Here is a 57671-nt window from a genome sequence, read left to right as displayed (position 1 = left end):
GTCCCGCGCTTATGTGGGCGCGTTCAACTTCAAGGGTTCCGACCAGCAGAAGCGCGTGGGCATCCTGTCGGGTGGTGAGCGCAACCGCGTCCATCTGGCCAAGATGCTCAAGAAAGACAGCAATGTCATTCTGCTCGATGAGCCGACCAACGATCTTGACGTTGATACGCTGCGTGCTCTCGAAGACGCTCTGGCAGAATTCGCCGGCTGCGCCGTGATCATCACCCATGACCGCTGGTTCCTCGACCGTCTGGCCACGCATATCCTCGCGTTCGAGGGAGACAGCCATGTCGAATGGTTCGAGGGGAACTTCCAGGACTACGAAGCAGACAAGCGTCGTCGTCTGGGGCCGGATGCGACCGAGCCTGGCCGCATCAAGTACCGCCCGCTGGCCCGCTGATCCGGCATTCTGCGTTCGGCGGACGGGACTGTCCTGTCCGCTGAGGGATTCTGCGGTCTGGGGAGAGCTGCGTGCTGGGGCGTGAAATCCGAACCGCCCGGCTTGTCCTGACTCCGGTCAACTGGCCGGACCTTGAAGACATGGTTGCGCTCAAGGGCAATGCCGGGGCGTTTGCCAAAATGCTGGGCGGTGTGCGCAACCGGATCACGACCGAACAGGAAATGGCGGAAGACGTCAGTTTCTGGGCGCGATGCGGTGTGGGGATCTTTGCGATCCGCGAAAATGGCCGTTTTGTCGGCATTACCGGTGTTCACGAGCGCCCTGACGGGCGTGGTCTGGGCCTGAGATTTTCCATTTTTCCATGGGCTGCCGGGCGCGGCATTGCCCGTGAAGCCGCGGCCGCGGCCCTGCGCTATGTGCTGGATACGGGCGAGAAGCGTATCGTGGCCGTGGCTAGGGAAGACAATCTGGCCTCCCGCACGGTTCTGGGTAGTCTGGGACTGCGCCATACGGCGACCTTCGACCGTGATGGCGATACAATGTTTCTCTACGAAATCATGGCGGACTGACAAACCTGCACCGATTTTTCCGAACGGCCAAAGTGGTCGTTGTGTTTTCAGAGGCTCCTGCCTATCCATAACAAATCGAAAAATTTTGTTACAATTGGGGCGGGAGTTTTGTCGTGAGATTTATGAGTGTCTGGACACGAGGTCTGGGACTTGTCGTCCTGACTTTTGCGTCTCAGGCCTTTGCCGAAATCTCAAAGCCTGTCGAAAGCGAGGTCAATGGCGTTCATATCATGGACCGGACCATCACGCTTCAGGCGGGTGCGAGCGAGATCGTGGCTCTGCCTTCAAATGTCCAGTCAGCCTCGGCGCCACTTCCGGATATTCTGAGTATCAACCTCGTTTCCCATCAGGTCGCGGAGATCATGGGGCGACGGGAGGGGCGGACAGACGTCCTGTTTACAGGTCGGGATACGATCTATCGTTATCATGTCACGGTGCAGCGCCCCGTACGCTGAGCCGCATCGGCAGGACCGGCCCGTGTCGGGCACAGTCCTGCCTGATGTCTTATTTGTGGGCTGAGAGCTGCCGTTCGAGGGCGGCGTTCAGGGCGTCGACGTCGCCGTTATGGCGCGCGAGATAGGAGCTGTAATCGCCGCGCTGGTTCATGCGCAGGCTGGCACCTTCGCCATACATGTCCATGACTTTGGGCGGGTTGCCGCCGATGATCAGCTGCATGTTCACTTCCGGCTGGCCCGGACGGTCGATCAGCGCATTGACGCGTTCGCCTTCGGGCGTGCTTGTCGTGGATGTGACGCGGAAGCTCACGCCCTGATAGCTGCCGATCTGGTCCGTGATGGTGTTGACCAGAACCTGATCGAACAGGGAGAGGTACTTGTCACGCTGGGCCGGGGTCGCGGTGCGCCAGTATTTGCCGAGGCAGTAGCGGCCGATTCCGGCAATGTCGACATTCTCCTTGAGCAGCGGGAGAACTTCTTTCTTCTTCTGCTTAAGCGGTTCGCTGGAGTTGACCACGCCTGCCAGACGGCCCCCGAAAGAGTTGACGAAGTCCGTCGCCGGGTTGGCGTGGGCGGCTCCGGTGGCGACGGCGAGGGAGACAACGGCCCCAAGAACAGTGCGGCGCGAAAATACGTTGAACATGTCGTTGTCCTCAGTTGTACCAGTCGGGGGTAGTTGCGCGGTCGTCGTTCTTGATCGTGTCGATCTGGCTCTGGCGGTTCTGCTGCCATGCACTCCGGATATAGGAGTACGGGTCCAGACTGTCCTGTTCGACATGGTCGATCTGGTCGATGGAGCTGGCATAGCCCTCCATGGTCCCGGCCACGTTGTAAGCCCAGTTGAAGGTTAGCAGATCATAGCCGCGGGGCACATAGTTGATCGGCGTCAGGCCCTGGCCGATGCCGTAACCTGCGCCATCGCGGAAATTGGACGGGCCGACGAACGGGATGAACAGGTAGGGCCCGCTCGCCACGCCCCAGGTGCCCATCGTCAGGCCCGGATCGGTTTCATGCTGGTTGTAGCCGACCAGTCCTGCGACGTCGAAGAAACCGCCAACGCCTGCGCTCATGTTGATCGCAAAGCGCATGAAGGCGTCGCCCGCGCGGCGCGGCTTGCCTGCACCAACGTCGGAAAAGAAGACCGCGGGCTCGCGCCATGTCTCGTTGATGTTCGCGATGGAGTGACGCACGGGCCTGGGAATGGCCCAGATCCACGCCTTGCCGACCGGACGCAGGACCTTGTGATAGGCCCACATCTGGACGTTGTACATCTTGCGGTTCAGGGGCTCGTAGGGGTCGTTTGCGGCCTTGTAATCCGCAAGATCGTCCGGATCCGTCGGGGGCGGGTTGCGCAGTGAGCCACAGGCGCCCAGTGCCAGCAGGGCGAGCGTACCTGCGAGAGCCCTGCTGCGACGTGACACACGACGTGAGCGCGTCTCCCGGATTGCGTTGTCGTCCTGCCGAAAGTCCATAACCATCCCCAAAATACCCTTCCCGGCCCAGTGCTCACGAAGAAGTCACCGGAAAACGGAAATTTTCGTAATCCGTTCCCTGAAGGACTCCATGAACCCCGATCGGCCACGCGCCATCCGTCGCGGAAAACTGCGGAGGGGCGTAGTCATAACGTATCCTCCGATAGCGTGCATCCCTGTATGTCTGCAAATGCTGCTCGTTTGAAGAGGCCAGATGCTTTAACGATCCAGATGCTTCGTGGCTGCTTTCAGGGCTTTGACCCTTCGGGATTTTTGGGATCAGTGTGGCCTCAACTCAACACCCGGGAGGTTTTCAATGTCCAGATTCTTCGGTTCGAAGGGTGCGTTTCTCGCGACTGTCGGGGCTCTGGCCCTGAGTGCCGGTGTGGCGCAGGCGCACCCCACCGTGGCCAATCAGCCCTGGGGCAGCACGCCGGATGGCAAGCCCGTGCGGATCGTGACCCTCAAGAACGGTCTCGGCACGACGGCCCGCATCATCACCTACGGCGGCATCATTCAGTCCGTCGAGACGCCGGATCGCGAAGGGCATGTTCAGGACGTGGTTCTCGGGTTCGACAATCTGAAGGGCTATACGGTCGATAGCGCGAAGGGTGGTCTGTTCTTCGGCGCCATCATCGGTCGTTACGCCAACCGTCTCGCTGGCGGCAGCTTTCCCGTGGACGGCAAGATCTATCATACGGATGTGACGGCGCCTCCGAATGCCCTGCACGGTGGCAAGAAGGGCTTCGACAAGAACGTCTGGACGATCGAGAAGACCGGCACCAACTCCAGTGGCGCGTATGTGACGCTCAAGCTCGTCAGCCCCGATGGCGATCAGGGCTTCCCCGGTACGCTGACGACGCATGTGACCTACACGCTGGGCATCGACAACGCCCTGTCGCTGCATTATGTCGCCACGACCGATGCACCGACGGTTCTGAACCTGACGAACCACAGCTACTGGAATCTGAACGGTGAGGGCTCGGGCTCCATCGAGCCGGAAATCCTTCAGATCAACGCTGATGGCTTCACGCCGACCGACGCGACATCCATCCCGACCGGCCAGATCGCGCCTGTTGCCGGGACGCCGCTGGATTTCAGCAAGCCGACCGTCATTGGCGACCGTCTGCGCAGCAACGACCAGCAGATGATGTATGCGCGTGGTTACGACATGAACTGGGTTGTCAACGGGCCATCTGGCCAGGCGCCGCGTCTGGCAGGCAAGGTTTATGATCCGCGTTCGGGCCGCAGCATGGAAATCCTGACGAACCAGCCGGGGCTGCAGGTCTATACGTCCAACTCGCTGGATGGCGGTTATGCCGGGGTGTCCGGTCATGCCTATCGTCAGGGCGACGCGATTGCGTTCGAGGCCGAGCATTATCCCGACAGCCCGAACCACCCGTCTTTCCCGACGACTGAACTCAAGCCGGGCCAGACGTTCGATTACACGACGACGTTCAAGTTCTCGAACAAGTAAAAAACATCAGGGTCCGGGACGCAGGCTCCGGACCCTGATTTTTCTTTAAGCCCGGCTTTCAGGCGGGCCGCGGGGTGGTACCCACGATCCGCGCCGGGTTGCCGACTGCCGTGGAATAGGCCGGGATGTCTTCCAGCACGACCGAGGCTGCGCCGATCCGGGCATATTCCCCGATGACGAGGCGTCCGAGGATTCTGGCGCCCGCGCCGATCATGGCGCCGCGACGCACGATGGGGTGACGGTTGCCGCTCAGCTTGCCCGTGCCGCCCAGCGTGACATCCTGAAACAGCGACACATCGTCTTCGACGATGCAGGTCTCGCCGATGACGATCCCCGTTCCGTGGTCGATGCTCAGCCGGCGCCCGAGACGGGCCGCGGGGTGAATGTCGATGGCGAAAAGTTCGTTGATCCGGCTCTGGAAATGATGGGCCAGATGCTGACGGCCCTTCGTCCAGAGATGATGCGAGATCCGGTAGGCCTGAAGCGCCTGCCATCCCTTGAAGAACAGGAAGGGCGTGACGAGGTCCGGGCAGGCCGGATCGCGGTCATAGGTCGCGAGAATATCGGCGGCTGCCGCTTCGGCAATGTCGGGGTCGGCGCTCAGGATCGAGGCGACGAGACGGGTGATCGTCGTGGCCGGGATGGAGCGGTCCGCAAGTTTCGTGCCCAGCAGGGAGGCCAGGGCGGACGCAAAATCCGGATGGTCTCCGATATTGGTGGAAAACACATCCTGGATCAGCGGATCGTGGCAACTGCACGCCTGGGACTGCATATCCTGCCAGAAGGCCGTGAGGTCCGATGTTCTCTCGGGTGGGGTTTCTGTAGCGGCCTGCGTCATACGCCCATGGCCTTTCTGACGAAGGCCCGGCGCAGGGCGGGGAAGCGCTGGACGCCCGCGATGCCCATATCGCGCAGACGGCGCAGGACGGGGTTGTCGTTGCCGAACAGGCGTTCGAGTGCGTCCGTGGCGGCCAGCATTGCCATGTTGCCGGGGCGGGTGTTGCGCTGATAGCGGACGAGAAGGTCGCGGCTTCCCATGTCCTTGCGATTGCGATGCGCCTCGATCAGCAGCTCCGCGAGCGAGATCACGTCCCGGAAGCCGATGTTCAGGCCTTGCCCTGCGATCGGATGGATGCCGTGTGCGGCGTCACCGGCCAGAGCAAGGCGGGGGCCGATATAGCTGTGGGCGTACTGTGCCGAGAGCGGATAGATCCAGCGACGACCGGTCGGGGTAATCTCCCCCAGATCTTCGTCCGCCATACGGGCCTTGATTTCACGGGCGAAAATCTCGTCCGGCAGGTCATGGAAGCGCTGGGCGCGGCCTTCGCCTTCGGCCCAGACGATGGCGGAGCGGTGCGGGTGTTCAGCGGTGCCGGGCATCGGCAGGCGTGCGAACGGACCTTCCGGCAGGAAATGTTCGAGCGCCACGCCATGATGCGGCTTTTCATGCGCGATCGTCGCCACGATGCCGTATTCATTATAAGGGATTTTCGTCAGGCCGATCCGCGCCTGACGGCGAAGCGGGGAACGACGTCCTTCCGCTGCTACGGCCAGTTTCGCCGTTACGGTTCTGCCTGAGGCCAGACGGATGGAGACATGATCGAGGTGGAACGTGAAGGTTCCCAGATCCGGCGCATGCACATCAAGGCTGTCATACTGCTTCAGCGTCTGGTTGATCGCCAGACGGAGGTCCCGTGCCTCGACCATCCAGCCGAAGCTCTGGCCTTCGGGGGCGTCTTCCGGGCCGAAATGCAGCGTCAGCGGGGAGGGGGCCTCATGCGGGCGTCCGTCCGCCACACGGATTTCGTGGATCGGCTGCGCTACGTTGGGCAGATTGTCCCAGATGCCTGCGTCTGCGAGCATCCTGCGGGAGCCTTCCGCGATGGCATAGGCCCGCCCGTCCAGGGCGGGATCTTCCATGCCGGGCAGGGCGTTGCGGTCGATGAGCAGGACGCGCACGCCCTCTGCCGCCAGACGACACGCCAGCGTAGCGCCCACAGGGCCGGCGCCGTTGATGCAGAGGTCGTAATGGGTTTTTTTCATCGTACTCATCTCCCTGCCCCTGTCCTACTCCTGCGATGGATCGAGCGGAAGGGGGCGCTTTTCTTATGGAGGGCAGCGGGCGAGACGCATCTGAAGCAGCGTGAGGGCAGCCTGATGGAAGCTGCACTCGGGGTGTTCCCGGCAGTACTGGATGAGAAAGGCCTGATCTTCGCGCACCACTTCGGGCGTCAGATTAAGCGTCATCACGCTTTTTCCGTCCTGGTGGCGGGCGGCGTTGATGGCCGTTACAAACCCGAGATACCAGTTGTAGAAAATCACGCTGACGGGAGACGCCGTGTCGGTGGCGGTCTGAGTGAAATCCGCGCAGGACCGCGCACCCGCACCGTAAATCAGGGGCAGAGGCAGTTCCGGGGCAGCCTCATCATTGACCACGACCTTCCCGTTCGGGTCCAGATCGTAGCGCTCACCACTGTCGCCAACGACAACGGCTTTGAGGCGACGGCTGATCCGGACCATTTTGGCTATCTGCTGTTCATCCGGATATTTGCAGCTGATGGCGTCTCCGGTCCAGCAGAAGAGCGTGTCTTCCGGCTTTTTGGAAAGATCGGGATGGTTCAGCCATTCTGCATCGCAGGTTGGATATTTCTCGGGTTGGCTCGATACGGCGAACTGGAGTTCGTCATCTTTCTGGATGACGTCGAACCACTCTTCCAGCGACAGGGGTTTGCCGGGCCGGCCGGACCAGAGGGGGTTTCGCGTAATCTCGAGATCGTACCCCATGGAGGCATCCTTGAATTGCTAAACTATAACGTTCAAGACAGACTGAAAATGGATCTGCGGTCCATAGTCAAACTGTCTTCTTCATGTGAAAAATGGGTGTTGTGGTCCTCCGTGTGAGGCTTCTGTGCTTTCATGGAAGGGGATTCGACCAGCACGCTCCTGGATGATTTCAATCCGCGTACGCGATTCGGGAACGATCTGCAGCGGGTGATGTTGTCTTGCGGAGACCCGCGCCAGACAGCAAGAAGATAAGGAACCGCAGAACGCATGATTGAAAACTCTTACGTCAGGTCCATCAGAAGGATCGGGCATCTGCTGGACTGGCTTCCGGCTCCGCTGGGCTCGATTCTGATTCTGGTGTTCGCGGCGGGTATCGCGCTGCTGTCCAGCCGCATCATTACGGATGCCCTCCCGCGGCTGCCAGGCCTGCGGCGTGTCCAGTTCATTCATGCAATTATTGCACGGCTGCGGGCGCCTATCCGCAATGGCTTGATGATCATTGCCGCCAGTGCCGCCCTTCAGGCCACGGTCGGCTTTACGGATGCGACGACGTCGTTTCTGGAACAGGTCTTCATTTGCCTTTTCATTCTCAATCTTGGCTTTGGCATCATCCGGACGTTCCGCCTGCTGACGGATCAGTACCTGACGCGGATCAGTGCGAGGGACCATGCGGATGACATTACCGTTCGGTCCCATCAGACGCAGATCCGCGTCCTGCGCCGTCTGATCGAGATCTCGTTCGGTGTGCTGACGGTTGCGTCCTCGCTGATGGTGTTTCACTCGGTCCAGAAATTCGGTGTGTCGCTGTTTGCGTCTGCTGGTGCGGCATCGCTGATCGTCGGTCTGTCGGCCCGTCCGGCGCTGACGAACCTGATCGCGGGCATCCAGATTGCCGTCACGCAGCCTATTCGGATGGAGGACATGCTGATCCTGAACGGGGACTGGGCGTGGGTTGAGGAAATCAATGCGACCTATGTTGTTCTGCGCACCTGGGACCGTCGTCGGTATATCGTGCCGATCTCGTACTTCCTGGAGAATCCGTTCCAGAACTGGACGCATAGCTCACCGTCCCTGATTGCCTCGCTGTTCCTGTGGCTGGATTATCAGACGCCGGTGGACCGCCTGCGGGAGATGTATTTCGAGGAACTGGCGAAGTGCCCGGACTGGGATCAGGACAAGACCTCCATCGGCTGTCAGATCGCGGACAGCAACGCGCAGGTCATGTCCATCCGTCTGATTGCCGGTGCGCCTGATGCGAATTCCATGTGGGATCTGGCCTGCGACATCCGCGAGCGCATGCTGCGCCGGCTGCGTCTTGAAATGCCGGAATGTCTGCCGCGTGGCCGCACGGCCATCGTCCCCGGCGCGCCCGAGCAGAACGCCTGGCCGGATGCTCTGGTCGCCCCGCCCGTTAACCGGCCGCAGGATGGCCCCTATCGCGGCCCGGATATGCCGGCATCCCCTCCTGCTGCTGCAACGCCCGGACGCCCCTGAGGCGGAGTATTTGGGCAACAGCGCCTCTTATTCATGGGAGTTTCACCGGAAACGGCATGATCGGGCTGCCAATATCATTATGAGACTGGCATGATCTGGGGCATACTCTGACAAAGATTACCCGATCGCAACGAGGATATGCCGTTCGTGAAGCTCGTTACTGCCATCATCAAACCCTTCAAGCTTGATGACGTCCGCGAAGCCCTGACCCCGCTGGGGGTTCAGGGTCTGACAGTTACCGAAGTCAAGGGTTTCGGTCGCCAGAAAGGCCAGACCGAAATCTATCGTGGCGCCGAGTATCACGTCAGCTTCCTGCCCAAGCTCAAGATCGAGGTCGCCGTTTCCAACGCGATCGTCGAGGACGTGATCGAGGCCATCATGACCGCAGCCCGCACCGGCAAGATCGGTGACGGCAAGATCATGGTCTCCAGCCTCGACCAGCTCATCCGTATCCGCACGGGAGAAACCGGCGAGGGCGCGCTCTGATGCGCGCGCCTATTGATACGGGCGATACGGCCTGGATGCTCGTCAGCACGGCTTTCGTGCTGATGATGACCATTCCCGGTCTTGCGCTTTTCTATGGCGGCATGGTCCGCAAGAAGAACGTGCTGGCGACGCTGATCCAGTCCTTCATGATCTGCTGCATTGCCAGCCTCGTCTGGATGGTCGCAGGTTACAGTCTTGCGTTCTCGACCGGCTCGCCGTGGATCGGGGATCTGTCGCGCGTCATGCTGCATGGTGTGGCGGACAATTTCCGTGCTGGCGTCGATTCCGCCTTCACGCTCGGCGCCGGAACCCCTGCCGCCGTGACGATGACGATCCCCGAGAGCGTCTTCATGATGTTCCAGATGACGTTCGCCGTCATCACCCCGGCCCTCATCACAGGCGCCTATGCGGATCGCATGAAGTTCTCCGCGATGTGTCTGTTCAGTATTGCCTGGCTTCTGCTGGTCTATGCCCCGGTCGCGCACTGGGTCTGGAGCCCGACGGGCTGGGTCGCCGGGCTTGGCGCGGTGGATTTTGCGGGCGGGACGGTCGTGCACATCAATTCCGGTGTGGCCGGTCTGGTCTGTGCCATCATTCTCGGCCGTCGCAAGGGGCTGGGCCATGAAGACTTTTCTCCCTTTAACCTGACCTACGCCATTATCGGCGCGTCCCTGCTCTGGGTGGGCTGGTTCGGCTTCAATGCCGGGTCTGCTCTGGGCGCCAATGGTCGCGCGGGCATGGCGATGCTGACGACGCAGGTCGCCGCCGCTGCGGGCGGTGTGGCCTGGATGGTCGTGGAATGGGCCCGCACCGGCAAGCCGACGGCTCTGGGCATCATTTCGGGCGCGGTGGCCGGTCTGGTCGCCATCACCCCTGCGGCGGGGTTCGTGCTGCCGGGAAGCGCGGTTGTCATCGGCCTGATCGCCGGGGCGGGATGCTTCTGGAGCGCCACATGGCTCAAGCATCGTTTCGGCTACGATGACAGCCTCGATGCGTTCGGCGTTCATGGAACGGGCGGCATCATCGGCGCCATTCTGACCGGCGCGTTCGCCTATGGTCCGCTCTCGGCCACGGCCTCCAATCCGGAAGGAACGGTTGCCAGTGTTCATCAGGTCATCGCGCAGGTCGAGGCTGTCGGTGTGACGGTTGTCTGGTGTGTTATCATGACGACCGTGATCCTGAAGGTTCTGGATCTGGCGATGGGCCTGCGGGTGTCGCCGGACGAGGAACGTGAAGGTCTCGACATGGTTCTGCACGGTGAGCGCATCAACTGATCGCGCTTGTCGGGCGTTCAAGCTGCGGGGGGCTGTCATCTCCCGCCGATTTCAGAATGAAGGTTCTTTCTGCATGACGTTTACAAAAGCCTTTTCCGGCCTCTCCCTCGCAGCCCTGCTGGCCGCTGGTCTGAGCGTTGCGCCTGCCCATGCCCTGACTGCCAAGGAATGCCACGCCGCGTTCAAGACGGCCAAGCAGAATGGCTCCCTGAACGGGCAGTCCTACAAGGCGTTCAAGGCCGCTTCCTGTGGCGATACGGCCAAGGCCGCCGCCCCGGCTGCTTCATCGGCCACCACGCCTACGGCTGCTGCCCCCACAACGACGGCTCCGGCTGCGCCGGCAAGCGCTGCGCCTGCAGACTCGTCTCCGGCCGGTACGAAAGCCCCGATCGCCCCCAAGACGTCTACGGCGTCATCGGGCAATGTCGTGTTCCCCACCGCTATTTCCCCGGAATTCAGCAAGCTCTCCGCCGGCCGCGCCCGCCAGAAGACCTGCGTTGCCCAGTACAACGCCAACAAGGCAAATGGCGGCAACGGTTCCCTGAAGTGGATCCAGAAGGGCGGCGGCTACTGGTCGCAGTGCAATTCCCGCCTCAAGGGTGAATAAATCCCGTTTTTTCGAAAAGGCTCCTTCCTTCGGGAAGGGGCTTTTTTCTGAGCCAGTTTTCACAATATTCAAATTTATTGGTCTGTTTTGCTCTGCCCTTACTTTGAAAAGCAGCATGACAACGGCTGGATCAGGCGCCTTCCTCGCACAGGAAGACATCAAAGATAAAGCGTACGATATTTATCGGGGTATATGGGCTCTTGGAGTTGGTATATTAGGTCAGGACTGGGATATCGAAGGCGATAATCTTGTCGAATGCCTCGCCTCATTTTGCAGACATTACCGACCCGACAGAAAAACCCTTGTTGATAATGCCCGGATCTGGCTGACATGGGATGATGTCACGCTGGAGCGCTGGACCGAGGCCGCGATTTTATATGATTTCCGGCGTGAGGAAGAACCGGGGGATTATCCGACGGCCCGCGCTTTCTGGCTCGCTGTTGTGAAGTATGTTGAGCACAGCATTCGCGAATATCCGGACAAAATCGCCTAGTCCCCTGTGTCTTATCGAAAGAAAAGCTGCCCGCTGGCGTAGGACAGCCAGATTTCGTGGTGGGCGAACCAGTCCGAGCCCAGCAGTATGTCGGCCTGATCGTGGACCGGCGCGACGGTCAGGACGGGGTGGTTCCAGAGGGTGTTTCCGAGTTCAAAGCGTTTGAAATGGTGCCAGTGATACGGGCGCTCGCGCAGATCCACGCCTGAGGTCATGCCGCCCGGATCAAGGGCAAGCTGGTCGTCTGTCAGGCCGAGGCGGTGGGCGAAATCCGTGCTGACGATATGCGAGCGCGCGCCGCTGTCCAGAAGGGCCGTGCCGCTCAGCCCGTCCAGCGTGAAGGGTACCGTCAGGCGGCCTGAGATCCGGTGCATGGGCATCGTCGTCCAGTGGCCGGTCCATGCGGGCGGAGGCTGGCATGCGTGGGAGGCCAGGCGGACGCGCCATAATGTCAGACGCTGGTGGGGGACGTCGAATTCCAGATCGTAATCCGCCAGCACATCCGCACCGAGCAGCCCGAAAACGGGCGGCGTGATCATGGGAGAACCTGGCAGAACGCCGACGGCCATCGTTCCGGCCCCAAGCGCGAGTTCTCCCGAATGAGGCGTGCCGAGCCGGAGGTCCTGTATCCGAATGTTCGGCACGACGCGCGGGGCGCCGTTAGGGCCCTGCATCATGGTGCGGTGTTCGGGGTCGGGCGGCAGGTGAAATGCCGCGCCGCCGCCCGGCGTCATGAGGCTGCCTTCGGATCCCGTATCGACGATCATCGAGGCATTGTGGCCGTTCACCGTCACCGGAACGCTCAGATAGCCGCCATCGTCACGCAGTGGCAGCACGACGGCACGGCTCATCTCGCAGACCGGGGCCGCAGGGGAACTCGCCGTGCAAAGGCCCAGAATCAGGATGGCGGACAGGAGGCGTTTCATCAGCCCTGATCCGCGCGGGGATGGGCCTTGCGCCAGACATCCAGCAGGTGTTTTTCGTCCGCCAGCGTATAGGCCTGCGTGGTTGAGAGGCTGGCGTGGCCCATGAGTTCCTGAATGGTGCGCAGGTCTGCCCCGCCTTCCATCAGATGCGTTGCGAAGGAATGGCGCAGCGCATGGGGCGTTGCGGAATCGGGCAGGCCTTCGCCTTTGCGCCAGTTTCGCATGGCGCGCTGGGCGACGCCGGGATTGAGGCGGCCACCTCGCACGCCGCAGAACAGGGGCGCATCGGGCGCGGGGGAAGGATGGGCCGCTTTCCAGCTTTCCAGCGCCTCGATAACCGCCGGAAGCAGGGGTACGAGCCGTTCCTTGCCACCTTTGCCAACCACGCGAAGCATGTTCTGCCCTGCATTCGTCAGGTCCCGGATGTCGAGCGAGAGCGCCTCGCCAATCCGCAGTCCTGTGCCGTAAAGCAGGGTGAACAGTGCCCGGTCCCGCAGGGCGGCCTGACTGGTTTCGGCGTCATCGGAAATGCCATCGGCCGCGGCAAGGGCCGCTTCCTGCCCCAGAGGGCGGGGCAGGCGCTTTTTCATGCGCGGCGTGGCGAGCAATGACGGTGCGGGATTGGACAGATCATGCCGCAGGGCCAGATAGCGGAAGAACGAGCGCAGGGCCGAGACATGCCGTGCCCGGGAGCGTGCGCGCGAGTCGGCACTGGTGGCGCGACGGGTTGGCTTTTCGCTGCGGGCTGTTTCATGGGCGAGCCAGGCGCGCAGGTCGGCAAGGGACAGCTTTCCCAGATCGGCCAGCGTGACTTCCCCGCCCAGATGCTGCTGGAAAAACGTCAGCGCCAGCAGGATGTCGTGGCGATACGCCTCGACCGTGCGCGGGCTGGAGCGCTTTTCATGCGTCAGCCATTCGGTCCAGTCGCGCAGGGCATCGAGCGCCATCAGGGATGCGGTCATGGCATTTCGCAGCAGGGGAGGTTAGACACGGTCATGGCATCCAGCAGCCTATCCAAGCCTGATCCCCGGCGAAAGCCACCTTCCACCGGAACGCGCGTTTCGGTGCTCGTGCCGCTGCCGTTTCCGGGGCCGCTCGACTATCTCGCACCCATGCCGCTTGAGCCGGGAGACCTCGTGACGGTCCCGCTGGGGCGTCGTGAAACCGTGGGTTGCGTGTGGGAAACCGATCGCACGCTGCCTGCCGATTTCGCGTTGCCGGTGGGGCGTGAACTTCCACTCGAACGGCTCCGCCCCGTCGTCGGGAAGCTTGATGTCCGGCCTCTCCCGCAGAGCCTGCGCCGTTTTGTCGACTGGGTGGCAGCCTATACGCTCACGCCGCCGGGGCTGGTTCTGGCGATGGCGACGCGCATTCATCTGAAAGATGCACCCAAACCCACTCTGGGCTGGGTGCGGACGGAAGCGCCGGAAGGCGATCTGCGCATTACGCCCGCGCGCCGGTCCGTGCTGAATTTTGCGTCTTCCACACCCCTGAGCACTGCCGAACTGGGGGATCGCAGCGGGGCGAGTGCGGCCGTCATTCGCGGTCTCGCTACGGCCGGCCTGCTGCGGGAGGCCGTCATTGCTCCGGCTGCTCCGTTCGGTCTGCCGGACCCATCGCATGGGGCGCCGAAACTCTCCGAAGAGCAGGCTGAGGTCGCGCAGGAATTGTGCGGCCCCGTCGAGGCCGGGCGGTTTCAGGTTACGCTGCTGGAGGGGGTGACCGGATCGGGCAAGACGGAGGTTTATTTCGAGGCCGTGGCCGCCTGTCTGGCCAAGGGAAAGCAGGTGCTGGTCCTCCTTCCGGAAATCGCGCTTTCTGCCCAGTGGACGGACCGCTTCATCCGGCGCTTCGGGGCTGAACCTGCTGTCTGGCATTCCGATCTCGGAGCCAAGCGGCGGCGCGAGACCTGGCGCGCCGTGGCGGAAGGCAGTGCCCGTGTTGTGGTGGGGGCCCGCTCGGCGCTGTTCCTGCCATTTGCCGATCTGGGCCTCGTCGTGGTGGACGAGGAGCATGAAAGCGCTTTCAAACAGGAAGAGGGCGTCATGTATCATGGGCGGGACATGGCGGTTGTTCGCGCCCGTCTGGCGGATGCACCGGCCATTCTCGTCTCCGCCACGCCATCGCTCGAAACACTTGCGAATGTGGAGAGCGGACGCTACCGGCACGAACTTCTGACCGCACGGCATGGTGGGGCGACCCTGCCGGATGTTTCACTGGTGGATATGCGGGCCGACCCGCCGGAACGCGGCCTGTTTCTGTCGCCCAAACTCTGCACCGCCATTGATGAGACGCTGGAGAAAGAGGAGCAGGCCATGCTGTTCCTCAACCGGCGCGGCTATGCGCCGCTGACGCTGTGCCGGGCCTGCGGGCACCGGATGCAGTGTCCGAACTGTTCAGCCTGGCTGGTGGAGCATCGGGCACGGGGTATTCTGACCTGCCATCACTGCGGGCATAACGAGCGGATTCCCAAGGACTGCCCGGAATGTCATGCCGAGAATTCGCTTGTGCCCATCGGGCCGGGAATCGAACGCATTACAGAAGAGGCTAAGCTACGGTTTCCGGAAGCAAAACTGCTGGTGATGTCGTCCGATACGCTTGGTTCTCCGGCAGCCACGGCGGAGGCGGTGCGGAAGATTTCGGACGGTGAGGTCAATCTCATCATCGGCACGCAGATCGTGGCCAAGGGCTGGCATTTCCCGAAACTGACACTCGTGGGCGTCGTGGATGCGGATCTGGGGCTTGGAGGCGGGGATCTGCGGGCAGCCGAGCGGACGGTGCAGCTTCTGCATCAGGTTGCGGGCCGTGCGGGCCGTGCGGAGCATCGCGGGCGCGTGCTGCTTCAGAGTTATGTGGGCGAACATCCGGTCATGACGGCGCTGGTCTCCAACGATTTCCAGACCTTCATGGAGCAGGAAGCCGAGCAGAGACGGCCCTCGTTCTGGCCGCCCTACGGACGGCTGGCCGCGCTGATCGTGAGCGCGCCGAGTGCGGAGGCGGCGGACGTGTTGGCGCGTGAGATTGCGCTCTCCGCGCCGGAGCGGGAAGGGGTGCAGGTTCTGGGACCAGCGCCGGCCCCACTCGCTGTCCTGCGTGGACGACACCGGCGCAGGCTGTTGTTACGGACGATGCGGGGCATTGCCGTACAGCCGATCCTGCGTCAGTGGCTGGGGGATATCAAACCCACGGGCGGAGCCAGGGTCGATATTGATATCGACCCTATTTCCTTCCTTTAAGGCTGGAAAAATCAGCCCTTGCGCTTGCGGAAGAACTCGACCGAAGCGGTGACGACCGCGATGACGGCCAGGATCTGCTGGAAATACGGGCGGAAACGTTTGGGTCCGAACGTCGCCATGGCGGTCATGCCGGCGAGGCCGATTTCACGGGCGCGCGTGGCCTTCTGACAGCAGGTCTTCATCTTGGAGCAGCAGCCCTTCTTGGAGCTGGTGTCTGCGATGACGGTTTCGGGGGCGGGGGATGACTTGGTCATGGGGGATCTCCTGAAAAATGGAATCAGGGGATCAACACGCGACATTACAAGGGGTTGCCAGAGCAGCACGTGCAAGCCATGGCGCAGAGACGTCAGTCCTGCTGGCCGTCGCGGGCCTTTTCCAGTGTTTTGAGCTGCGTGTCGGAATCGGGGGATTTCGGGTTCAGAAGCAGCATCTGGTGGAACGCCCTCAGGGCGGCTTCGGGCTCGTGCCGGTCATGTTCGGCTTCCGCGAGCATGCCCCATGCGGTGGGGTCGCCGGGGTCGGCCTGAAGAACGACGCCCAGATCGGTGATCGCGCCGTTATTGTCTCCTGCTGCCAGCCGGATGGCCGCACGCTGACGGTAGAGGATGGGCTGGTCGGGCTGGATGGTGATGGCGGCGGTCAGATCGTCCTGTGCCTGCTGGAAATCGTGTTTTTCCAATGCATCATGCGAATCGCTGATGAGCATCTGCACGCTGCCGGTCAGGGCACGGCTGCGGAGGCCTTCCGCACGTTCGGAAATTTCGCCAGCCTGTTTTTCGTTCCCGGCCATGGCGAGCGCTTTTTCCGCATCCATGAGGCGGTCATGGAGCGTCTTGCGTGGCGGGCGGGGAGAGGGGGCGGGTGTTTTGGCAACCGGGGATGCTGCGGGGCCGGGCGCGGCAGGATTTGCGGCGGGTGCGGCGTGAACTGGCAGAAAAGTCAGGGCCGGGCTACAAAGCAGAACGGCGCCAGCCATCAGCCAGCGCCGCCCGTCCGTCATCCGGCAGACCAAGGGGTTCAGCCCTGGCGAGCCTTCATGCGCGGGTTCTTCTTGTTGATGATGTAAACGCGTCCGCGGCGGCGGACAACGCGGCAGTCCTTGTCGCGGACCTTGGCGGACTTCAGGCTGTTGCGGATCTTCATGGTTGCAGGCTCTCGACGGGTAAGGCCCTTGCGGACCGGACAGCGGGCCGGAACGCCCGCGAAAGAATGGCTCCGATTACCCATCCCGCCCTGTAGAGTCAAGCTGACAAGCCATCCGTGTGGCGGAATTCCCTGATGCTGCCGATTTGCAACAACCTGCAACAGCGTCGTTCAGGGTCTTTGTCCGGCCGGGATTTTCTCCTAACGTCAGTTTCATGATCAAGCGCCATTCCCGCCCGGCCCTGCTGCTGGCTCTTCTTCCTCTCGCCGTCGCCCTTGCCGCGCCCGTGGCCGCAAGAGCGGATGACGGAGAGGCCAAGACCAACGACGACGATCCGACGATCAACCAGCAGGGTTTCGCCATCAACAAGATCCTCCGGGTGCTCCAGACCAACCCGGATGCCGCGGGCGACTCCTGCATCAACGCGCTCAAGGAAATGCATCAGGCCCAGACGGCCCTGGGCAAGGAAGAGGGCATTGATCCCGAACACAATCAGGATATCGGCGTTGCGCGCGATGTCCTGTCCTCTGAAATGGAGGATGTCACGAATATGTGTGGTGCCGATGCGCGGACCTACTGCCGCAAGGCCACCACACATCCTGACCCCAAGCTGACAGCGGCCTGCAACGCCCTGCCCGCCGAAGAAGACTGAGTGGCGCGCTCTGGCAGAGGGATCGGGACCGTCTGTCAAAACATGTCCAGAAGATTCGAGGACTAACTTTTCCAGTCCGCTGCTCTTAAGGTCGGAAGTCTGATTCTGGTAACGAGGGCCGTGGGACTGTTTCTGATGAAGTCTGTGTCGGGTGGGGAGCATCGCTCTTGACCGCTGCACTACAGTCAGTCTTCCGTCCCGGATGGGTCCAGTTCAGTCTCAGAACATGGTCTGCACTTGTGCTGGCGCTGGGAACGGCCTTCTGGTCCCAGCTTGATTCGCCCGCCAGTGCGGGTGTGACGGTCATGATCCTCGCGCAGCCTCTGCGGGGACAGGCGCTGTCCAAGGCGTTTTACCGTCTGGCCGGGACCGTGCTTGGTGTCGGTGTTTCCATCATTCTCGTTGCGATGTTCAATCAGGAGCGCGCCCTGTTTCTCGGCGGCGCGGCCCTGTGGATTGCGGCCTGTGCGTTTGTGGGATCGCTTGAACGCGATTTCCGCTCCTACGGCGCGCTGCTGGCGGGATATACCGTCGCACTGGTGGCGCTCCCGACCATGGATGATCCGCAGAACATCTATCCTGTCAGCATCGCGCGCGCCTCTGACATCGCCATCGGCGTTGCGTCCATTGCGGTTGTGAACATTCTCTCCGGGTCCCCCGAAGCCTGGCGCAGGCTTTCGAAGGCCATGGAGACGCTGTCGCATCGCGTGCGGCAGACCGGCAAATCCGCCATCATGGGCGATCCGATCGCGACGCCTGAGCAGATGATCGGGCTGAGCGGCGAAATTCTCGCGCTCATGACCCAGATTTCCTATGCCAGAACGGAAGTCGAGCGCGGGCGTCTGCGGATGGCGGGCGCACGGCTGGGCATTATCGGCATGCTCACGGTTTTGACCACCAGCCGTGCGATTGCATGGCTGCTGGAGACCGGCGGCATTTCCGATCTCCTGATCCGTCATGTCCGGGCCTGGCACGAGCGCTCCGAGGACGGCACGACCCGTCTTGAGACGATGGACACGATTCTGGATAAAATCCGGGCGGAAGACCCGGATTTTGTTCCCTCTGCCCGCGAGGCGTGGTTTCTGGAGCGGTGTTCGACGCTTCTCAGCAACCGGCTGCATATCCGTACCGGCATGAACACGCTCCTGCGCGCCACCCCGCCGGGCGATGCGCTCAAACTGGCGCAGCTTGCGAGCAATCCGGATTACGTGACGGCCTTCATCAACGCCATGCGCGTGCTGCTGGGCTTCAGCGTTGCGGCGGCTTTGTGTCTGGCCTCCAGCATTCCGGCCTCCGTGACATCCCTGTCCCAGACGGCGCTGGTTCTGACGCTGGCCTCCACCGCGATCGACACCGCGGAGTTCGGCAAGGGCGCCATCATCGGGATGCCCGCCGGTATTCTCGTGGCGGCGTGGCTGGATTTCATAATCCTGCCGCATGTGGGCAGCATGCTGAGCCTTGCGCTGGTGTTGCTGCCGCAGACCGTGATTTCCTGCCTGCTGCTGATGAACCCGAAGACCAATGCCATCGGCTTTAACTATGGCGTGTTCTTTCTGGTGTTCATCGCGCTCGGTAACCATCACAACTACGATCCGCTGGCCTTCATCACGCGCAATACATTCTATGCGATGGCGGCCGTGCTTTCTTTCGTATTGCTGGTGCTGCTCTGGCCACCGACCGCGCGGCGGCACCGGTTCCGGCTGGCGGTCTCCATTGCCCATGATCTGGAACTGCAGCTTGCCGGGCATGGCGAGCGGATGGGGCCGCCGCTTCTGAGCCGGAAATACGAACGCCTGAGCCAGTTCCTGATGTGGACGGACCGGTTGAAGGATCCGGGGCTGCGCTCCCGGCGGGTTTTCAACCGTTTCGTCGCGCTGGAGGATTTTTCCAGCACCATTGCCCGCGTCCGGCATTATCTGGATGACGCCGCGCATCTTCCCGGCCTCAAGCCCATGGTCCGCCATGTGCGGCGTCTGCTGGCGCATGACAGGCTTGGTCTGCTGGAAGCTGAAATTCCCGAGCTTCAGGCCATGTTTTACGAGCGGCTTTCAGACGGCATCCGCGAGGAGCAGTCCATGATCATCAACTGTATCGGCGGTCTGGAATCGGTGCGGACCATGGTGCGTCTGAACCGCTCGGCCGTGCATCACTATGGAATAGGACGCAAGCGATGGTGACGACACAGGTCGTTGACCTTGATGGCGTGCTGGTGTCGGCCTTCGTCATCAATCTGGCGCTGGCTCTGCTGACACTGGCTGTTCTGCGCTGGATTCTGGCCTGGTTCGATCTGTGGCGTTTCGTCTGGGACCCGCCTCTGGCCCAGTTCGGCATCCTGATCTGCCTGATCGGCCTTTACACCCTGATCCTCTGACCTTTTCCTGTCTCGAACCGAACCCAAGGTGACCGTCCCGTGCTTTCCAGTGCCCATCGCCTGATCCGCCTGACCATCACGCTCTGCATCCTTGCAGTGGCGGCGCTCGTGGTCGTCATTCTGTGGGATTACTACACCGCCTCGCCCTGGACGCGGAACGGACAGGTGCGCGCGCAGGTCGCCAATATCGCGCCGCGCGTTTCGGGACAGATCATCGAGGTTCTGGTGAAGGACAACCAGTTTGTCCACAAGGGGGAGGTGCTCTACGTCATCGACCCGTTTGATTTCAAGGTAGCGCTGGAGACGGCCAAGGCCCATGTGGCCGAGCGCAAGGCCGATCTGGAATTCCGCCTCGTGCAGTCCCAGTGGCGCAAGGCCATCCCCGGCACTGCCGTTTCAGTCGAGGAAAAACGGCAGTACGAAGCGCTTTCGCAGCAGATGCAGGCTCAGTACGCCGCAGCCGAAGCCGCGGAGCATCAGGCCGAAATCAACCTTGAGCGAACGCAGGTCCGCAGTTCCATCGACGGCATCGTGACCAATCTCATCATGCGGCCCGGCGATTTCGCTACCGCCGGTGTGGTCAACATCCACATCATCGACACCAGCTCCTACTGGGTGGACGGTTATTTCGAGGAAACCAAGGTCCATGATCTTGATGAGGGCGATCTCGTCCGCATGGATCTGATGGGGTATCACGATCCGCTGTTCGGGCATGTCGAAAGCATCACGCGCGGTATCGCCAGCAATAACGCGCAGGTGAACAAGCAGGGCCTGCCGGAAGTGGATCCGGTCTATACCTGGGTGCGGCTGGCGCAGCGTATTCCGGTGCGTGTGAAGATCGACAAGATCCCCGATGACCTGACGCTGGCCGCCGGCATGACGGCGACCGTGACCGTCGTGTCGGAAGAGGGCAACCGCCGTCACCGCTCCACCCACGCCGCCTTCCAGCATTTCGGTGACGACATCCGGCATCTGTTTGGCCACAGATAAGGATTTTGGAATAAAAGTTTTTGGTAAAGCTTTTTTCAAAAAGCTTCGGCGTTCTCCGCCTTTTTGTAAAAAGGCGGAGCCCAAAAACTTTTATTCGTCTGGTCTTTTCAGGGCCGGTCGATGGCCCAGATGGCGAAGGCCTGAACGAGGGCGACTTCTTCCAGACGTTTGAAACGGCCGGATGAGCCGCCGTGGCCGGCTTCCATGTTGATGCGGCACAGGAACGGGCCGCCGGACGTGACTTCGCGCAGTTTGGCGATCCATTTCGCGGGTTCCCAGTACGTCACGCGCGGATCGGACAGACCACCCATTGCCAGAACCGGCGGGTAGGTTTTGGCGGCGATGTTGTCATAGGGCGAATAGCTGGCGATCAGGTCATACGCGTCCGGGTCTTCCAGCGGGTTGCCCCATTCCGGCCATTCCGGCGGCGTGAGCGGCAGGGAGACGTCGGACATGGTGTTGAGCATGTCGACGAACGGCACCTGCGCGGCAATGCCTGCGAAAAGCTCGGGCGCCATGTTCGTGATCGCTCCCATCAGCAGACCACCGGCCGAGCCGCCCTGCGCGACGATGCGTCCGGCTGAGCCGTAGCCTTCCGAGACGAGATGTCGGGCGCAGGCAATGAAGTCGATGAAGGTGTTGGGCTTCTTCGTCCCGCGGCCATCCAGAAACCAGTTCCAGCCCTTTTCGGAGCCGCCGCGCACATGGGCGATGGCGTGAATCCAGCCCCTGTCCACCAGACTGAACACGGTTGTGGAAAAATCCGCGTCCATGGCAATGCCGTAGGAGCCGTATCCATACAGAAGCAGGGGTGCTGAGCCGTCCAGAACCTGACCTTTGCGCATCAGCACCGTGACGGGAACCTGCGCGCCGTCTGGCGATGTTGCGAACAGGCGGCGCGTTTCGTAGCGGCTTGCATCATGGCCGGACGGAACCTCGCGGATTTTGCGCAGAACGCGCTCGCCGCTTGCCATGTCGTAATCGTACCAGTGCGCCGGATTGGTGGGGGACTGGTAGATGTAGCGCAGGACCGGGGCGTCATATTCCAGCGTGCCCAGCATCGTCAGGTCATAAGCCGCTTCGTCCATCCCGATGGCTTTTGCCTGCGCCCGGACATCGCCCTGCATGCCTTCGGGTACGACGAGGATATGGATGTTGCCGTCCCGCCGTTCGGCCCAGGCGAGGTGCCCGCGCGAGGCACTGGCGCCCAGCAGGTAGTGGCCCTCACGGTAGGGGACGAAGGGCGTCCAGTTCTCGCGTCCCGTGGCCGTGTCGGGCGTCTGCATGAGCTGGAAGTCCACGGCGCCACCGGCATTGGTCAGGATAATGAAGCGGTCGTTCCAGTGCGTCAGGGAATAGCGCTCGCCCCGCACCAGCGGCGCTGCCACGACGGGCAGGGCCGTCGGGCTGGAGGCCGGGATGAGCAGCGTTTCGTTCGTATCGTGATCGCCGCGTTCGATGACGATCCATTTGCGGGAGGCGCTGACGCCGATGCTCAGGAAAAACCCCGGATCGGTTTCGTCGAACACCAGAACATCCTCGCCCCCCGTCAGCGGGCGGCGATAGATTTTTGAAGGGCGGCCATTATCGTCGCGGTAAATCCAGAACAGCCACTGGCTGTCTGGTGAAATGGCGAAGCTGCCCGTGGTGCTGGGGACGGGTTCGGCGCAGAGCGTGTCTGTTTCCAGATCTGCGACCTGAATGCGATAGACTTCGGAGCCCTGAACGTCTTCGGCATAAACGAAATAGCGGTGATCGGAGGAGTGGTCCGTCTGTGAGAGCGCGTAATAGTCATGCTGTTTGGCCAGCGCATCGGCATCGAGCAGAACCTGTTCCGCGCCGCCGCCGCGTGGGCAACGCACCCGCAGCGGATGCTGGGCGCCGTCTTCGAAACGGACCGAATATTCCCACGGCCCATCGGGAACCGGGACCGAGGATTCCGCAGGTGGAATACGGCCGATCATTTCCTGAAGCAGCGTCTCGCGCAGCGGCTCCATCCCGGCCAGAACGGCTTCCGCATAGGCGTTCTCCGCCTTCAGATGCGTGGCGATATCTTCGCGCAGAACGGACGGGTCCCGCAGGACCTGCTGCCAGTTCTCGTCCTTCATCCAGGCATAGGAATCCGTGCGCGTGCGGCCAAGCTGCGTGGTGCTCAGTGGCTCACGACGGGCGACGGGAGGAACGGGTGCGGCGGAAGGGGCATCGGGGCGCTGTGACATGACCAAACTGTGACGCAGAAACGCCCGGCATTCAATCGGCCTTTGACTGGAAAAGAAGCCCTCCCAAGAAACTGCGACTGGTCTCAAGTGTTATTCAAGGCAACGGAGCATTCTTCAGGACGCTCCAGACCGGATGAATTCTGTTTCTCCTTTTGGGGTGCAGACAGGACATCCTGTGATGTGGAAAGAAGAGTATCATGATTTCAAGCAAGTATTTTGCTGTTCTTGCTGCCGCTGGCCTGAGCATTTCCGGTGCAGCCGTCGCCCAGACAGTGCCACAGGTTCCGCAGAGCAGCCCTGCAATGACCATTCCCGCCGGAACGCAGGCCCGGCTGCCTGGCGCTCATGTTCAGGCCGTCGCGGGCGGCAAGAATGTCCTGAGCGCTGCGTCGCCGGGCGTTCTGGGTGCTGATGGCCTCCCCTCCATCGAGGGCGCACAGGCTGGCAATGTCGCCGGTCTGACCTACTACTGTACGCACCATAAGCTGGTGCTCGGAACGTCGCCGATCGTTGCGGCCCGCAACATCGCCAAGCGTCCGGATGTCCACAGTGACGAGTTCTACTCGCTGGGTGGCAAGGGCCTGCTTCAGATGACGGACGGCAACGTCTTTGACATCGGCACCCTCTCCAAGGACAAGCGCGTCACGACGTGCAATGACCTTGTCAAGAAGGCCCAGTCTTTCAAGTAATTGATCCGACCCACAGGTCTGCAATGAAAAACGCCCCGGCTGTGATGGCCGGGGCGTTTTTTGTGTTGTGACGTCCTGCAAGATTCAGGCCGCGAGCTTTTCCATGAGGGCCAGACCTTCGGCGCTTCCCAGAACTGCGGCCTTTTCCTGACGGGAGAGGCGCTCCAGGGCGATCTGGAGCGACGGAGCTTCCCGCAGCTTGAGCAGACCCACCAGCAGATGGGCGTCAATCGGACTGCCGGGGCTGCGGGGCGGGGGCAGGGCGCCTTCATGGGCGTTGAGAAGGGTCGCGTTCTGCCGGAGGGCGGCAAAGGCTTCTTCCGGCGGCGCATCGGGGGCGTGGGCTGCGCGTTCACGCGCGGCGTCGTTTGCGGCGGCGAGCTGAAGGATCGGCGGAGGGGCGGTTTCCTCCTCAATCAACAGAAGCCCGGCACGACGCAGGCCCAGCCCGACGTCCCGGCTCGCCGTCAGCGCGGCCAGCGGGATGGCGAGCACCAGTCCGAGCAGCACTGGCGTCATCCACAGGAACAACGCCTGCGAGACGGACCATGCCGCAACGGCCAGAAGCAGGCCGAACACGGTGTAGATCCAGTAGCCGTGCGCCACGTCCTTTAGCGAAACCCGGCCATCGTCGCGGTTCTGAGCATTCCATCCCGAGTCCCGGCCCAGCAGGATCGAAATGACGCCGGACGTCTGGATCAACATGGCAATCGGGGCGATCAGGCCACCGATCAGGGTTTCCAGCACGATGGAGACCGCGAGCCGGAAGACGCCGCCCGAACCTTTCAGGGCCGCGCGATCGAACATCATGGCAATGAACGCCAGAGCCTTCGGTGCCAGCAGGATGCCCATCGTCCCGATGAAAACGAGCTTGGCCTGCACGGGATCGACGCGCGGCCAGTGCGGATAGAGCGTTGGCTTCGAGCCGAAATATTCGGGGTGGTAGAAATGCGACTGGAGCGAAATCAGGATGCCGAACAGCAGGAACAGCAGCCAGAGCGGGGACATGATGTAGGAGCCGATCCCCGTCAGCATGTGAACGCGGCTGACCCAGTGCATGCCTTTCGTACCGAGGATCTTGCTGTGCTGCAGATTGCCCTGACACCAGCGGCGGTCGCGGATGGCGACGTCCGTGAGTGATGGCGGGCTTTCTTCATAGGAGCCGAACAGTCCCGGCACCATGTGAATGGCCCAGCCGCCACGGCGCATGAGCGCGGCTTCCACGAAGTCATGGCTCAGGATATGCCCCCCGAATGGCGGGCGGCCCTTCAGATGCGGCAGTCCGGCCTGTTCGGCGAAGGCCTGCGTGCGGATGACGGCGTTATGGCCCCAGTAATTGCCTTCCGAGCCATGCCACCAGGCAATGCCATGCGCGATCAGAGGCCCGTAGACGCGGCCAGCAAACTGCTGCATCCGGGCAAAAAGCGTGCGGCCACCGACGATGACGGGGAGCGTCTGGATCAGGCCCACGCCGTCATGCTGTTCCATGGCCGCGGTGATCCGGACGATCAGACTGCCATCCATCACGCTGTCTGCATCGAGCGTGAGCATCTGCTGGTAGGAAGCGCCAAACCGCGTCACCCAGTCGCCCAGATTGCCGGCCTTGCGGTCCGTATTCTTGTGACGCCGGCGATAGAAGACGCGCTTTTCGCCGTTCGTGGCTTTGCGGAATTCAAGGAAGGCGCGCTCTTCCTGCACCCAGACGTCCGGGTTGGTCGTATCGGACAGGATGAAGAAATCGAAAGCGTCGATCTGTCCCGTCGCCAGTATGCTGTCATGGATGGCGCGCAGACCCGCGAGAACGCGCGCCGGGTCCTCGTTGTAGGTCGGCATCAGGACGGCCGTGCGGTTTTTCAGTTCCGGCAGCGGCCCGGTCCGGTGGATGCCAAGCCCAAGACCGCCCCGCCGGATCAGCGAGACGAAGCCGCCGAGGCAGGACATGAAAGACAGGGCGATCCAGAAGGCGAGGATGGCGAACAGGATCAGGATAACGACACCGAGCGCCGAGACGCCCAGTGAGTTGAAAACCTGATTGATCCTGTAAATTCCATAGCCTGTCAGCAGCATTGCGCCACCAAAGACGAACAGACGGCGTGCCCATAGGAACGATGGCGTCGTCGGCAGCGGATCGAAGGAGCGGCCATGACGGTCCGGCTGCTGCTGAAGGTTCTGCGGCTTCATCGCCAGCGGCGCTTCAGGCGGCAGGAACGGAGCAGCTTCCGGGGCAGGGGCAGAAGACAATTCGGTCACGGCGTCCAACGATACATCCATTTTTCTGAAACCGGACCCTGATCATTGGCGAGCTGGGCCTGAAGTTCGCATGTCTTCGCATCACCCGGCACGAATTCGAAGGTCGCGCGCCAGCCCTGGATTTCCGGATTCGGTTCGACGACCACATTGCGGATCGTGCCGGGGGTGGCCTGCGAGATCAGATGGAAATTCGTGCCCTGCGGGACGTTCTGGAAGGGCGCGCCCGTAAAGTCGATCGCGAAGAAGCGGGCGTCCGGATGGTCGGTTACGCTCCCGATCCGCGTTGCTGCCACGCGCGCCATCTGTGTTGGCCAGGGCGCGTCCCAGCCCCAGTACATCCGGTAGATGTAGCTGTATTCCTGACCGCCCTTCATGGGCTGTTTGGGGCGCCAGAACGAGACGATGTTGTCGTTGACCTCGTTGGGGGTGGGGATCTCCACCAGATCGACGGCACCGTCGCCCCAGTTGCCGATCGGTTCGATCCAGAGCGAAGGGCGTTTCTGGTAGTTGAGCGCCAGATCCTCGTAGTCGTGGAACGAGCGCTTGCGCTGCATCAGGCCGAAACCGTGCGGGCTGCTGTCCGCGAAGGCCGAGAACTGGAGGTCGGTCGGGTTGATGAGGGGGCGATAGAGCTGCTGTCCGGCGCCCGTCCAGATCTGGAGGGCTTCACTGTCATGCGCGGCCGGGCGCCAGTCATCGACGTGATTGCGTTCGTTCGCGTCGAAATAGAACATGCCGGTCAGCGGTGCGATGCCGGATTCCGCAATGTCCTGCCGTGGGAACAGCGAGGACTGGACGTCGAAGACGGTCGTATCGCCGGGGCGGATGGTGAAGCGGAACGCGCCTGCCAGAGAGGGGCTGTCGAGCAGCGCATGAATGACGACGGACTCCACGCCCGGTTCCGGTTTCTCGATCCAGAATTCCCGGAACAGGGCGAATTCCTCGCCTTTGGGATTGCCGGTGCCGTTCGCAAAAGCGCGCGCCGACAGACCGTAATTCTGGCCCTTGGCCACCGCCCGGAAATACGATGCGCCGAGGAAAACCGCGCATTCTTCCATCATGCCCGCCGTGTTAATGGCGTAGCGCAGACGCAGGCCGGAGAAGCCGAGATCGTCCGTAACGCGCAGAACGGGGTTCCCATAGGTGAAGAGGTCGGGATCGTAGGGAATAGGCGTGGACTGCCCGCCGGTGACCTCGTTCATGCCGATCCGCGGCTTGTAGAGGAAGCCGCGCGGGAAGAATTCCACGTCGAACGCCAGATTCTGGCCGTGCCACAGAGCCTTGTCAGGATTGAAGGCAATGCTGCGGAACTGGTCGAAATCCATGTTCGCAATGGCACTGGGGAGGGTCTGCGACGGCGGGGAATAAGGCTTTTTCGACAGGCGCTGCGCCAGAAGCCGAACCGTTCCGTCGTCAAACGGCGTCGCCTGCGGGGCAGGGGTGCCAGCGGGTTTGGTGCCGGCCTGAGGAGCAGTGGACTGGGCATGGGCCATACGGGAGGCTGTTCCCAGAAGGGTCAGTCCGGTCCCAAGCTTGACCAGATCACGGCGCAGGATACTCATACTTTTCCCAATATCCCAGTTTCTGTCGGCATCTCCGAAACGAAGCCCGATGTTCCAGCGATACGCCGGAAGCCTTGCGTTGCGAAGAGTCCTTCTATGACGAAGATGCTATTTCACAAGGGCTGACGCGGCCTTTTTATGGCATGCGTCCGAGATGACACATTATTGTGAAATCTGTTGCTGCAAGACATCAAGTAACGGAACGTGACCGGATAATCCGGATATGACTGTTTCCGTTATCGCGTCAAGCTGCGGAACCCGGAACAGGATATGCGTTTTGCCAAAGCGTGCGATATCGCGTTCATTGCCCGGATTGGACGGCCCAACCGGAACCACCCCCAGAACCGGAAGACCGCGCCGGCGCAGGGCTTCAAGGCTCAGAAGGGTATGGTTGATCGTCCCCAGCCCGCTGCGCGTGACCAGAACGACCGGCAGATCCAGACGCCCGATCAGGTCTACGATCATCATGTCTTCACGCACCGGCACCATCAGCCCGCCCGCGCCTTCCACGACAAGCGGTCCCGATACTTGAGGCAGGACGAGCCGTCCCGGATTGACCGTCATGTTTTCCAGATCGCCTGCCGCCAGCGGAGCGAGCGGGGCCTGAAACGCGTAGGCGGGCGGGATGATGCGGGACGGGGCCAGACCGGCCAGATCCCGCACGGTCGGCGTATCGCCGTCCTCGTCCGCAAGTCCGGTCTGGAGCGGTTTCCAGTAAGTGGCGTTCCAGGCGCGGCACAGAATGGCGCTGACGAGAGTCTTGCCGATGCCGGTATCCGTTCCCGTGACGAAGACGCCACGCTGCCAGTTCGTCGAGATGTCCCTCATGGCTCTGTCCTTTCCGTCTTTACAAACGTCCCGATGCCGATCCGGTAGGTCACGTCGGAACTCGTGCGATCAAAATGATGCATGGCCCTGCGCAGGGCTGCGATGCTGGCCGGCGTGCTGTCCTGGCGGGGCAGGGACGCCCCGATCTGCCGCAGACCCCGCAGGAACGCCCGCGCGCTGCCGACAGGATCGTGCAGGGTCAGCACCTCCCATGTCCCCACACCGCTGCCGGGCCATTCCGCTTCCACGGTCGGGACGGACGGATAGTCCGGCACGCCGCAGGGCGCGCCTTCCGCCAGACAGGCCTGTTTCCATTCGTCCAGACTGCCCTGCAGGAGGGTCGCGACCATCAGCCGCCCTTGTGGCGCGAGCAGGTCGCAGAGCCGGCGTAACCCCTCGCCCCTGTTGGAAAACCATTGCAGACACAGGCTGGAGGCGATCAGGTCGAACGATCCGGAAACGTCTGGATGTTCGGCGTCCATGACGTGAAAGCGGATGGGTTTTTCGGCAAGGTGCTGCCTGGCCCGAGCGATCATGCCGGGGGCCAGATCGCTCGCCAGCACGGAGGCCTGCGGGAAATGGTCGGCAAGCCGGGCTGTCAGGAAGCCCGTTCCGCAGCCGAATTCCAGAATGGAGGCGGGTGTCTGCTCCGCCGTTGCCGTCTGGATGCGCTCCATCAGAGCGGTGACGCAGCGGCGCTGGATATGCGCGGCGGCGTCATAGCCCTCGGCTGCGTCGAAGCGCGCGGCGATGCTGTTGCGGCGCAGGGTGGCGTCGGGAACGTCAGGGCGCGTCATCGAGCCTCCGTCGCACGAAGTCCGCGCAGAGTCCGGGATGGGTGAGGGGCAGGAGATGCCCGCCTGCGACCCGTTCTCCCGGTGAGGTAAACCCGGCCTGCGCGGCTCCGAATGGATCGTCCGTGCCCGTCATCCAGTGCAGCCTGTTTCCCCAGTCCGCTGCCCGCGTTTGACGGTTCTGATGCTGAAGCGCCTCCAACCCCCGGTCCAGCGCGTCCACATCCGGCGCACCGGGGAGGGGCGCCTCTGTTCCGCAAAGGGCCCGAAAATCGTGCAATACGGCGACCGGATCGCGTTTCAGGCGTGCGCGCATCCGCGTCAGAACCCGTTCGGGGGTGCCGTCGGGGAAATCGGCGGCGGCGGTGAAACGCGGAAAACCGTTGAAAAACACCAGCCCCTCACATCCCGGCAGATCCTGCCCCAGCAGCGCCAGCGATCCGGCGGAATGACCGATCGCCAGATACGGCATGTCGGGCAGGGCAGGGCGATCTTCAGAGCCGAAATACCCACAATCCACGACCTGCGCGTTCACATCCGGCAGATGCGCCAGCAGTGGTGCCCAGAAGGACGTATCGAAGCCCCAGCCGTGAACGAGATAGAGCGCGCGTGTCATGCAACGTCTCTTGTCAGAGCGATGACGGCCTGTCCGAGGCGTTCGATTGCGGCATCCTCCAGCCCGGCGTGGAGTGCCAGCCGCAGCCTTGCGGTTCCTGCGGGGACCGTCGGCGGGCGGATGGCCACGGTCAGGAACCCGGCGTCCTCAAGCCGGGCGGCGACCGTCATGGCGCGTTCGGACACCCCGATCAGCACGGGCACGATCTGGGTCGTGGAGTCCGCCGTGGACAGCCCGGCGCCGTGCAGCATGGTCCGAAGCCGCTCTGCCTGTCCGAGCAGCCGGGCGCGTTCTGCGTCCAGACCGGGTATGACATCCAGTGCCGCATCAATTGCGCCCAGAACCGCAGGGGGTAGGGCCGTGCTGTAGATGAAGCCCGAGGCATGGTTCGCCAGATAGTCGCAGAGCGGTTTCGAGCCCGCGATATAGGCGCCCATCCCGCCCAGCGCCTTGCTGCATGTGCCCATCGTCAGATCGGCCATCCCGCAGGACAGTCCCCGACCTTTCGGGCCCAGAACGCCGGTCGCATGGGCCTCGTCAATATAAAGAAACGCGCCCGCCTGGTCCGCCAGCGCCCGCAGCGCCGGAACGTCTGCCCGGTCTCCGTCCATGGAGAACACGCTCTCCGTCACGATCATCCGCAGGCCGGGTTTTTCGGCCTCGCGGGCCAGCAGTGTTTCCAGATGGGACAGGTCGTTATGCCGGAAGCGGATCTGCCGCACGCCTGCCGCCGCGCAGCCATGATGCAGGCTGGCATGGTTCAGGCGGTCCGAAAACACCAGCATCGACGCGCCTGTTCGGGCGACGGAGAGTGCACATAGAGCGGGCATGATGGACGCATTGGCCTGCCAGCCTGACGCAAACAGGATCGCGTCCTCACAGCCCTTGAAGGCTGCCATTTTCGTCTCGACCTGCCGGTGCAGGTCCAGCGTTCCGCTGACCAGCCGGGAGGCGCGCGCGCCTGTCCCGAAGCGCAGCGCCCAGTCCGCTGCCCGTTCACGCAGCAGGGGGTGATCCGCCAGCCCGAGATAGTCGTTGGACGACACATCCAGCATCCGTCGCCCGTCCCGGACGATCATGCCGTCCTGCCGGACCACCGGGCGCAGGGTGCGGCGTGTTCCGGCGGTGTCGCGTTCGGCCAGTGCGGCTGTGAAATGGCTATCGAACAGACTCATGTGCCCTCTCGTAACACGTCCGCGATGGCCGTCGTCAGGCGTGTGAGCTCTTCAGGTGTGATCGTGAAAGCGGGCGTCAGATAGACGATGTTGCGGAAGGGCCGGATCCAGACGCCACGCTCTACAAAGGCGCGACGCAGGGCGTCGGGATCGTCCAGCGTTTCAAGCTCCACCACGCCGATGGCGCCGAGGACGCGCACGTCCTTCACGCCGGGCAGCGCGCGGCAGGGCTCCAGTTCCCGCGCAAGCTGGGCAGAGATCGCCGCCACCTGCTCCAGCCTGGGCTCGGTTTCGAACAGGTCCAGCGAGGCGTTGGCGACCGCGCAGCCCAGCGGATTGGCCATGAAGGTCGGCCCGTGCATCAGGGCGTGCCCGGCGCTGTCGGACAGGAACGCCTCGAAGACATGCCGCCGGGCTACGGTCGCGGCCAGCGCCATGGTGCCGCCCGTCAGAGCCTTCGAAAGGGCTACGATATCCGGCACGATCCCGGCCTGTTCGCAGGCGAACATTGTTCCTGTGCGACCGAAGCCGGTGAAGATTTCGTCGAGGATCAGCAGGATGCCATGCCGGTCGCACAGTTCGCGCAGACGTTGCAGAACTTTCGGGTCATGGAACAGCATCCCGCCTGCGCCCTGAACCAGCGGCTCCGTGACCATCGCTGCGATGCTGTCGCCGCGTTCCGCCAGCAGGGCTTCAAGCCGCGCCAGACTGTCCGCATCCACGGGCAGATCGGCCAGAACCTGTTCAGGCAGCACGCCGGCGAACAGGCTGTGCATGCCTTCTTCGGGGTCGCAGATGGACATCATGCCCAGCGTGTCCCCGTGATAGCCGCCGCGGAAAGACAGGATCTTTGTCCGGCCCGTGGTTCCGCGGTTGATGTGGTACTGCACCGCCATCTTGATCGCGACTTCCATCGCGACCGATCCGGAATCGGTAAAGAACACGCGCTCCAGATCCCCCGGCAGCATCGCTGCCAGCCGCGCGGCCAGACGGATCGCAGGTTCATGGACCATCCCGCCGAACATCACATGCGGCATCTGCTCCGCCTGACGGACCAGTGCTTCATGGATGTGCGGGTGGCTGTAGCCGTGACACGCCGTCCACCAGGCGGCCACGCCGTCCACAAGTTCGCGACCGTCCGCGAGGGTGATCCGGCTGCCAGAGGTGCGTACGGCTTTCACAGGGAAAGGGGCTGTCTGCATCTGGGTGTAGGGCAGCCACAGATGGGGCAGGTCAGCGGCAGTGTGGGAAGCGGAAGGAGCGTTGCGAGACATGATTTGCGTTTTCCCGCATGGCCGGGGGTGAGTCCATCCCCCGCCTTCTGTGAGGCTCCGGGAAAGGGGCAGGATCGTTCCGCAGACGGCACGCCGTATCATAAAAAGGTCACGTTCCATTAAGCAACGATGTGGCATGAGCCCCGTTAGTGACGCGTTCCGGATCGGTGGAGCCCAGAAGCCGGGCCCGTGTGGAACGTGGAAACATTCTGTGCTCCCGACGCGGGAGCCATGACGAGGTTGAAGACCAATGCTGAGTTCCAAGGTCATTCATGTTGATGGCGTCTTTCTGGGAACGGCCATCATGTGTGGAAGCCTGAACACCCTGCGGTTCTATGCGACGCATGAAAGCGTGCGCGCGCTGCACAATGCCTGCATGCCGGATTTTGGCGCGCTTTATGCCCAGGTCAAAAGCCTGTTCAACCGCAGTCGACTGCTGACGCCCCAGCCCGCCTGATCTGTCGTTCTGTGGCGCATCAGGTGCCGCAGAAGGTGTTTTTTACCTGCTCATGAGCCGCCGGTGGCGTCTCAAACCCGTCCGTCCCGTCTTTGAAGGGATGTGACAGCGCTTCGGTCAGACGACGGAACGGCGCAAAATCGCCCGTCACGGCTGAGCGGATCATCTCCTCGATCCGGTGATTGCGCGGAATGATGCGCGGATTCGTGGCCTGCATGTCGGCATGGCAGGCCTCTGCGGAGCGCTCTTCCCGATCCAGCCGCGCCTGCCAGTCCCTGATCCACTCTTTAATCTTCGAGCCCGGCCCGAACAGCGACACGATGTCCTCAGTCTGTCCGCTTCGTACGGCGTCCCCAAGTCTGCGGAATGTGAGCGTGAAATCCGCCTCTCCGCGATGCATGGCCGTCAACAGTCGCCCCGCCAGCCGGGCATCCCCGTCTTCTTCAAGGGCCAGCCCCAGCTTTTTGCGCCAGCCGTTGAGATAGGTTTCGTTGAAGACGCCATCAAAGCGCATCAGTGCGCTTTTGGCCTGTTCAACTGCCCTTTCATGGTTGGAGTCCAATAGCGGCAACAGTGTCTCCGCCAGCCGTCCGAGGTTCCACAGGGCCATGTCGGGCTGGTTTCCGTAGGCATAACGACCGTTCTGGTCGATGAAGCTGAAAACCTTTGCTGGATCATAGGCATCGAGGAAGGCGCAGGGGCCGAAATCAATGGTTTCGCCCGCGATGGACATGTTGTCCGTGTTCATGACGCCATGAATGAACCCGACCAGCATCCACCGCGCCACCAGGTCCGCCTGACGTGCCGTGACGGCGTCCAGCAGCGCCAGATAGGGATTTTCGGCCTCCGTCAGCTCCGGATACAGGCGCCCGATGACGTGATCCGCGAGGATGCGAACGCTCCGTGTGTCTCCCTGTGCCGCAAAATACTGGAACGTTCCGACCCGCACATGGCTGGACGCGATCCGCACGATGACGCCGCCGGGCTGCATCGTCTCGCGCATCACGCTTTCGCCCGTTGTCAGGGCGGCCAGCGCGCGCGTGGTCGGAATGCCGAGCGCGTGCATGGCCTCGCTCACCACATATTCCCGCAGGACCGGCCCCAGAGCCGCCCGTCCGTCCCCGCGTCGTGAAAACGGCGTCGGCCCGGAGCCTTTGAGATGGATGTCCCGAAGTTGCCGGGCGCGATCCGTGACTTCCCCGACCAGCATCGCCCGTCCGTCCCCGAGGCTTGGGACGAAATGCCCGAACTGATGCCCCGCATAGGCCATTGCGACCGGAGGCGCGCCATCGGGGCGGCTTCCCTGACCCAGAAACGCCAGTCCCGCCGGGCTGCGGAGCCAGTCCGGGTCCAGCCCCAGTTCCCGCGCCAGAGGCTCGTTCAGGGCCACGATCTGCGGATTGCGGAGCGGCGCCGGGGTGAGGGGGGCGGAAAACTGTTCGGGCAGGGACGCATAGATGCGGGAGAGCTGCATCGGAGATCCAATCAGGACTGGAAAAGTCTGTCTTTAGATGGCCCACGCAGGATCAAAAGGAAAGACCCGTCCTCCGGGTTCAGCCACGGAAGTCATCCGGAAAGCAGTGCTGCTCCAGAAGCCCTGTCAGCCAGTCCGTAAAGACCTCGAGCCTGTGGGAAAGATGTTTCCTGTGAGGGAAAAGCAGCGTCATCGGCAGCGGCGCGGCCCGCCATTGCGGCAGGACGTCCACGAGTTCTCCACGGCGGAGATGGGGGAGGACGTCATAGGCCGGAAGCTGTGCGAGGCCGAGCCCGGCCAGACAGCAGGCAACCGCCCCTTCCGCGCTGTTCACCGTCACGCGCCCCTGAACCGCGCGGCTTTCTTCCCGCCCGTCCTGCTCCCATTCCCAAGCCTCGATCCGCCCGGTGGAAGGGGAGGCATAGAGAACGGCCTGATGGGCCGACAGGTCATACGGCGTCCGGGGAATGCCGAAGCGCTCCAGATAGGACGGGCTTGCGACGTTGAAAACCGGCAGAAGGCCGAGCCTGCGTCCGATCAGACTCGAATCCTGCAAGGGGCCGACCCGGAGCACGCAATCCGTTCCGTCTTCGGCCAGATTGATGCTGCGATCCGTCATTCCGAGCTCAATATCCAGCCCAGGATACTGCTCCAGAAACGCGGGCAGGGCGGAGGCGACCACCAGCCGCCCGATCCGGCTGGGCAGGTTGACCCGCACATGGCCGCGGGTCTGCGAGCTGTGGAGGCGGAACTGGTTTTCGGCCTCTTCGAAATCGCCCAGAAGCCGCAGCGCCGTCTGCTGAAACATCTGCCCGTCATCGGTGAGGCGGACCGAGCGTGTCGTGCGGGCCAGCAATTGCGTGCCGAGCCGGTTTTCCAGCTCCTGAATGGCTGTCGAGACTGTGGAGCGGGGCATCTGGAGCGTATCGGACGCATGCGTGAAGCTGCCGCTTTCCGCAACCCGGATGAAAATGCGGAGCAGGTCGATCCGGTCCATGATTGCTCCCGTGTTTTGTTCGAAAATTCTGACAGATGATATCAGAATTTCAGACTTTTTCGGGATTTACCGACAAATCATAGTCCCTGTCATCATCCATCATCGCGAGGACACCCTCTCATGGCCGATCACAGCATCAAGGGAAAAACCGCTCTCATCACGGGGGCGCCAAAAATCTCGGCAGACTGATTGCTCTGGACCTCGCCGCTCAGGGCGCGGCCGCCATCGCCATCCATTATAACAGCGCCGCCACGAAAGCGGATGCGGACGCAACGGTGGCGGCGCTCACGGAACGGGGTGTTCAGGCACGAGCGTTTCAGGCCGATCTGACCACCGCTGGGGCGAATTCCAGACTGTTCGAAGAGGTCGTCACAGCCTTTGGAAGGCCGGATATTGCGATCAACACGGCCGGAAAAGTCCTCAAGAAGCCAATCCTCGAGACATCCGAGGAAGAATATGACGAGATGTTCGCGGTCAATGCGAAGGCAGCCTATTTTTTCATCAAGGAAGCCGGACGTCATCTGAACGACAACGGCAAACTGCTCACGATCGTCACGTCCCTGCTGGGCGCCTACACGCCGTTCTATTCAACCTATGCTGGTTCCAAGGCTGCCGTCGAGCATGTGACGCGCGCAGCATCGAAGGAGTTCGGAAGCCGCGGCATTTCCGTCAATGCCATTGGGCCGGGCCCGATGGACACGCCGTTCTTTTATGGTCAGGAAGCGCCGGAAGCCGTGGCTTATCACAAGAGCGCAGCAGCCCTCTCGTCGCTGAGCCGCACGGGTCTGACTGATATTGAAGACATTGTTCCGATCGTCCGTTGCCTGGTGTCGGACGGCTGGTGGATGACCGGACAGACTATCCTGGTCAATGGTGGGTATACGACGAAGTAATGGGTTTTCGGCATTGCGGGTACAGGAAAAACACGCCCGCAAGACTGGACTGTTCCTGAAGCTGTTAATGAGTTTTTGATCCTTCTGGACTATGCTGGCGTCAGGTATTTTTCCGTTCCGGCCTGTAGGGGTGGTGACGGAAAAGAGAGTCTTCTCTATTCATGAGAAGACGAACTGGCGTTCCTGCCTTTGGTGCCGCCCTTTGGTCCGCCCTTGGCGCGACAACAGCATAGAGGACATTTCGTGGAGCATACCCAGAGCTTGTCAGGCCCGGGCGGAAGAGTCAGTCCGACCGTCATCCGGCTTTATGCCGTGCTGGCCGCAGCCCGTTATCACGGCCTGGAACTGGATATCCGCGATTTTGCGGCCGAGCCGGGGGAGGATTCACCGTCCCCCGCCACTCTGGCGAGATGGCTGAACGATCAGGGTGCCGTCGCCAAGGGGATGCGTCTTCGGTGGCGCTACCTGGTCAAGATCCGCAATGTCCCGCCTGTCGTCCTGATGTTCAAGGACGGGTCGGCTGGTCTCATGGTCCGTGCCGATGCCGAAAAGGGCGTGGTCTGGCTGCGTGATCCGATGGGCGGAGACGGGGATGCGCCGGTTCCGGTCGATGAACTGCGGCTCATGCAAGTCTGGACCGGCGATGTCCTGCTGGTCAAACGCCGCCGGGATGAATCCGAGGCCGACGCCAAGTTCGACCTGCTGTGGTTCGTCAAAATGGTGCTCCGCGAAAAGCAGATCATGCGGGACATCGCTTTTGCCTCGATGGTGCTGAGCATCCTTCAGGTCTTTCCCGCGCTGATTGTCATGCAGGTTGTCGACCGGGTGGTGAGTTATCATTCCATGGCGACCCTCATCTCGCTGAGCGGCTTCGTCATCATCCTGTCGTTTTATGAAATTCTGCTGACTTACGCCCGGCGCGAGCTCTCCCTGATTCTCTCCACCCGTCTGGATGCCAGGATTTCGCTGCATGCCTTCAACCGGCTGCTGGCCTTGCCGCTCGAATTCTACGAACGTGAGCAGACGGGTGAAATCCTTGGCCGGTTTATGGCCATCTTCAAGGTCCGGGACTTTCTGACCGGTCAGCTGATGACGACCCTGCTGGATCTTTTCACGCTTGTCGTGATCCTTCCCGTGCTCTTCGTCATCAGCCCTACCCTTGCCTGGATGACACTGGCCTCCGCTGGATGCATTGGTCTTATCGTGGTGATGTTCCTGCCTCCTGTGACGCGTGCCATTGGCCGACAGGTTCTGGCGGAAATGAAGCGTGGCTCCGTTCTGTATGAAACGGTGGCCGGTATCCGGACGGTCAAGACACTCGCACTGGAAGCAACGCGACGCGAGATCTGGGACGACCGGACGGCTGAAGTGGTCCGCTGGAAACTGGCGGCCGGACGCATGAGTAGCTGGCCGCAGACCCTCGCCATGCCGTTTGAAACCTTTATCAACCGTGGCATCATCCTGATTGGTGCTTATCTGATTCTTACGAATGCAAGTTCGCTTCAGGCCGGTGCTCTGATGGGCTTCATGATGTTGGGCGGCCGAGTTGCCAGCCCGCTGGTCAATCTCGCCAGACTGATGGAAGCTTTCAACGAAGTCAGCGTTTCTCTGGGTGAGGCCGGGATGGTGCTGAACCAGCCCACCGAAACCAAGGCTCTGACCAGTGGAATGCGCCCCGCTATTAAGGGGGCCCTGTCTTTCATGAACGTCGATTTCACCTATCCGGGATCGACCAGCAAAGCCCTGAACGATGTGACGTTCGATATCCCGGCGGGCACGATGCTCGGTCTCGTGGGCCGCTCAGGGTCCGGCAAGTCGACGATCACCCGTCTGTTGCAGGGTGTGAGCCGCAATTATACCGGTTATCTGCGTCTTGACGGTGTGGATCTGCGGGAAATCAACCTGACCCATCTGCGCCGTTCGTTCGGTGTGGTGCTTCAGGACAACTTCCTGTTCCGCGGCACGATCCGGGATAACATCACGGCCGGTCGCCCGGGGCTCACAATCGACGATGCCATCCGCGCCGCACGTCTTGCGGGTGCTGAAGAATTCATCGAACGCATGCCTGCCGGTTACGACACATGGATCGAGGAAGGTTCGACCAACATCTCGGGCGGACAGCGGCAGCGGCTTGCCATCGCCCGTGCGGTCATCAGCGACCCGAAGCTCATGATTCTCGACGAGGCGACTTCGGCTCTGGATCCGGAATCCGAAGCGCTCGTGAACGCCAATCTGCAACGGATCGGCAAGGGTCGTACGATGGTGATCGTCTCCCATCGTCTGTCCTCGCTTGTGAACTGTCATCAGATCGCCGTTATGGACAAGGGCAAACTGGTCGATATCGCACCGCACAGGGTTCTGCTCGAACGCTGCGAGATCTACCGCATGCTCTGGCTCCAGCAGAACCGGCACATGACAGACAACGACGTTCCTGGCTCTGCCGGGCAACTGACTGAAGGAGAGTAATCATGAGCTCTTCCGACATGATCCCGAAGGATGACCGGACGCCCCGGCAGACCGACGAAGACTTCAACCAGCACATTCCGCGTACCGCTACGGATCCGTTTGCACCTGACGATATTCCGCTGGCGCTTCTGGAATTCCACTCGCCGACGGCAGGGCTGGTCAATCTTCCAGCCACACCCTCGGCGCGTTACGTCATCCTGCTGATCGGAGGCCTGTTCATGGCGTCTCTGGCAGCCATGGCGCTCTTTCCGATCAATCGTGTCGTCTCGACGCCTGGTCGTCTGATCTCCACGCAGCCGACCATCGTCGTGCAGCCGCTGGAAACGGCGATCATCCGCTCGATTGACGTTCGGGTTGGCGACTTCGTGAAGAAGGGTCAGGTGCTTGCCCATCTCGATCCGACCGTAACCGAAGCCGACATCACGAACATGCGGGTGCAGCGTGATGCCTATCAGGCCGAGTATGACCGCCTGAAAGCGGAAGCCGCCGGGCAGGAATACAAAGTCGATCTGAACGAGCCCGCATCCGTGGAGCAGGGAGCCGCATTCCTGCGTCGCAAGACCGAATATCAGGGACATGTCGACAACTACGATCAGCAGATCGCAGGTCTTGAGAGCGATATTCAGGGTTATCGTGCCAATGCGGCCATGTATGGCAGCAAGATGCGCGTTGCGTCCGAAGTTCTGCAAATGCGTCAGCGCGAACAGGCCGATCAGGTGGGCTCCCGCCTGTCGACCCTCGGGGCCCAGACCGATCTGATGGAAGCCGAGCGTTCGGAAATTGCTGCCCAGCAGAGCGCCAATTCGGCTGAAAAAAAGCTGGCCGCCATGAAGGCCGAGCGTGAAGGCTATATCGGTAACTGGCAGGCCAAGATCTATTCGGAACTGACGGAAGCCGGGCACCATCTGGCGGAGTACCGCAGTTCGTTTGAAAAAGCGCGTCTTCGTCAGGACCTGGTTCTTCTGCGGGCGCCGGAAGACGGTATCGTCCTGACCATCGGGCAGGGGTCGGTCGGCTCCGTCCTGCAGTCAGCGGGTCAGTTCATCACCCTTGTTCCCACGGGATACGGGCTGGAGATGGAAGCCGTGATGCGGTCGCAGGACGTTGGCTTTGTTCAGGTCGGAGATCATGCGCTCCTGAAATTCGCGACTTTCCCCTATGACCAGTATGGCGGTGCGGAAGCAACGGTCCGTATCATCAGTGCCGATGCCTTCACGCCGTCGTCGCAGGGCGGTAACGGCGGGGCGGGTGCAAGTGGAAACGCTTCTCCCGAAGATTCAACCGGCTCGAGTGTCTATCGTGTCCGTCTGCGGATTGATCGTTACACACTGCACGGCCAGCCCTCGTTCTTCCATCCGATGCCAGGCATGTCCCTGACGGCTGATATTGATGTCGGAAAGCGGACCGTGATGCAGTATCTGTTCAACAAGATCACGCCTGCTCTGACGAACGGCATGAGGGAGCCATAACAAAGACATGGAGCGTTCCTAAAAACGCTCAAGGGGAACGCCCGGTCCCGTCCGGGCGTTCCAGCATGACAGTTACTCAGGATCCGCACTGCCCATGTCGTTCAAATCCCGCCTTGCTGCCCTGTTTTCTTCGAAAGGGAAGCTGGACCATGCGATCCGCCTGACGGAAAGCGGCAAGACAGTTCAGGGGTTTGCACTTCTCAGTCGTCTTGCTGCTGCGGGTGACGGGGAAGCCGCGTTGCGTGTGGGGCGGGCCTATCTGGATGGGATCGGCGTTCCTCCCAGTCTGGAAGAAGGCGCCCGCTGGATCTATCAGTCCGCCAAGACAGGTCATATCGAAGCGGCTTTTGTTCTGGCGACGCTCTATACGGTTGGGCTGCCGGAAGGATTTGAAATCCGGCCCACACATGAGGGGCTCGATCTTTCTCACGTGCCTTCGGCCGGTCCCAGACATCCGGATTTCCATCTTGGCATTCACTGGGCCCGGATCGCTGCCGAGGCCGGATCGCCCGATGCACAGGCGCTGCTGGGTTATATCCTGACGAATGGGCCGGAGGATCTGCGCGATCCGGCGCAGGCCCGCTCCTGGTATGACCGTTCCGCCGCCGCCGGATGTTCGCAGGGGCATCTCGGCGTAGCCCTCGCCATTCTTGAGGATGCCCGGACAGACGAGCAGCTTGCCGCTGCCGCCCGGCATCTGACGGAAGCGACGAAAGGCGGCCTTGGAACGGCTTTCGATATTCTTGGCCGGATGTACGAGTCCGGCTCAGGCGTGCCCCGCGATCTCGGCAGAGCCGCCACCTGTTTCCATGAGGCGGCCGAGCGCAACATCGTCACGGCGCAGGCGCGGTACGGGTTGATGCTTCTGGAAGGGACCGGGATCCGCAGACATTACGGACGTGCGGAAACCTGGCTCAAGCGGGCCGCGACGAATGGTGACACGCAGTCTGCGGCACTCCTCGGTGATCTGTGCGCCAATGGGGGAGACCTGCCGCCCAATCTTGTTGAAGCGGCCAGGTGGTATCGTCTGGCGGCTGAGCAGAAGCACGCGGGCGCGGCGCGGGCTCTGGGCCTGCTGTATCTGACAGGGAGCGGGGTCCATCAGGATCCTGACGTCGCAGCGCACTGGTTCAAAGTCGCCTCCGAATCAGGGGACACGCATGCGGATGCGGATTTCGGAAACCTGATCCTTGCAGGCGCCTCTGCTACAGCTGACGAGAAGCAGGCCCTGCATGCCCGCTTTGAAAAAGCGGCGGAAAAAGGGGATCTTGTCGGAGCTTACAATCTTGGCGTCTGTTATGCAGAAGGCGTTACAGGCGAGCAGAGCGGCCGTGAGGCCGCGCGCTGGATGCAGAAGGCCGCGGATGGTGTGGTCAACGCTCAGTACTGGTATGGCAGGATGCTGCTCGAAGGTCGTGACGTTCAGCCCGATCCGACACAGGCCCTGTACTGGATGGAAAAGGCTGCCGACGCCGGCATGGCCGAGGCGCAGGTCGCGGTTGCCGGGCTGCTCGTTGACGGAAACATCAATGGACGCCGGGATCACGAGAAAGCCCTGACGCTATATCGAAACGCTGCGGAAAGCGGCAATGTGGACGCCATGTTCTCGCTCGCCGCGCTATATGGCGGTGGCCATGATGTTCCCGAGAACCGGCCTCAGGCGCAGATATGGTTCCGCAAGGCTGCCCAGCGTGGCAACGGGCTGGCCCAGATGATGCTGGGTCGTTACCTCTGCCGCGGACTGGCAGGCGTCACTGACCCTGTTGAGGGACGCATCTGGCTGGAACGCGCGAAAGCGCAGAACATCAGGGATGCCGAAGCCGAACTGGCTCTTCTGGACGAAGCGCAGCCTGACGACGATGACTGATCTGCGTGGCTTCTGATCGTCCCGTGTCCAGCGGACGGAAACCGGGAGCCTCTTTCGCGGGGTTCGGCCGGACTGTCAGCGCGGAAGACAGGCGCCGGTGGCGCGAGGCCATGAGCCGCCGGGCGCAGGATGCTTTCGCACGAGGGCAGGCCGCCCTTCAGGTGGGCAATACGTCCCTCGGGCTGTTCTGGCTGGAACGGGCCGAGCGAATGTCGCGGCATAATCCCAATCTGAAGTGGTCTGTGGGTCTGGCCTGCCTGTCTGCTGGGCGCATTACGGACTGTCTGGTGCGGATGGAAAATCTGCGGCAGGATTTCGGTCTGCGGGAAGCGGCGTTTCTGGAAGTTATCTGCCTTGTGCGGCTCCAGCGCATGGACGACGCCACATCTCGGATGCAGGACGCCCTGTCGCGCTTTCACGCAACGCCTCAGACGCATCCTCTGGCCAGACAGATCGCGTCTGAGGCAGGGCGTCCGGGCTGGATGACGGCGTCCAATACGGGCACTGTTTTCGTCGGGACATCCCGACCGTTCAGGCTGTTTCTGGACGGGCGGGAGCGCCTTCAGGGGACGGGAGGGGGTACATACGACCTTCCGGAAGGCTGGCGCTCGGCACGCTTTCTGGAAATCAGGGCCGGTCGCCGGCATGTTCTGGGCAGTCCGCTGGATATTGCCGCTCTGACGCGGTGTGAATCCTTTGTCGAGGCTGTCGGGGATGGCTTGAATGGCTGGATCTGGAGTCCGGCTGAGCCTGAATACAGCCCTCGGATCCTTCTCTGGGATGGCTCCACCGCCCGGGCCGAAGCACTGTCGGAGGACGTGGACAGCGACATTCCTCTGGCTCGCACGAGGGTCTTTCACGTCCCTGCCAGCCGTCTTCCCGAAAAGGATGCTGGTCCGCTGGATTTGCGGGACGAAAACGGGCGTCTTCTGACGGGTGCGCCGGTGGACCCGCGCGTGGGGCAACTGCTTTCAGGGCGCCCCGGCACTCTTCCGGCCCGGCTGCGCCCCGTGAAGGTCAGGGTCTGGAAGGCGCGCCTGCGTCATCCCCGCATCAGCCCAGGCTGCGCGGTCGTAATCCCGGTTTACGCGGATCTACGCCGGACGATGGCCTGTCTGCGCACCGTCCTGGCGACATGTCCGGACGATGTGTCGGTGATCGTCGTGGACGATGCCACTCCCGAACCCCTTCTGGCGCGGGAGCTCGATCAACTGGCGGAGCAGGGCCGGATTACGCTGATCCGTCACGCTCAGAACCGGGGTTTTCCGATTTCCGCCAATGACGGCATGAGGGCGGCTCAGGGGCGGGATATTCTCCTGCTCAACAGCGATACGCTCGTTCCCGCAGGCTGGGTCGAGCGCCTGCGGGCAAGGCTGGCCTTTACGGATGTCGGGACAGTTACCCCCCTGTCCAATGATGCGACGATCCTGTCCTATCCCGCCGTGGACCGTCCCAATCCGGTTCCGTCGCTTGCGGAGATGCGCGCGCTGGACCGGCTGTGTCAGGCGACGTTCAGACGCGAAGATGCGTCATCCCGCGACGGGCTGGAACTGCCGACGGCTCACGGATTCTGTATGGCGATTTCTGCGGAGTGTCTGGCCGAGGCCGGCCTGTTCCGGGAAGATCTGTTTGCGCAGGGCTATGGCGAGGAAAACGATTTCTGTCTTCGGGCCTCTGCGAAGGGGTTCCGGCATATCGCCGCGCCTGAGCTGTTTGTCGCCCATGTCGGATCGGCGTCATTCGGGACGGCCCGGAAGTCTCTCGGCGCCCGCAACCTGAAAATCCTCAACGCCCTGCATCCGGGCTATGACTGGCTGGTGCAGCGCTTTATCGACGCCGACCCGCTGCACGACATACGACGCAGGCTGGATATCGCCCGTCTGATCCGTCTGGCCGGGAACAGGGTCGCCCTCCTGATGGTGCAGCATGATGCCGGGGGCGGTGTGGGGCGCGTGGTCCGTGAGCGGTCCGAAATGTATGATGCCGGGGGCGGCTTTGCACTTGCACTGCGCCCTCATGAACAGGGGTGCCGCCTGGAAGATGCTCTGGACGACAGGCGTTTCCCCAACCTTAAATTCCGCCTTCCCGATGAACTGCCGCTGTTGCTGGACGTGCTCCGGGCCGTGCGTGTTGAAGCCATCGAATGGCATCATTTGATCGGTCATGCGCCCTGCATCAGGACGCTGCATGAAAGGCTGGGCGTGCCGTATGACGTGTTCATTCACGATCACGTCTGGTTCTGCCCGCGCATTTCGCTTTGCGATGGAGAAGGCCGTTACTGCGGTGAGCCCGACATCGCGGGATGTGAACAGTGTGTGACGCGCTGGGGTAGCTATCTTGGGGAAGATATTCCGGTCTCTGAACTGGTGGCCCGTTCAGGGCGGGAACTGTCCAGTGCCCGTCGCCTCATGGCGCCTTGTGAGGACACCGTGCGCCGGATCCGGCGGCATTTTCCCGGCCTGACGATCGCGGCTGTGGCGCTGGAAGACGACACCGCGCTTTACAGGTCTATCCGGACAGACCATCGCGCCGCTTATGGGCAGCCGCTCCGGGTTTGCGTCGTGGGCGGGATCAGCCAGTGGAAGGGATATGACACGCTGCTCGCACTGGCGGCGGAAATCCAGATGCACCACCTGTCGATCGAACTCTCGCTGGTCGGACATACGCATGACGACGATGCCCTGATGGCGCTCGGGGTGCGGGTGACGGGGGAATATCGCGAGGACGAAGTGCAGGAGCTGATCCGTCAGCAGCAGCCGGATGTCGGGCTGATCCCCTCTATCGCGCCCGAGACCTGGTGTTACGCTCTGGGCCAGATCTGGCGCGGCGGTCTGGAGGCTGTCTGTTTTGATCTGGGGGCGCAGGGAGAACGGGTCAATCGCAGCGGGACCGGTCTGGCCGTACCACTCGGGATACCCCCATTTCAGCTTGCCATGCTGTTGCTCAGACGATGGAGCGACGCCCGGTGAGGGGTGGTTTACCTTTTCTAACGAAACAGTCCATTATGCTGTTCAAACAGGAACCGGTATTTGTCGAAGGCTGTTGCAACACATCGTCGGGATACCGCTCATAACTGTGACGACCATTCGTGACAGTTCATGAAACATACCAGTATTATTGCCCGCAAGAACGGATGCAATTGGGAGTAGGGAATGTCTAACGCCGCCGAAGCACCACGACAGAACCGGGTCATCGACCTCAAGGCCGGTGCACATATGATGGTGCTGGATGCAGGGATTTTCTGCATTTTCCATGCAGCCGGTCAGGCCCCTGCCGGCCCCGCCGGGCTGCCGGGCGTCAGGATTTCACGCGCGCCGGGAACGCCTCCCGGGATTGTGACCGTCAGCACCTTCGAAGAGGATGGCTGGATCGGCGGTTCCAACGGCGCGGCTCTCGTCCGGGTCATGCGTGGTCCGGCCGCCGTTCTTGTGACGACCTATCAGGAACCGGGCAGCGCTCACGCCGCGCCGCGCCTGCAGGTCGCACAGCTTGCGGGCCCTGTGGCTACAGCTCCGGCGCAGACGGTCGTTCCGGATGCTGCTCCCGTTCCCCCGGCAGTCAAAGTCCCTGAACCCGTGGCTGCACCCGTGACTGAGGCGGCTTCGAAGGACATTTCCGCGCATATCCAGCGTCGTGGCGACGTTACGAGCGGTATCGGGCACTGGATGGGAATCCCGGGCAGTCAGGGCTGGATCGAGGGTTTCAGCATTGCTCCCGAGAAGGGCATCCCTGCGTCGGATATCGAATATCAGGCGGTTCTGGGCAAAGGCTGGCTGTCTCCCTGGGCGGAAGGGGGGCAGTATTGCGGCTCGCGTGGCATGGCGCTGCCGATCCTTGGGCTGCGCGTCCGCCTGAAGGGCGAGTCTGCAAAGAAGCTCAGGATCCGTCTTACGGCGTCTTTCATAGACGGGACGCGCCTTGGCCCCGTGGATGGCTCCGAAGCGCTTGAGGCAGAGAGCCTCGCACCTCTGGAAGCCTTCCTGCTTGAGATCGTGCCTGAAGGAGAAGATGCTCCGAAACCGGCAGCCCCTGCAAAGGCCGCCCCGAAGGCCCGCGCTGCAAAAGCGGCTCAGGCCCCGGCCAAGCCTGCCGCACCCAGAAAGCGCAAATCCGTCACGGCCTCCTGAACCGTTCAGGTCTGACACAGTAACCGGGGAGAAGGATTTTCTTCCCCGGATTCTTTGAAAACTGCCGCCATCTGCTGTCTTCTCCGTGCGCGAACAGGACTTCACGGAGGCTTCCAGTCGCTCCGGAGACGTCGTGCGTTATCTCTTCGTCCATCAGAATTTCCCGGGACAGTTCCTGCATTTTGTCCGTCATCTTCTCGCGCAGGATCATGAGATCGTCTTCATTTCGGAGGCGAACAACAACCATATTCCCGGCGTCAGACGCGCCATCTACCGCGTGCCGCGTCTGCCTTCGATGGAGACACACCCTCATCTGAGGGAGTTCGAATACGGCCTGCTCCGTGCCGAAGCCGTCGCAACCGCGGCCCGCACGCTCAAGGGGCTGGGCTATGAGCCGGATATCATCGTTGGACATCACGGCTGGGGCGAACTGCTCAATCTGGGCGACGTTTTTCCCGACTGCCCGATTCTCGGGTATTTCGAGTTTTTCTACCACGCAGATCAGAATGACGTGGGGTTCGACCCGGAATTCCCGCCTTCGCCGGAACTGGCGGCCGCGGTAAGGGTCAAGAATTCGATCAATCTGCAGGCTCTTTGTCTGAAAAACGGATACGGCCAGAGCCCGACGCAGTTTCAGCTCGGCACTTATCCGGCATGGGCGCAGGAAAAGATCTCGCTGCTGCGGGAAGGCGTCAATCTGGACCTATGCTCCCCCGAACCCCAGGCCAGACGGCGCAATCTTGTCATCAACGGGGTACGGATCACGCCGAAAGATGCCCTCGTCACCTATGTCGCCCGCGACCTTGAGCCTTATCGCGGTTTTCACGTCGTCATGCGCGCACTGCCCCGCATTCTGGCCGAACGCAGGGACGCCCAGATCATTCTCGTAGGCGGAGACAAAGTTAGCTACGGCACGCTCCCTCCCGGAGGTGGAAGCTGGCGCGAGTTCATGCTCCGCGAACTGGAAGGCAAGCTGGACCTTGATCGCGTGCATTTTGTCGGCAAGGTCGAGTACGATGATTTCCGGGCCCTGCTGCGGCGGTCCGACGCCCATCTGTATCTGACCTATCCGTTCGTTGCGTCCTGGTCCCTGCGCGAAGCCATGGCGACAGGATGCCCGATCATCGGAAGTGACACGGCACCGGTCAGGGAATTCATCACGCATGACGTTACAGGCCGTCTGGTACCGTTTCTGGACTCAGCCGCAATTGCCGAGACAACGCTCCAGCTTCTGGAGGACCGTCGCAGCGCGCGCCGACTGGGGCAGGAAGCCCGCCGCTATGCCGAAGCTGAACTCTGCCTGACTGCGTATCTGGACCGCTACGATGATCTGGTCAGTCAGATCATAAAGATACACAGACCCTGACCCGGTGCGGAATCCAATTATTATCTTGTTAACAATGTTCTGCTAATAGACGCGGAATAATTAAGAGTTAAACCGATGCAGGGTCTGCATTCTGGCAGGGGTCTTGCTCTGTCTGCGACTGCGCGCGGTCTGTTTGGGAGGATTTACATATTCCTGGGGTGGAGAAAACGGCCGGGGTTGCGCATGAGGCCGCGTCAGCCCTGACGGCGGTGTTAGGCGGCTGGGTGTGCAGGAAAGACGCCTTCTCCCGCCCGGCTCTGCTCACGAATGCCGATATCCTCAACCTTGCCCAAGCCACGCACGCAGCTCTGTCAGCGCCGGTCTCTGCCGATGGCGAGAGGGAATGGGGCAACCTTAGGGAAATGACGAAAAACTGGCTCGTCCAGCAGGGGCCGAATTCCGCATCGCAGCCATTGCAGCTTCAGGACTTCAGGAGAATGACAGAGCTGCTGTCTTCGGAAACGGGCCAGAATGTTCCTGATCCGACAGCGCTCCTGCCTCCCGTGTCTGAACTACGTTCAGAGGGGACCGGTCTGGGTTACACGAAAACCGATCTGGCCTTCGCTCTGGAACATCTCGAACACTGTCTCTGAACGTCAGAACGCCCCGCAGGAGGCCTGCGGGGCGTTCTGTGTTTTCCGGTGAAGCCGTTCGGATCAGCCGCGGCTGCCCTTGTGGTCGCCATCACGCATCTCGCCGGTCGGTTCCTGAACATGGGCTTCAAGGAACCAGAGATGCTTGTCGAGGCCGCGCGAAACTTCCGTGAAGATGTCGGCCGTATCGTCATCGCCCGCTTCGTCCGTTGTCTTGATCGACTCACGCACGTTGTTCGCAACGGTCGCATAGCGGTCGATCAGGGCCGCGAGATGATCGGCGACGCGGTAGATGTTGTTCGGATAGGGCGTGCAGGCGCTGTTCTTGGACACGTCCTGCACGGTTCCGAGTGCTGTTCCGCCAAGCTGTACGGCACGTTCGGCAACGGTATCCGAATAACCGTCGATGCTGGTGCGGAAGCCATCAAGCATTTCATGGACCCCGATGAACTGCGGTCCTTTGAGGTTCCAGTGTGCCTGTTTGGTGATCAGTGCCAGATCAATCAGGTCCGACAGGCGTGCGTTGAGCGTTTCGATGGAAACATTCTTGGTGTTGTCCGCAGTGTTGTTCTGCGTCACGTGACGGTCTGTTCTGGAAACCATGGGAATACTCCTGAGCATTGGTCTGAGGCCCGTTTTGGGAGCCCTCATAACCGCTGAGATATCTTGGCACTCCGCTATGATGCGGGGCTGTCAGTGTCTCAAACGTGTTATCCGCAGGGTGGTTCCTTTGAAGGGCTTTCCATTTCTGACCTGATGGTTTTCGGTTTTAGGACAGGCTCTCATCCCCGGCTTTTCCCAAGGTTTGGCAAGGCCTGTTTCGGGTATCTGGGGCGGTGATGACATAAATCTTTCATCCGGTGTCGTTCCTGTTCCGGTTGTTCTTCCCTGACAGGAGGGCTAATGCACTGATGTGGTGGCTGCGGCTGCCGGATAATGCCCGTTTTTCAAGTCAGAGCTTCTCACGCATGACCCTTGCCACAGCCACGCCGTCCGAAGAGGCCCGCGATACGGCCGGTGCTTCCAGAAGTGGAAGCCGCCGCAGCGGGCCTGATACTGCCTTCCACTTTCTGGTGGCGGCTTCGGCGCTGCTGGTCCTGGTGGTGCTGGGCGGCCTCGTGGTCCTCATGGGCATTGGGGGCAGCCAGGCCTTTCGGACCTTTGGTCTCGGATTTGCGTTTCACGATGTCTGGAATCCGGTCGCCGATCTTTATGGCGCTTGGGCGCCGCTGTTCGGAACGATCGTCAGCACGCTGATCGGCGTGGCGATTGCGCTGCCACTGGCCTTTGGTACGGCGTTCTGGCTGACAGCGATGGCGCCGCCCCGGATTGCGGCGATCGTTGGAACGGCCGTGCAGCTTCTGGCTGCGGTTCCCTCGATCATTTTCGGTATGTGGGGCTTTTTCACGATCGTCCCCTTCATGGCGCGGACGGTCCAGCCTTTCCTGACGCATCATTTCAAGCATGTTCCGGGCATTAAATTCATCATTCACGGCGCGCCGTTCGGAACGGGCCTCATGACGGCAGGTCTGGTGCTGGCCGTGATGATCGCCCCTTTCATGACGGCTGTGATGCGCGACGTTTTTGCCGCTATGCCCAACATGCTGCGTGAAAGCGCCTATGGCCTTGGCGCCACGCGCTGGGATGTGATGTGGAAAGTCGTGGTGCCGTGGTCCCGCTCGGGCATGATCGGTGCGATCGTGCTCGGCATGGGCCGTGCCCTGGGCGAGACCATGGCCGTAACCTTTGTGATCGGTAACGTCACGGCTGTCGGCTGGTCGCTGTTTGCGCCGCGCAGCACGGTTGCGTCCCTGATCGCTCTTCAGTTTCCGGAAAGTCCGGCCGGCTCGCTGCGCCTTTCCGCGCTGCTGGCGCTGGGCTTCATCCTGATGCTGCTGTCATTCGCCAGTCTGGCGCTGGCTCGGATGCTGCGGGGGAATACGAAATGAGCGATACCGTCGTTTCCACCAACGGCTGGAAGCCCAATCCCCGTGCCGCCCGCCGTCGGAGCGCCGATCATGTGGCGACCGCTTTCGGGATGGTCATGGCCGGCATTCTGGTGCTGGTTCTGGCATCCATTCTCTGGACCCTCCTGTCCCGCGGGCTTGCCGGGCTGTCCGCTGCTGCGATCATGAAGCCGATGGGGCCGCCGGGCTCGTCGTCCGGTCTGGCAAACGCCATTGTCGGCAGTCTGATCCAGACGTTTATGGCGTTGCTGATGGCGACGCCGCTGGGGCTTGGGTGCGGCATCTATCTTTCGGAATATGGCACGGACACCAACAAATTCGCATCCTGCGTCCGGTTCGTCTCGGACGTGCTGATGTCGGTGCCGTCCATTCTGGTCGGTCTGTTCGTCTATCAGGTCATGGTCGCGCCATTCGGCCACTTTTCCGCGCTGGCCGGGTCCGTTGCACTGGCCATTCTGGCCGTGCCGATCATTGTCCGCACGACCGAAGACATGCTGCGTCTCGTCCCGACCGCCATGCGCGAAGCGGGCGCAGCTCTGGGTGCGACACGCTGGCGGGTCACGCTTTCGCTGTGCCTGCGCTCCGCCAAGACGGGCGTGCTGACGGGCATCCTGCTGGCGCTGGCCCGTGTGAGTGGCGAGACGGCGCCGCTGCTGTTTACGTCGCTGGGCAACCAGAACTGGTCTTTCAGCCTCACCCGCCCGATGGCGAGCCTGCCGGTGACGATCTACCAGTATGCCGGCGCGTCCTATGAAGACTGGGTACAGCTTGCCTGGGCCGGTGCGCTGCTGGTCACGATGGGTGTGCTGGCCATCAATATTGCCGTCCGCGTCTCGGCGCGACGCGGATGACCCCGGGAACACTGCAGGGGATGACACAGGATTCCATGATGACCAAGACTGATCCGCAGGTGGCGAAGAGCCCTGAAGTGGCGCTGGCTGTCCGCAACCTGAATTTCTATTATGGCGAAAACCACGCCCTGCACGACATTTCGGTGGATTTTCCGGCCCGCCGCGTGACGGCCATGATCGGGCCGAGTGGCTGTGGTAAATCGACGCTGCTGCGGATTTTTAACCGCATGTACGACCTGTACCCCGGCCAGCGCGCGACCGGTGAGGTGATGTTCGACGGGCGCAATATTCTGGATCACGATCTGGACCTGAACATCCTGCGCGCACGCGTGGGCATGGTGTTCCAGAAGCCGACGCCGTTTCCGATGTCCATCTATGACAACATCGCGTTTGGCGTGCGTCTGCATGAGAAAATGAACAAGGCGGATATGGATGCGCGCGTTCAGGACGTCCTGACCCGCGTGGCGCTTTGGAACGAAGTCCGTGACCGTCTGAATGCTCCGGCTTCCGGCCTTTCGGGCGGCCAGCAGCAGCGTCTGTGCATTGCGCGCTCCATTGCGACGCGCCCGGAAGTCCTGCTGCTCGACGAACCGACCTCGGCTCTGGACCCGATCTCCACGGCGCGTATCGAAGAACTGCTTGACGAACTCAAGGAAGAATTCACGATTGCGATCGTGACCCACAACATGCAGCAGGCTGCACGCTGTGCGGATCAGGTGGCGTTCTTTTACATGGGGCGTCTGATCGAAGTGGACAGCGCGGACCGGATGTTCACCAATCCGAAGCAGCAGCAGACCCAGGACTACATCACCGGCAGGTTTGGATAACGCGTCATGGCTGACAGATCCCATATCGTCAAAAGCTACGAACAGGAGCTGGGCCAGCTCCGCTCCATGATGGCGCAGATGGGCGGCATCGTGGAAAATCAGGTCGCCCTCGCGCTGTCCGCCATTGCGGACCGCAACGAGGAAGCCGCCGATGCGGCGGCGCGTCAGGACCCGGAAGTGGACCAGCTCGAACGTGAGGTCGAGAGCCTCGCGATCCGTCTTCTGGCACTGCGAAGCCCCATGGCGGGCGATCTGCGCGAAATCGTGGCGGCCCTGAAAATCACGGGCGATCTGGAGCGGATCGGCGATTACGCTTCCTCCATTGCGCGCCGTTCGCTGCGAATCCGGATGCCGGAAAACCAGATTTCGCTCTCGGGGCTGCGCAGCATGGGGCGTCTGGTGCAGGAAAACCTGCGCCGTTCGATTGATGCGATCACACAGCAGGATTCCAACCGGGCCATGGAAGTCTGGCACTCGGACCGTGCGGTAGACGAATACTACACGGCCCTGTTCCGTGAACTCGTCACGTACATGATGGAAGATGCCCGCAACATCCGCGCCTGCACGGAACTGCTGTTCATCGCCAAGAACCTTGAGCGGATCGGCGATCATGCGACCAATATCGCCGAGCGCGTCTTTTACGCCGTGACGGGCGACAATCTGCCGTCCCTGCGGCCGCGCGGTGGGCCGGCCTCGGCTCTGACAGTGGCGGAAACGATGCAGGAGCCGGACGTCCGGTGAAGGCCCCATCCCCCGCGCGCGCCAAGGGACTTGTTCTTCTCGTCGAGGATGATCCGGCCCTGCTGCTGATGACCTGCTATAATCTCGAACAGCGCGGCTACCGCGTCGAGACGGCAGAAGATGGAGAAGCGGCGCTTCTGGCGCTTGAGACATCGCGCCCTGACGCCGTTGTTCTGGACTGGATGCTTCCGGGTCTGTCCGGACTGGATGTGTGCCGTCGCATCCGGGCCAATCCTGCCCTGCGCGACGTGCCGGTTCTGCTGCTGACGGCGCGTTCGGCCGAGCAGGATGCGATCCGTGGGCTGGACACGGGTGCGGACGATTATCTGATGAAGCCGTGCAGCGTCGATACGCTCGATGCACGTCTGCGCGCCCTGCTGCGGCGGCACCAGTCTTCCTATGACCGTCTGTCCTTCGCGGACATCACGCTCGACCCTGAGACGCACCGCGTGGAGCGTGGCGGTCGGATGCTGTCTCTGGGGCCGACGGAATATCGCCTGCTGGACCTGCTGATCCGCAATCCGCGCAAGGTGTTTTCCCGCGAGGATCTGCTGCGCCGGATCTGGGGGCAGAACATCCATGTCGAGATCCGGACGATCGACGTCCATATCCGGCGTCTGCGCAAGGCCATCAACGGGCCGGGCGAGGTCGATCTGGTGCGGACCGTGCGCGCGGCCGGCTACGCGCTGGATGATGGCCCGACGACGGACGGCGCCTGACGGGTGCCGGCAGGAGCGCTTTCCGGAGCACTGCCGGGAGGGGGCCTTCCGCCTGTAGCAGATACGCTGCCGTTGCAGGTCGGCATGGTCCTCGTCTGTGTGGCGCTCGCGGGATGGATATTGGCAGTCTGGCTCCTGCTGCGACAGCCGCGCGTTCCGACCTCACCTCCTGACGACTATCTGAAGCCCGTGTCTCCGGCTGATCTGCCGGTCGATCCGCTTCCTGCCTGCGCCGTGGTGCTGGACGGGCTCGGGGCCATCGTGCAGGTCAATGAGGCAGCGGCGTCCCAGTTCGGGGAGACGGTGGGCGCGATCCTGCGTCATCCGGCGGCCCGCTCGGCCCTGTCGGCGGCTCTGCGCGTTCCGGTACCGTCCGGCACGGCGGAGGGGGGTAGTCGGAGTGAACTTCCGCCCGTCTGCTCCACGACCTTCACGCTCGATGTGCCGGTTCCGCGGACGCTTCATCTGATGCTGCGCCGTCTTCCGGGCGGCAAAGGCCAGGACAAGCGTGTTCTGGTCGTACTGAACGATCATAGCGAGGCCCGGGCTGCGGACCGGATGCGAACGGACTTCGTGGCGCATGCAAGCCACGAGCTGCGCACGCCGCTGGCATCGCTGAGCGGATTCATCGACGCGTTGCAGGGGGCGGCCGGGGAAAATCCGGTCATGCGGCGGCAGTTTCTCGACATTATGCGACAGCAGTCCGAGCGGCTGAAACGGCTGATCGACCGCCTTCTGTATTTGTCGCGCGTTCAGGCGCATGAGCATCAGCGTCCCCGCGATCTGGTGGATGTCGCGGATCTGATGGCCGTCGTGCTTGGGGAGGTCGCGCCGCGTTTTGAACAGGAAGGACGTACGTTGACCCTGGAAGTCGAAGACGACCTCATGGTGCGGGCCGACGAGGACGAGATGGTGCAGGTGCTGCTCAACCTGATCGAAAATGCCCTGCGCTATGGTGCAAGGGAGGATGAGCGCCTGACCATCACATTGTCGGCCCGGCGCGCCGTCATCCCCGATGATCGGTGGCCTGCGGATGGGGGCGTCATTCTCGGGATCGAGGACAATGGCTGCGGGATGGAAGCCCATCATCTGCCGCGCCTGACTGAGCGTTTCTATCGTGTGGGTGCGCCGACTGATGGAGCCGGGCAGGGGACGGGCTTGGGTCTGTCCATCGTGCGGCATATTCTGGACCGGCATGGCGGCCGTCTGCGGATTGCGAGCGCGCCGGGCAAGGGCACGACCTGTCTGGTCTGGCTGCCGCCTGCGGGGGCGACACTTGCGGTTTCGCTGGTGGAATGACAGTTTCCTTCTGAAACAATCAGAAGGTATTGTTACAGTGACAGTTTTCCGCAGTTTCCGCCGTGCCGGTCTGGCCGCTCTGCTGACTGGCAGCATGTTCACGCCGCTTCATGCGGCGGATGTGCCCGACACCATTCCCGCCTGGCTGAGCGATATCAATGGCGCGCAGGCGATGGCCTGGGTGAAGGATCAGAACGACCGTACCCTGCGCCTTCTGGGGCATGGCCCGCTTTACCAGAGTCTGTATGCGACGTCTCTGAAACTGCTTCAGACGCATGACCGTCTTGCATCCCCCATCCAGATCGACGGGATGATCTACAATTTCTGGCGTGATGACCGACACCTGCGGGGCGTCCTGCGCCGGACGACGCCGGATTCCTATGCGACCGATCATCCGGAATGGACCGTCGCACTGGATCTGGATGCGCTGGCGGCGAAGGAAAAGCGCAACTGGGTTTATGGCGGAGTGGACTGCCTGCACAGCCAGCAGAATCTCTGCCTGCTCCATCTTTCCGATGGTGGCGAAGATGCCAAGACCGTTCGGGAATTCGATCTGCGGACTGGAAAATTCGTCGAGGGCGGGTTCAACCTTCCGCATGCCAAGCAGGATTCAAGCTGGCTGGACCGTGACACGCTTCTGGTCAGCTATCCCTGGACGTCTTCAGATGTGACGGAATCCTCCTATCCGTACATCGTGAAGCTTCTCAAGCGCGGCCAGTCCCTCGATCAGGCGCAGACGGTCTTCACCGGAAACCGGAAGGACGTCGAAGTCGGGCCGGAAGTGCTGCATGACGGCGCAGGACACCAGGTCATGCTGATTCGCGAAGGTCTGGATGCGTTTTCATCGAAGCTGTTCCTGTATCGGGACGGTCAGGTGACGCAGGTCGCCATTCCCCTGAAGGCGGATGTCGCCGGGCTGTTCAATGGCCGCCTGGTGGTTCAGCTCAAGGAAGACTGGAAGGTCGGGGCGCAGTCCTTCCCGCAGGGGAGCGTGGTGCTGGTCGATCCGGCTGCGGCAAAGGTCGCACCCCAGCTTCTGGTTGCGCCGACGGGCCGTCAGATGATTGAGGAAGTGTCCACGAGCCATGGCCATCTGATCGTCACGCTGTACGACAATGTGCGGGGCAAGGTCTCGATCTACACGCCCACGGGCGCGGCCTTCACGCACCGGGATCTGCCTCTGCCGGAGAACATGTCGGTGGGTCTGGCCAGTGTCGACGAGGACAGCCCGGTGGCCTATGCCGTCTCCAGCGGTTTCCTGAGCCCGACCACGTTGTGGGAGATCAACAGTGATACGGCATCGGTCCAGAAGCTCCATACGCTGCCAGCGCAGTTCGACGCCTCGAAGATGGCGGTGGAGCAGCAGGAGGTTCGCTCGAAGGATGGCACCAGCATCCCGTATTTCATCGTCCACCGTCGGGACATGACACTGGATGGGACCAACCCGACGCTGCTTTATGCTTATGGCGGGTTTGAAGTACCGCTTTTCCCGTTCTATTCGGCAGGGATCGGCAATAACTGGCTGTCGCGCGGCGGGGTTTATGTTCTGGCAAATATCCGCGGCGGCGGCGAATTTGGGCCGGCCTGGCACGATGCCGGTCTCAAGACCAATCGCCAGCGGATTTATGACGACTTTGCAGCCGTGGCGAAGGACCTGATGGACCGGAAGGTAACCTCGCCTCAGCATCTGGCGATTCAGGGCGGTTCCAATGGCGGTCTGCTGATGGGTGTCGAGTTCACGCAGCATCCGGATTTTTGGAAGGCCGTCGATATCGAAGTGCCGCTTCTGGACATGATGAACTATGAACACATGTCCGCTGGGGCGTCGTGGGTCGGGGAATATGGAACGGTCTCCATCCCTGAGCAGAAGGCATTCCTGCGCGGAATTTCGCCGCTTCAGAACCTCAGGCCCGATGTGAAATATCCCGTGCCGTTCATCGAGACGACGACGAAGGATGATCGCGTCGGTCCCGTTCATGCGCGGCGTTTTGCATGGCGGATGAGCGAGCTTAAACTCCCCTATTATTACTGGGAGCAGGTCGCGGGCGGTCATGGTTTCGGGGCCAGCCAGAAGGAAATCGCCCAGACGCAGGCACTCAGCTACGCTTATCTGTGGTCCGAACTGGGCCGGACAAAGTAAGACGTCGCATCATGCGGACATGAAAAAGGGCGCTCCGTGGAGCGCCCTTTTTTGTGCCGGAAGCCGGAAAAACGGGGTCAGCCGTGGCGGCGGCTGCGGTCCAGCAGGCACCAGCCCCCGATCAGCACGGCGCCGATCAGCGGGATGGCGCCGATTGTGATCGTGCCGTCCGGGTAGTCGAAAGCCATCATGACCAGAACGAAGCCCAGAAAACCGAGGGTCGCCCATGTCGTATAAGGCGCGCCCGGCATGTTGAAGCCCGTCGGCATGATGTCACCGCGATTGATCGCGGCCCGCAGGCGGAGCTGACACAGCAGGATGAAACCCCATGTGCTGATGATGCCCAGCGCCGAGAAATTCAGAACAATTTCAAAGACGCGCGACGGGATGAGGTAGTTCAGCATCACGCCCACCAGATACACGGCCAGTGTGGTGAGAATGCCGACATAGGGGACAGAGCTCTTGTTCAGCTTGCCCAGAGCCTTCGGGCCGGAGCCGCCAAGGGCGAGGGCGCGTAGCACACGCCCTGTGGAATACAGGCCCGAATTGAGGCTGGAGAGCGCGGCCGTCAGCACCACGATGTTCATGATGGTGCCAATGCCCGGAATGCCGAGTGCCTGAAAGAACGTCACGAACGGGCTGATGCCCGCGTGATATTCGGTCCAGGGCAGCAGGCAGACCAGCAGGATGACGGACCCCACATAGAACAGGGCGATACGCCAGATCACGCTGTTAATGGCACGCGGGAGAATTTCGCGGGCGTCCTCGCATTCACCTGCCGCCGTGCCCAGCAGTTCGATGCCGGAATAGGCGAACACCACCCCCTGAAGCAGCATGAGCGCCGAAAACAGCCCGTGCGGGAAGATGCCGCCGTTTTCGGTAATCAGGTGAAAGCCGGTCGTATGCCCGGCGACTGGCATGCGAATGCCGAGAATGAGAGCGCCTGCGACGAGGAACAGCGCCAGAGCCACTACCTTGATGAGGGAGAACCAGAACTCCATTTCGCCGAAATAGCGCACGCCGATCATGTTCATGGTGCCGACGATCGCCAGCGCCACGAGTGCGAAAGCCCACTGCGGAACCGGGAGGAAAACCGCCCAGTAATGCATGTACAGGGCGACAGCCGTGATATCGACGATGCCGGTCATGGCCCAGTTCAGGAAGGACAGCCAGCCTGCCAT

52 protein-coding genes and 1 pseudogene (2 of these 53 cut by a window edge) are annotated in these 57671 nt (G+C 62.0%); 31 read left to right on the top strand and 22 right to left on the bottom strand.

All coding sequences use genetic code 11. From position 1 onward, the window contains the following. From ettA to GAL01_RS05615, 3 genes are all read left to right on the top strand, one after another. Positions 1–400: the end of an energy-dependent translational throttle protein EttA gene (gene ettA, locus GAL01_RS05625; RefSeq protein ID WP_062030016.1), read on the top strand. 1280 nt of this gene lie to the left of the window's left edge; 400 of the gene's 1680 nt are visible here — the last part of the coding sequence; the start codon falls outside the window, past its left edge; it ends in the stop codon at positions 398–400. A gap of 71 nt (positions 401–471) precedes the next feature. Continuing rightward, positions 472–969 carry a GNAT family N-acetyltransferase gene (locus GAL01_RS05620; RefSeq protein ID WP_062030018.1) on the top strand — a complete coding sequence of 166 codons (498 nt, stop codon included), beginning with the start codon at positions 472–474 and terminating at the stop codon, positions 967–969. A 122-nt stretch (positions 970–1091) separates the two neighbouring features. Continuing rightward, a complete protein-coding gene (locus GAL01_RS05615) occupies positions 1092–1424 on the top strand; it encodes a pilus assembly protein N-terminal domain-containing protein (protein WP_062030020.1) in 333 nt (110 codons plus the stop codon). 49 nt (positions 1425–1473) lie between these two features. On the opposite strand, the gene GAL01_RS05610 is transcribed toward GAL01_RS05615, so the two are convergent. Together GAL01_RS05610 and GAL01_RS05605 are read right to left on the bottom strand one after the other, a co-directional pair. After that, complete coding sequence (locus tag GAL01_RS05610) at positions 1474–2067, bottom strand: MlaC/ttg2D family ABC transporter substrate-binding protein (RefSeq protein ID WP_062030022.1); 594 nt, start codon at positions 2065–2067, stop codon at positions 1474–1476. Positions 2068–2077: 10 nt separating this feature from the next. Further along, positions 2078–2896 (bottom strand): MlaA family lipoprotein, encoded by an 819-nt coding sequence (locus GAL01_RS05605; RefSeq protein WP_062030023.1) that lies wholly within the window; start codon positions 2894–2896, stop codon positions 2078–2080. 316 nt (positions 2897–3212) lie between these two features. Here GAL01_RS05605 and GAL01_RS05600 point away from each other — a divergent pair, with 316 nt between their 5' ends. After that, on the top strand, positions 3213–4373 hold the full coding sequence (locus GAL01_RS05600) for an aldose epimerase family protein (protein WP_062030025.1): 1161 nt from the start codon (positions 3213–3215) through the stop codon (positions 4371–4373). Positions 4374–4431: 58 nt separating this feature from the next. Here GAL01_RS05600 and cysE read toward each other — a convergent pair whose 3' ends face one another. Genes cysE through GAL01_RS05585 form a run of 3 tightly spaced genes read right to left on the bottom strand, consistent with a single transcriptional unit; the run spans position 4432 to position 7157 of the window. Continuing rightward, positions 4432–5211 carry a serine O-acetyltransferase gene (cysE, locus tag GAL01_RS05595; RefSeq protein ID WP_062030027.1) on the bottom strand — a complete coding sequence of 260 codons (780 nt, stop codon included), beginning with the start codon at positions 5209–5211 and terminating at the stop codon, positions 4432–4434. Then, on the bottom strand, positions 5208–6425 hold the full coding sequence (locus GAL01_RS05590) for a UbiH/UbiF/VisC/COQ6 family ubiquinone biosynthesis hydroxylase (protein ID WP_062030029.1): 1218 nt from the start codon (positions 6423–6425) through the stop codon (positions 5208–5210). Before GAL01_RS05590 ends, cysE begins: the two co-directional genes overlap by 4 nt. 54 nt (positions 6426–6479) lie before the next feature. Further along, positions 6480–7157 carry a hypothetical protein gene (locus tag GAL01_RS05585; protein WP_062030031.1) on the bottom strand — a complete coding sequence of 226 codons (678 nt, stop codon included), beginning with the start codon at positions 7155–7157 and terminating at the stop codon, positions 6480–6482. 267 nt (positions 7158–7424) lie between these two features. Between GAL01_RS05585 and GAL01_RS05580 the strand changes: the two genes are divergently transcribed. The 5 genes from GAL01_RS05580 to GAL01_RS05560 all read left to right on the top strand — a co-directional run bounded on the left by GAL01_RS05580 (position 7425) and on the right by GAL01_RS05560 (position 11511). Beyond that, the gene (locus GAL01_RS05580) at positions 7425–8651 is read left to right on the top strand and encodes a mechanosensitive ion channel family protein (protein ID WP_062030035.1); all 1227 of its coding nucleotides are present in this window, start codon (positions 7425–7427) and stop codon (positions 8649–8651) included. A 147-nt stretch (positions 8652–8798) separates the two neighbouring features. Continuing rightward, positions 8799–9137, top strand: coding sequence for a P-II family nitrogen regulator (locus GAL01_RS05575; protein ID WP_174694216.1), 339 nt, complete (start codon positions 8799–8801; stop codon positions 9135–9137). Further along, a complete protein-coding gene (locus GAL01_RS05570) occupies positions 9137–10411 on the top strand; it encodes an ammonium transporter (protein WP_062030039.1) in 1275 nt (424 codons plus the stop codon). Before GAL01_RS05575 ends, GAL01_RS05570 begins: the two co-directional genes overlap by 1 nt. A gap of 73 nt (positions 10412–10484) precedes the next feature. Then, positions 10485–11018, top strand: coding sequence for a hypothetical protein (locus tag GAL01_RS05565; protein WP_062030041.1), 534 nt, complete (start codon positions 10485–10487; stop codon positions 11016–11018). 115 nt (positions 11019–11133) lie between these two features. Continuing rightward, positions 11134–11511, top strand: coding sequence for a hypothetical protein (locus tag GAL01_RS05560; protein ID WP_062030043.1), 378 nt, complete (start codon positions 11134–11136; stop codon positions 11509–11511). 11 nt (positions 11512–11522) lie between these two features. Here the strand turns inward: GAL01_RS05560 and GAL01_RS05555 are convergent, their stop codons facing one another. Together GAL01_RS05555 and GAL01_RS05550 are read right to left on the bottom strand one after the other, a co-directional pair. Further along, positions 11523–12437: a retroviral-like aspartic protease family protein gene (locus tag GAL01_RS05555; protein ID WP_062030045.1), complete on the bottom strand. Its 915-nt coding sequence runs from the start codon at positions 12435–12437 to the stop codon at positions 11523–11525. After that, positions 12437–13387, bottom strand: a complete 951-nt coding sequence (locus tag GAL01_RS05550; protein WP_062030069.1) for a tyrosine recombinase XerC — start codon at positions 13385–13387, stop codon at positions 12437–12439. Before GAL01_RS05550 ends, GAL01_RS05555 begins: the two co-directional genes overlap by 1 nt. A 45-nt stretch (positions 13388–13432) precedes the next feature. Between GAL01_RS05550 and GAL01_RS05545 the strand changes: the two genes are divergently transcribed. Continuing rightward, positions 13433–15673 (top strand): primosomal protein N', encoded by a 2241-nt coding sequence (locus GAL01_RS05545; RefSeq protein ID WP_062030047.1) that lies wholly within the window; start codon positions 13433–13435, stop codon positions 15671–15673. An 11-nt stretch (positions 15674–15684) separates the two neighbouring features. Here the strand turns inward: GAL01_RS05545 and GAL01_RS05540 are convergent, their stop codons facing one another. From GAL01_RS05540 to ykgO, 3 genes are all read right to left on the bottom strand, one after another. Then, positions 15685–15927 (bottom strand): hypothetical protein, encoded by a 243-nt coding sequence (locus GAL01_RS05540; protein ID WP_062030049.1) that lies wholly within the window; start codon positions 15925–15927, stop codon positions 15685–15687. 92 nt (positions 15928–16019) lie between these two features. Further along, positions 16020–16649: a tetratricopeptide repeat protein gene (locus GAL01_RS05535; protein ID WP_174694450.1), complete on the bottom strand. Its 630-nt coding sequence runs from the start codon at positions 16647–16649 to the stop codon at positions 16020–16022. Between the two features lie 41 nt (positions 16650–16690). After that, positions 16691–16816 (bottom strand): type B 50S ribosomal protein L36, encoded by a 126-nt coding sequence (gene ykgO / locus GAL01_RS05530; RefSeq protein ID WP_007281615.1) that lies wholly within the window; start codon positions 16814–16816, stop codon positions 16691–16693. 215 nt (positions 16817–17031) lie between these two features. Between ykgO and GAL01_RS05525 the strand changes: the two genes are divergently transcribed. The 4 genes from GAL01_RS05525 (at position 17032) to GAL01_RS05510 (ending at position 20830) form a co-directional block, all read left to right on the top strand. Next, positions 17032–17469, top strand: a complete 438-nt coding sequence (locus GAL01_RS05525) for a hypothetical protein (protein ID WP_062027413.1) — start codon at positions 17032–17034, stop codon at positions 17467–17469. 167 nt (positions 17470–17636) lie between these two features. Next, a complete protein-coding gene (locus GAL01_RS05520) occupies positions 17637–19646 on the top strand; it encodes an FUSC family protein (RefSeq protein WP_062027415.1) in 2010 nt (669 codons plus the stop codon). After that, the gene (locus tag GAL01_RS05515) at positions 19640–19840 is read left to right on the top strand and encodes a DUF1656 domain-containing protein (RefSeq protein WP_062027417.1); all 201 of its coding nucleotides are present in this window, start codon (positions 19640–19642) and stop codon (positions 19838–19840) included. Before GAL01_RS05520 ends, GAL01_RS05515 begins: the two co-directional genes overlap by 7 nt. Before the next feature lie 39 nt (positions 19841–19879). Then, positions 19880–20830 (top strand): efflux RND transporter periplasmic adaptor subunit, encoded by a 951-nt coding sequence (locus GAL01_RS05510; protein ID WP_062027419.1) that lies wholly within the window; start codon positions 19880–19882, stop codon positions 20828–20830. Positions 20831–20937: 107 nt separating this feature from the next. Here GAL01_RS05510 and GAL01_RS05505 read toward each other — a convergent pair whose 3' ends face one another. After that, positions 20938–23049, bottom strand: coding sequence for a S9 family peptidase (locus GAL01_RS05505; RefSeq protein WP_062027421.1), 2112 nt, complete (start codon positions 23047–23049; stop codon positions 20938–20940). Positions 23050–23246: 197 nt separating this feature from the next. Between GAL01_RS05505 and GAL01_RS05500 the strand changes: the two genes are divergently transcribed. Continuing rightward, positions 23247–23738 (top strand): hypothetical protein, encoded by a 492-nt coding sequence (locus GAL01_RS05500; RefSeq protein WP_062027423.1) that lies wholly within the window; start codon positions 23247–23249, stop codon positions 23736–23738. A gap of 84 nt (positions 23739–23822) precedes the next feature. Here GAL01_RS05500 and mdoH read toward each other — a convergent pair whose 3' ends face one another. From mdoH to GAL01_RS05465, 7 genes are all read right to left on the bottom strand, one after another. Beyond that, positions 23823–26009 carry a glucans biosynthesis glucosyltransferase MdoH gene (mdoH, locus tag GAL01_RS05495; RefSeq protein ID WP_062027425.1) on the bottom strand — a complete coding sequence of 729 codons (2187 nt, stop codon included), beginning with the start codon at positions 26007–26009 and terminating at the stop codon, positions 23823–23825. After that, entirely contained in the window at positions 25985–27550 is a 1566-nt protein-coding gene (locus GAL01_RS05490) for a glucan biosynthesis protein (protein ID WP_062027427.1), read from the bottom strand. The genes mdoH and GAL01_RS05490 overlap by 25 nt, the downstream gene beginning before the upstream one ends. Before the next feature lie 162 nt (positions 27551–27712). After that, positions 27713–28378, bottom strand: a complete 666-nt coding sequence (bioD, locus tag GAL01_RS05485; RefSeq protein WP_062027429.1) for a dethiobiotin synthase — start codon at positions 28376–28378, stop codon at positions 27713–27715. Beyond that, positions 28375–29175 (bottom strand): methyltransferase domain-containing protein, encoded by an 801-nt coding sequence (locus GAL01_RS05480; RefSeq protein ID WP_062027432.1) that lies wholly within the window; start codon positions 29173–29175, stop codon positions 28375–28377. The genes bioD and GAL01_RS05480 overlap by 4 nt, the downstream gene beginning before the upstream one ends. After that, entirely contained in the window at positions 29162–29788 is a 627-nt protein-coding gene (locus tag GAL01_RS05475) for an alpha/beta hydrolase family protein (protein WP_062027434.1), read from the bottom strand. The genes GAL01_RS05480 and GAL01_RS05475 overlap by 14 nt, the downstream gene beginning before the upstream one ends. Continuing rightward, entirely contained in the window at positions 29785–30963 is a 1179-nt protein-coding gene (locus GAL01_RS05470) for an aminotransferase class I/II-fold pyridoxal phosphate-dependent enzyme (protein WP_099253130.1), read from the bottom strand. The genes GAL01_RS05475 and GAL01_RS05470 overlap by 4 nt, the downstream gene beginning before the upstream one ends. Then, on the bottom strand, positions 30960–32237 hold the full coding sequence (locus GAL01_RS05465) for an adenosylmethionine--8-amino-7-oxononanoate transaminase (RefSeq protein ID WP_062027821.1): 1278 nt from the start codon (positions 32235–32237) through the stop codon (positions 30960–30962). The genes GAL01_RS05470 and GAL01_RS05465 overlap by 4 nt, the downstream gene beginning before the upstream one ends. Positions 32238–32487: 250 nt before the next feature. Here GAL01_RS05465 and GAL01_RS05460 point away from each other — a divergent pair, with 250 nt between their 5' ends. After that, positions 32488–32694 carry a hypothetical protein gene (locus tag GAL01_RS05460; RefSeq protein ID WP_062027824.1) on the top strand — a complete coding sequence of 69 codons (207 nt, stop codon included), beginning with the start codon at positions 32488–32490 and terminating at the stop codon, positions 32692–32694. A 19-nt stretch (positions 32695–32713) separates the two neighbouring features. On the opposite strand, the gene GAL01_RS05455 is transcribed toward GAL01_RS05460, so the two are convergent. Both GAL01_RS05455 and GAL01_RS05450 read right to left on the bottom strand, forming a co-directional pair. Then, positions 32714–34168, bottom strand: a complete 1455-nt coding sequence (locus GAL01_RS05455) for a protein adenylyltransferase SelO (RefSeq protein WP_062027826.1) — start codon at positions 34166–34168, stop codon at positions 32714–32716. A 79-nt stretch (positions 34169–34247) separates the two neighbouring features. After that, entirely contained in the window at positions 34248–35165 is a 918-nt protein-coding gene (locus tag GAL01_RS05450) for a LysR family transcriptional regulator (protein WP_062027827.1), read from the bottom strand. A gap of 120 nt (positions 35166–35285) precedes the next feature. On the opposite strand from GAL01_RS05450, the pseudogene GAL01_RS05445 reads away from it, so the two are divergent. From GAL01_RS05445 to GAL01_RS05410, 8 genes and pseudogenes are all read left to right on the top strand, one after another. Beyond that, a pseudogene (locus GAL01_RS05445) lies at positions 35286–36058 on the top strand (SDR family oxidoreductase). 315 nt (positions 36059–36373) lie between these two features. Next, entirely contained in the window at positions 36374–38524 is a 2151-nt protein-coding gene (locus tag GAL01_RS05440) for a peptidase domain-containing ABC transporter (protein WP_062027845.1), read from the top strand. 2 nt (positions 38525–38526) lie between these two features. Next, on the top strand, positions 38527–39993 hold the full coding sequence (locus GAL01_RS05435; RefSeq protein ID WP_062027830.1) for an HlyD family type I secretion periplasmic adaptor subunit: 1467 nt from the start codon (positions 38527–38529) through the stop codon (positions 39991–39993). Between the two features lie 94 nt (positions 39994–40087). Further along, complete coding sequence (locus GAL01_RS05430) at positions 40088–41860, top strand: tetratricopeptide repeat protein (protein ID WP_062027832.1); 1773 nt, start codon at positions 40088–40090, stop codon at positions 41858–41860. 5 nt (positions 41861–41865) lie between these two features. Next, positions 41866–44829: a glycosyltransferase gene (locus GAL01_RS05425; RefSeq protein WP_231865232.1), complete on the top strand. Its 2964-nt coding sequence runs from the start codon at positions 41866–41868 to the stop codon at positions 44827–44829. 183 nt (positions 44830–45012) lie between these two features. Next, the gene (locus GAL01_RS05420; protein WP_062027836.1) at positions 45013–45987 is read left to right on the top strand and encodes a hypothetical protein; all 975 of its coding nucleotides are present in this window, start codon (positions 45013–45015) and stop codon (positions 45985–45987) included. A 133-nt stretch (positions 45988–46120) separates the two neighbouring features. Further along, positions 46121–47353 (top strand): glycosyltransferase family 4 protein, encoded by a 1233-nt coding sequence (locus GAL01_RS05415; protein WP_062027839.1) that lies wholly within the window; start codon positions 46121–46123, stop codon positions 47351–47353. 158 nt (positions 47354–47511) lie between these two features. Then, positions 47512–47946, top strand: coding sequence for a hypothetical protein (locus GAL01_RS05410; RefSeq protein WP_062027841.1), 435 nt, complete (start codon positions 47512–47514; stop codon positions 47944–47946). Between the two features lie 63 nt (positions 47947–48009). Here the strand turns inward: GAL01_RS05410 and dps are convergent, their stop codons facing one another. Then, on the bottom strand, positions 48010–48549 hold the full coding sequence (dps, locus tag GAL01_RS05405) for a DNA starvation/stationary phase protection protein Dps (RefSeq protein ID WP_062027843.1): 540 nt from the start codon (positions 48547–48549) through the stop codon (positions 48010–48012). Positions 48550–48914: 365 nt separating this feature from the next. On the opposite strand from dps, the gene pstC reads away from it, so the two are divergent. Genes pstC through GAL01_RS05370 form a run of 7 tightly spaced genes read left to right on the top strand, consistent with a single transcriptional unit; the run spans position 48915 to position 56490 of the window. After that, positions 48915–49895 carry a phosphate ABC transporter permease subunit PstC gene (pstC, locus tag GAL01_RS05400; protein ID WP_062027847.1) on the top strand — a complete coding sequence of 327 codons (981 nt, stop codon included), beginning with the start codon at positions 48915–48917 and terminating at the stop codon, positions 49893–49895. Continuing rightward, on the top strand, positions 49892–50764 hold the full coding sequence (pstA, locus tag GAL01_RS05395) for a phosphate ABC transporter permease PstA (RefSeq protein WP_062108080.1): 873 nt from the start codon (positions 49892–49894) through the stop codon (positions 50762–50764). Before pstC ends, pstA begins: the two co-directional genes overlap by 4 nt. Positions 50765–50802: 38 nt before the next feature. Beyond that, a complete protein-coding gene (gene pstB, locus GAL01_RS05390) occupies positions 50803–51591 on the top strand; it encodes a phosphate ABC transporter ATP-binding protein PstB (protein ID WP_062108136.1) in 789 nt (262 codons plus the stop codon). 6 nt (positions 51592–51597) lie between these two features. Continuing rightward, positions 51598–52332 (top strand): phosphate signaling complex protein PhoU, encoded by a 735-nt coding sequence (phoU, locus tag GAL01_RS05385; RefSeq protein ID WP_062026988.1) that lies wholly within the window; start codon positions 51598–51600, stop codon positions 52330–52332. Beyond that, complete coding sequence (locus GAL01_RS05380; protein ID WP_062026990.1) at positions 52329–53051, top strand: response regulator; 723 nt, start codon at positions 52329–52331, stop codon at positions 53049–53051. The genes phoU and GAL01_RS05380 overlap by 4 nt, the downstream gene beginning before the upstream one ends. A 3-nt stretch (positions 53052–53054) precedes the next feature. Next, the gene (locus tag GAL01_RS05375) at positions 53055–54350 is read left to right on the top strand and encodes a sensor histidine kinase (protein ID WP_255308572.1); all 1296 of its coding nucleotides are present in this window, start codon (positions 53055–53057) and stop codon (positions 54348–54350) included. Positions 54351–54387: 37 nt separating this feature from the next. Continuing rightward, a complete protein-coding gene (locus tag GAL01_RS05370) occupies positions 54388–56490 on the top strand; it encodes a prolyl oligopeptidase family serine peptidase (protein WP_231865261.1) in 2103 nt (700 codons plus the stop codon). A gap of 77 nt (positions 56491–56567) precedes the next feature. Here GAL01_RS05370 and GAL01_RS05365 read toward each other — a convergent pair whose 3' ends face one another. Next, positions 56568–57671: the 3' portion of an amino acid permease gene (locus GAL01_RS05365; protein ID WP_062028654.1), read on the bottom strand. The gene runs 315 nt beyond the window's last position; 1104 of the gene's 1419 nt are visible here — the last part of the coding sequence; the start codon falls outside the window, past its right edge; the stop codon is at positions 56568–56570.

The organism is Gluconobacter albidus (assembly GCF_002723915.1).
In the GTDB taxonomy this organism is placed as follows: Bacteria; Pseudomonadota; Alphaproteobacteria; order Acetobacterales; family Acetobacteraceae; genus Gluconobacter; species Gluconobacter albidus.
The sequence above is the reverse complement of the archived record's forward strand: the minus strand, read 5'-3'. Positions and strand labels throughout refer to the sequence as shown.

What these genes read in the sequence shown, in the direction of transcription:
- pstC (WP_062027847.1), top strand. Translation starts at nt 48,915, where the DNA reads ATGACCCTTGCCACAGCCACGCCGTCCGAAGAGGCCCGCGATACGGCC.
- mdoH (WP_062027425.1), bottom strand. Translation starts at nt 26,009, where the DNA reads ATGGATGTATCGTTGGACGCCGTGACCGAATTGTCTTCTGCCCCTGCC.
- GAL01_RS05535 (WP_174694450.1), bottom strand. Translation starts at nt 16,649, where the DNA reads ATGGCTGGCGCCGTTCTGCTTTGTAGCCCGGCCCTGACTTTTCTGCCA.
- GAL01_RS05565 (WP_062030041.1), top strand. Translation starts at nt 10,485, where the DNA reads ATGACGTTTACAAAAGCCTTTTCCGGCCTCTCCCTCGCAGCCCTGCTG.
- GAL01_RS05470 (WP_099253130.1), bottom strand. Translation starts at nt 30,963, where the DNA reads ATGAGTCTGTTCGATAGCCATTTCACAGCCGCACTGGCCGAACGCGAC.
- GAL01_RS05555 (WP_062030045.1), bottom strand. Translation starts at nt 12,437, where the DNA reads ATGAAACGCCTCCTGTCCGCCATCCTGATTCTGGGCCTTTGCACGGCG.
- GAL01_RS05540 (WP_062030049.1), bottom strand. Translation starts at nt 15,927, where the DNA reads ATGACCAAGTCATCCCCCGCCCCCGAAACCGTCATCGCAGACACCAGC.
- bioD (WP_062027429.1), bottom strand. Translation starts at nt 28,378, where the DNA reads ATGAGGGACATCTCGACGAACTGGCAGCGTGGCGTCTTCGTCACGGGA.
- GAL01_RS05585 (WP_062030031.1), bottom strand. Translation starts at nt 7,157, where the DNA reads ATGGGGTACGATCTCGAGATTACGCGAAACCCCCTCTGGTCCGGCCGG.
- GAL01_RS05475 (WP_062027434.1), bottom strand. Translation starts at nt 29,788, where the DNA reads ATGACACGCGCGCTCTATCTCGTTCACGGCTGGGGCTTCGATACGTCC.
- GAL01_RS05505 (WP_062027421.1), bottom strand. Translation starts at nt 23,049, where the DNA reads ATGTCACAGCGCCCCGATGCCCCTTCCGCCGCACCCGTTCCTCCCGTC.
- pstA (WP_062108080.1), top strand. Translation starts at nt 49,892, where the DNA reads ATGAGCGATACCGTCGTTTCCACCAACGGCTGGAAGCCCAATCCCCGT.
- GAL01_RS05430 (WP_062027832.1), top strand. Translation starts at nt 40,088, where the DNA reads ATGTCGTTCAAATCCCGCCTTGCTGCCCTGTTTTCTTCGAAAGGGAAG.
- GAL01_RS05610 (WP_062030022.1), bottom strand. Translation starts at nt 2,067, where the DNA reads ATGTTCAACGTATTTTCGCGCCGCACTGTTCTTGGGGCCGTTGTCTCC.
- GAL01_RS05460 (WP_062027824.1), top strand. Translation starts at nt 32,488, where the DNA reads ATGCTGAGTTCCAAGGTCATTCATGTTGATGGCGTCTTTCTGGGAACG.
- phoU (WP_062026988.1), top strand. Translation starts at nt 51,598, where the DNA reads ATGGCTGACAGATCCCATATCGTCAAAAGCTACGAACAGGAGCTGGGC.
- GAL01_RS05590 (WP_062030029.1), bottom strand. Translation starts at nt 6,425, where the DNA reads ATGAGTACGATGAAAAAAACCCATTACGACCTCTGCATCAACGGCGCC.
- GAL01_RS05605 (WP_062030023.1), bottom strand. Translation starts at nt 2,896, where the DNA reads ATGGACTTTCGGCAGGACGACAACGCAATCCGGGAGACGCGCTCACGT.
- GAL01_RS05525 (WP_062027413.1), top strand. Translation starts at nt 17,032, where the DNA reads ATGATCAAGCGCCATTCCCGCCCGGCCCTGCTGCTGGCTCTTCTTCCT.
- GAL01_RS05545 (WP_062030047.1), top strand. Translation starts at nt 13,433, where the DNA reads ATGGCATCCAGCAGCCTATCCAAGCCTGATCCCCGGCGAAAGCCACCT.
- GAL01_RS05515 (WP_062027417.1), top strand. Translation starts at nt 19,640, where the DNA reads ATGGTGACGACACAGGTCGTTGACCTTGATGGCGTGCTGGTGTCGGCC.
- GAL01_RS05500 (WP_062027423.1), top strand. Translation starts at nt 23,247, where the DNA reads ATGATTTCAAGCAAGTATTTTGCTGTTCTTGCTGCCGCTGGCCTGAGC.
- GAL01_RS05480 (WP_062027432.1), bottom strand. Translation starts at nt 29,175, where the DNA reads ATGACGCGCCCTGACGTTCCCGACGCCACCCTGCGCCGCAACAGCATC.
- dps (WP_062027843.1), bottom strand. Translation starts at nt 48,549, where the DNA reads ATGGTTTCCAGAACAGACCGTCACGTGACGCAGAACAACACTGCGGAC.
- GAL01_RS05570 (WP_062030039.1), top strand. Translation starts at nt 9,137, where the DNA reads ATGCGCGCGCCTATTGATACGGGCGATACGGCCTGGATGCTCGTCAGC.
- GAL01_RS05420 (WP_062027836.1), top strand. Translation starts at nt 45,013, where the DNA reads ATGTCTAACGCCGCCGAAGCACCACGACAGAACCGGGTCATCGACCTC.
- GAL01_RS05580 (WP_062030035.1), top strand. Translation starts at nt 7,425, where the DNA reads ATGATTGAAAACTCTTACGTCAGGTCCATCAGAAGGATCGGGCATCTG.
- GAL01_RS05490 (WP_062027427.1), bottom strand. Translation starts at nt 27,550, where the DNA reads ATGAGTATCCTGCGCCGTGATCTGGTCAAGCTTGGGACCGGACTGACC.
- GAL01_RS05450 (WP_062027827.1), bottom strand. Translation starts at nt 35,165, where the DNA reads ATGGACCGGATCGACCTGCTCCGCATTTTCATCCGGGTTGCGGAAAGC.
- pstB (WP_062108136.1), top strand. Translation starts at nt 50,803, where the DNA reads ATGACCAAGACTGATCCGCAGGTGGCGAAGAGCCCTGAAGTGGCGCTG.
- cysE (WP_062030027.1), bottom strand. Translation starts at nt 5,211, where the DNA reads ATGACGCAGGCCGCTACAGAAACCCCACCCGAGAGAACATCGGACCTC.
- ykgO (WP_007281615.1), bottom strand. Translation starts at nt 16,816, where the DNA reads ATGAAGATCCGCAACAGCCTGAAGTCCGCCAAGGTCCGCGACAAGGAC.
- GAL01_RS05455 (WP_062027826.1), bottom strand. Translation starts at nt 34,168, where the DNA reads ATGCAGCTCTCCCGCATCTATGCGTCCCTGCCCGAACAGTTTTCCGCC.
- GAL01_RS05600 (WP_062030025.1), top strand. Translation starts at nt 3,213, where the DNA reads ATGTCCAGATTCTTCGGTTCGAAGGGTGCGTTTCTCGCGACTGTCGGG.
- GAL01_RS05615 (WP_062030020.1), top strand. Translation starts at nt 1,092, where the DNA reads ATGAGTGTCTGGACACGAGGTCTGGGACTTGTCGTCCTGACTTTTGCG.
- GAL01_RS05435 (WP_062027830.1), top strand. Translation starts at nt 38,527, where the DNA reads ATGAGCTCTTCCGACATGATCCCGAAGGATGACCGGACGCCCCGGCAG.
- GAL01_RS05465 (WP_062027821.1), bottom strand. Translation starts at nt 32,237, where the DNA reads ATGTCTCGCAACGCTCCTTCCGCTTCCCACACTGCCGCTGACCTGCCC.
- GAL01_RS05560 (WP_062030043.1), top strand. Translation starts at nt 11,134, where the DNA reads ATGACAACGGCTGGATCAGGCGCCTTCCTCGCACAGGAAGACATCAAA.